Genomic DNA, 41308 nt, shown 5'->3' with positions numbered 1-41308 from the left:
TCAGTTTTCAAAGATCAATATTTTGTCGTCCTTTTTTATGGCGACCTTATAAATATATCATCTTCACAAAACAATGTCAATATCAATTTGAAATTGTTTTTGTTTTGATTGCGTATGAAGTTCGCTGTGAAAAGCGACTTTTTATAATATATCACGCGTTAACTTAGCTATGCAATAGAGAATTTAACAGAAATATATTCCATTGAATATCAAAAATGATAGATCTCTGTTTTAAGCTTTACGATATCATTATTCCATATTAGACTGAAGAAATGTTCATCATATAAAAGCCTGTCCCAATAAAAAGAAGCCTAGCTTTTCACTAGACTTCTAGCCAATAACGAAAATTTGTAATGCAGTTAATGAAGCAATCCCAGGTATACCTAATAGACCAACAATCACTGCCGTAAACACATTAATCGGAATATGCAATCCGAAAGAAGCACCAAACAAGTTAAAAAAGAACAAAAACAACAATCCAATGGTTATTTTCATTGTTCCTTTCCCTAATACATGCATCAATCGGACCGGTATTCCTTTGACAAGTAAAAATCCGATAAGAAGCAATAATCCAGCTATAATCCAACCATTCATATGCTTGTCTCCTTCTTATTTTATATCCTCTATTACATGTTATATGAAATAAGAAGAGTAAATAGACGTGGATTCTTATTTTATTTTCGTAGCTGACAGATCCCTCTTTCTTGCTTCTCTAATCAAATAAAAGTATTTCGCCTTTTTGACAGCCAATTCGTATAAGCCCGAATTCGTAGGATCTATACTTCGTTCCATAATGGCTTCAAGATTTGTCCATTCTTTTTTCAACTGAAAGATATTCGTTAAAATTGCTTGATCTAGATTCTTTTTCTTGAGATTTTTAGCACGCTTCATTTACTCACCTTCTGTTATACATCTCTTCTGCCTTCTAGCGCTTTTGACAAAGTGACTTCATCTGCATATTCTAAGTCTCCACCCATCGGTAATCCATGAGCAATGCGAGTGGTACGAATACCCGAAGGACGCACTAATTTCGAAATATACATCGCTGTTGCTTCCCCTTCAATATTCGGATTCGTCGCTAAGATTAATTCTTCTACTTCTTCCTCTTTCAATCGATTAATCAATGCCGGCACATTGATATCTTCTGGCCCAATCCCATCCATCGGGGAAATAGCGCCATGGAGTACATGATAACGCCCGTTAAATTCTTTCATTTTTTCCATAGCGATCACATCTTTGGGATCTTGGACAACACAAATAACCGATGAATCGCGTACCTCATCCTGACAAATGGCACATGGATCTTGATCGGTAATATGTCCACAGTTGCTACAATGCGTCAGTTCTCGTTTTGCATTTGCTAGCGACTTTGCAAAATCAAGCACATCATCTTCTTCCATATTCAGCACAAAGAATGCCAGGCGGACGGCAGTTTTCGGGCCGATTCCTGGCAATTTTGTAAAACTATCAATTAATCTTGATATCGGTTCTGGATAATACATGATGCATTCCTCCTAGAACATGCCTCCAGGTAAATTAAGACCTTTCGTGAATTGTCCCATCGTTTCATTTGTTTTCTCTTCGACTTCCTTCAATACTTCATTTGTTGCTGCTAATACAAGGTCTTGTAACATTTCGACATCATCCGGATCTACAACTTCTTCACTAATATCAATATCGGTGATTTCTTTTTTGCCGTTTGCTGTGACTTTAACCATTCCACCACCAGCAGTTGCTTCAAATGACATGTCTTGTAATTCTTCTTGCGCTTTCATCATATCTTTTTGCATTTTTTGCATTTGTTTCATCATCTTATTCATATTTCCTCCGCCTTTCATGGAAATCCCTCCTAAAAATTTTCATTAATCATGTATTTCTAACAAATCATCGCCTACTAATTTACGAGCTTCTTCAATGACTGGATCTGATTCATCTGTTGTGTCTTCCTTGTTGTCTGACGACTGATTTTGCTTACGTATATATTCTTCGCGCAAATGCTTCCAGTCATTTTCTGGGATTGGAATGAAAGTGAACGATGCTCCCATTATATCCGATAATATTAATTCTATCGTTTGTTTATGCTCAAGTGCAAGCGAACAATGAATTTCATATTTAAACGATAAAATCAAAACCTCTTCAGACGCGGCACACGGATCGCTATTTTGAATGGTCGCATGCGCCGGTGCACTTTGTTTTTTCACCGTTTCCATAAAACGAGACCATTGTGATTTCACATGTTTCAACGATTGTTTTGATGCATGATTCATCACTTTACGGATTCGATCATATGGAATTTTATAACTTTTTCGGTTGGATGATCCTGTTCGTTTGTTCGTTTCTGTTTTTTGTTTTTCCTCTACTTGATGCGGTTGTTGTTGCAACTGTTGCACGGTTTTCTCTAATTGCGTGACCTTTTCTAATAATTGATCATAGGACCCATGTTGACTCGATGGCTGTGTAGCCGAATTTGATTGTGCATCACAAATTTTCAACATCGCAACTTCCATAAATACTTTCGGGCTATTGGTCCATTTCATATCTTGTTGACAACGATTTAATTCTTGAATGGCTTGTTGAATCCAATCCCCATCTAATGCATCAGCTAATTGTTGAAACGTTTCATCTACCACCGCTCGTTCTAGCACATTTTCTAAAGAAGGCGCAGATTGGTATAACAAAATATCGCGCAAATAATAAATGAAGTCAAACACAAATCGTCCAGGATCTTTTCCATTTTGAATAAATCGGTCAATGGCTACTAACGCTTCATGGACGTTCTTTTCATGTAAAGCTTGTGTAATTTCTGCTAATTGCGCTTGGGAGACAGCTCCAGTTACAGCTAATACGTCATCTAATACCACTTGCGCTTCACTATAAGATACGGCTTGGTCTAGCAAACTTAATGCATCGCGCATCCCGCCTTCTGCAGATAAAGCAACTGCTTCTAAAGCATCGCCTGCTACTTCTATGCCCTCTTTCTGAACAATATCCCGCATGCGTTCCACCATGGCCGATTGGGAAATTCGTTTAAAATCGAATCGTTGACATCGTGAAATGATTGTCAGCGGAATTTTGTGAGGCTCGGTTGTTGCTAAAATAAAGATGACATGCTTCGGTGGTTCTTCTAATGTTTTTAATAAAGCATTAAATGCACCGATTGATAACATATGCACTTCATCAATAATATAGACTTTATATGTGACCGTACTTGGTGCAAATTTCACTTTATCTCGAATATCACGAATTTGCTCGACACCATTGTTTGAAGCGGCATCAATTTCAACCACATCAGCGTTTGATCCGTCTTGAATACCTAACAAGCGTCACATTCATTACACGGTTCGAATGCAGGCCCATTCTCACAATTGACTGCTTTCGCAAAGATTTTTGCTGCACTTGTTTTTCCCGTTCCTCGTGGTCCAGAAAATAAGTAGGCATGCGAAAATTTATCCTGCATAATACCGTTTTGTAAGGTTCGAGTAATATGTGTTTGTCCAACTACATCTTCAAAATTCCGCGGTCGCCACACGCGATATAATGCTTGATAGGCCATTTATGATAGTCTCCTTTTACAGCTAATACCTACTTGTACATTTATTGTAGCAAATCCTGACTTAAATCACGAGTAGTAAACGTATGTTATACAAAAAACCTCTTGCTTTTTAAAAAACAAGAGGTGTATGGACATTATATAAAGCCGTGCCCCAAGCTTGATGACTTCACCCTAAGCGTTACTTAAGTTTGTAGCTCGACCCAGGCTTCCCCGCGGCACACAAGAAGAATCGCTTAATGCTGCTTCCTTCCGGACCTGACATGGTTCACGAGTTCCTGTTGCGCAGGACCTAAGTGTCCACACTACTCCCTTAAGGCAGACCTTAAAGTGAGGCCACCTCAGCAAGGGAATTCAGCCTCGCTATAGCGGATTGCGAGTACAGGGCACCGCTACCTCCCCACCTAGCACGGCAAATTTGCTAACATATTCATTTGCGCTAATTAAAGCGCAATACTTAGTATAACGCGTTTTAATAAAAAATGCAATGACAATGGACTGTTAACTTCATCCAAAATAAATTCTCTATTTTCTTTGTTGTTTTTTATTCCGAAGTGTTTGAAAAAAATCTGATAGCAGTTGACTTGCCTCTTGTTCAAGTACACCTGCTTCTACTTCAGCACGATGATTAAAGCGATCATCTTCTAGTAAGTTAAATATCGTCCAGCACATCCTGCTTTGGGGTCATTAGCACCATATACAACACGCGCGATTCTAGACTGAAGAATCGCACCAGCACACATCGGACAAGGTTCCAATGTAACATAAAGCGTGCAATCCTCTAAACGCCAACTCCCCATCGTTTCATTAGCCTTATCAATAGCTAACATTTCTGCATGCGAGCTCGTTGTTTGTAACTTCTCTCGCAAGTTAAAGGCAGAGGCTATAATGTCACCTTGATACACAATGATCGCCCCGATCGGAACTTCTCCTAATGCTTCTGCTTTTTTCGCTTCTTCTATAGCATATCCCATAAATTCTTGATCATTCACTGTTATCCCACACCCCATTTATGCCTGTTCGTTTCGTTTTTCCTTCTTTCAACGTACAAAAACTGAAACCTTCGCGCAAGTCAAAACCTATCGTTCTAAATTCTTTTTTGTTTCATATAGTATGGATAGACCGTATCTCGCTTCATACATCCCATATAGTGAAAGAAAGGGGACACGTTTTGTGGAAATTTATGTTGTGCAACAAGGAGACAGTCTTTATTCCATCGCCAATCAATACGGGATCACGTATAACACAATTGCCAGTGCCAATGAAATCAATCCTGAAAATTCTTTAGTTGTCGGGCAAACATTAGTGATTCCGATTTACGGTGATTTTTACACGGTTCAAGCTGGTGATAGTCTTTATTCCATTAGCCAACGATTTGGTCTTACAGCGAGTGAGCTAGCCAATGTGAATCAAATCAATATGTATCAACCATTGTCGATCGGAACAAGATTATATATTCCCGAAAGAGCAAAACCTACCATTGAAGTCAATGCGTATGCAGAGCCAACCGGAGATAGCGTATCAGATACTTTAGAAAATGCTGTCCGTAAACATGCCAATCAATTAACTTATTTAGCACCATTCTCATACCGAGTGACAAGAGAAGGAAACCTTACACCTCCACCCTTAAATCAATTTGCTAGCATTACAAATCAAGCAAATACTGTTCGGATGCTAGTCGTCACGAATCTAGAAGAGGGTGGTTTTAGCCAAGAGCTGGGACGCATCATCGTTACGAACGAAGACGTACAAAACCGATTGTTAGATGAAATTGTTCGAGTAGCGAATCAACAGGGATACGGAGACGTTCATTTTGATTTTGAATTTTTGCCTGCTGACACGCGTCAAAACTATAACGCCTTTTTACGTAAAGCGAAACAACGATTACAAGAAAATAACTTAATGCTATCTACAGCACTCGCACCTAAAACAAGTGCTGAGCAAGAAGGACAATGGTACGAGGCGCATGATTATCAGGCACATGGAGACATTGTTGATTTCGTCGTATTAATGACCTATGAATGGGGATATAGTGGCGGACCACCCCGAGCGGTATCACCTATTGGCCCGGTTACAGATGTCGTGAACTATGCATTAACGGAAATGCCTGCATCAAAAATTTTACTTGGACAAAATTTATATGGATACGATTGGACATTGCCTTATGAACCTGGCGGAGACATTGCTGAAGCGGTCAGCCCTCAAAGAGCCGTCCAATTAGCACGAGAATATAACCAAACCATTGAGTTTGATGAAGAAGCACAGGCACCGTTCTTTTTTTACACAGATGCAGAAGGGAACCGTCATGAAGTATGGTTTGAAGATGCTCGATCCATTCAAGCAAAATTTGACCTCATTAAAGAAAAGAACTTGCGCGGGATTAGTTATTGGAAATTAGGGCTAGCTTTCCCACAAAACTGGCTATTGTTAGATGATAACTTTACGATCGAAAAGAAAGAGATGGAGTAAACAGAGCCCATCTCTTTCTTCAATGATCTTCCATTAGTGTCCGTAATTGATCTTTATTGACCACTAAATCTGCTAGCGTATATTGATCAAGCACTTGAAAGAACGCATGCATCGCCTTACCAACAGCATGTCGCAAATGACAAGCTGGTGTAATGACACATTGATTATGCTCCTCATCAAAACATTCTAATAAATAAAAATCATTTTCCATCACTCGAATCACCGCTCCAATATTAATTGATGCTGGTGATTTTGATAATACAATGCCACCATTTCGCCCTCTTGTCGTTTCGATATATTCATATTGACTCAATTGATGAACGACTTTTCGAATATGTTCTGTTGAAATATAAAATGTATCAGCAATTTCCTTAATACTCACTTTTCTATTATCATGCGTTGCACTATACATTAGTACACGTAACGCGTAATCGGTATATTTTTTTAGCCGCATGTCTTTTGCTCCTTTCCCTTCCTCTCTTATTTTAACGGACTTTTGTTGATCTGACCATCTCCACTTAACAGAATTGTCATACTTTTCTCTGTTTTCCTATTGAACCTGTGGAACTATTTTCTATACAATAAAGATGTATTAAAAATACATGTTTAAAAGGAGTGGATAGATGATGTCTACAGCCACTGAATTAGATCAACAAACCATTGAAACGGTAAAAAGCACGGTCCCAGTATTAGAAAAGTATGGGAAAGATATCACATCTCGATTTTACCAGCGACTATTTCACAAACATCCTGAATTAAAGAACATTTTTAACCAAACCAATCAACGGATAGGAAATCAACCACAAGCGCTTGCGAATGCGGTATATGCCGCAGCAGCAAATATTGATCAGTTAGAAACGATTTTACCTGAAGTGAAACAAATTGCTCATAAGCACCGTAGTTTAAATATCCAACCGGAACATTATCCGATTGTCGGTGAGAACTTATTAGCTGCGATGCAAGATGTATTAGGAGATGCTGCAACAGACGATATTATTGATGCATGGGAAAAAGCCTATCAGCAAATTGCCCAAGTATTTATCGATGTGGAAGAAGATATGTATCAAGAGGTTCAACAAACAGAAGGTGGATGGGTAGGTTATCGTGATTTTACCATCGTCGCTAAAGAGAAAGAGAGCGATGTAATTACATCTTTTTATTTAAAACCAGCGGATGGTGGAGCCATTCCGACATATCAACCCGGGCAATATATCACGGTGAAAGTTGATATCCCCGACCTACCTTATACGTGTCAACGGCAATATAGTTTATCGTGTCGACCAAATCAAGAATATTTCCGAATTAGCATTAAACGTGAAGATGCAATGGGTGGTCAGGCAGCAGGTGTTGTCTCATCTTATTTACACCAATCCGTTGAACAAGGAGATATCATCTCGATTAGTGCACCAGCAGGGGATTTTGTCTTAGATCATAAAACAAAACCGCTTGTATTAATAAGCGGTGGCGTTGGTCTGACACCACTTACGAGTATGTTAGAAACCGCTGTGCATTCACAACCTGATCGAGACATTTACTACATTCATGCAGCCCAACATGAACGTGTGCACGGCTTAAAAAAGCAAGTTGCTGAGATTTCAGAGAAACATCCACAAGTGCGTAGCTATGTCGTTTATGAACGCCCAGAAGATACAAACCAATGTGATAAAACCGGCTATGTGACGCTTGAATGGTTACAATCGATTCTTCCAACAAAAGAAGCATCTTTTTATTTCTGTGGACCACAGCCATTTATGAAAGCCATCAATCAAGCATTAGCTACTTGGGATGTGAATCCTGATGATATCCACTATGAATTTTTCGGCCCAAAAGGAAGCCTAGACTAACGTATGCCAAATGAAAAAGAGGCTGACTCCCAGTAAACACTAGGGACAGCCTCATGATCAACTTATTCTTCTAAAGTAGATGTATCTCCAGTTGGCAGCCCAAGCTCCCACGACTTTAACAAACGGCGCATGATTTTCCCGCTTCTCGTTTTCGGAATAGTATCGGTAATTTCAATTTCTCGAGGAGCGGCATGTGCACTTAATCCAGTTTTGACATATTGACGAATCTCTTCTAATAAAGCGTCGTCTTTCTCATAACCAGGATTAAGTGTAATAAACGCCTTTATGATTTCACCACGTTCTGCATCTGGTTTACCAATCACTCCAGCTTCGGATACAGCATGGTGTTCGATTAATTTACTTTCCACTTCAAATGGTCCAACTCTTTCACCCGATGTATTAATCACATCATCTAGACGTCCTTGGAACCAAAAGTAGCCATCTTCGTCCATATATGCACTATCTCCTGATACATACCAACCATTTATAAAATAACTGTTATATTTCTCAGGTCGTTTCCAAATCGCGCGCATCATCGAAGGCCAACCTTCTTTCACCGCTAAATTACCCATTTGATAAGGTGGAAGTTCATTTCCATCATCATCGATAATCGATGCTTCTACACCAGGGATCGGTTTGCCCATGGAGCCAGGACGTATTTCCATACAAGGTAAATTCACAATTAACATCGCACCTGTTTCAGTCATCCACCACGTATCATGAATCCGTCGATCATAAGCATCCAATGCCCATGTAATCACTTCAGGATTCAGCGGTTCACCTACACTTAATATATGACGAACTTTCGACAAATCATACTGTTTAGCAATATCTTTCCCTGCACTCATTAATTTCCGTAATGCTGTTGGTGCTGTATACCAAACCGTCACATCATATTTGGCTAACGTTTCATACCAAGATTCAGGAGAGTAACGACCACCACGTATGACGTTGGTTACCCCATTCAACCACGGAGCAAAAATACCATAACTCGTGCCAGTCACCCAACCTGGATCTGCTGTACACCAATACACATCATCTTCTGTCAAGTCCAGTACCCATTTGCCCGTAGCATAATGCTGAATCATCGCATGATGGACATGATAGACTCCTTTCGGCTTTCCTGTCGAACCAGAGGTGTAATGCATTACCATACCGTCTTCTAAATCAACCCATTCGATGTCAAACGATTCGGAAGCACCTTCCATTTCATGATCAAAGTCAATATAGTTACTTACATCAACCCCCGTTGCACCAACGAGTACAATTTTCTCTAAATCTGGTAATTCATCAACAGGGACACGTTCTAATAGTTCGGGTGTCGTAATTAACATCGAAGCTTGACTATCCTCTAAACGGTCGCGAACGGCTTGCTCCATAAATGCTTCAAATAACGGGCCAGCAACAGCACCTACTTTCAATATACCAAAGAAACTAGCATAAAATTCAGGGCTTCTTGGCATAAATAAGAACACACGGTCCCCTTTGTTTACATGATACTTTTTTAATACATTGGCAAATTGATTACTTCGTTTACGTAATTGATCAAATGTGAGTGACTCTTCTCGCTTTGGTGATGAATACAGTAACGCTATTTGATCTTTTTTATTTGGATTTTCTGCATGACGATCAATCGCTTCATATGCCATATTGACTTTTCCTGTATGATACCAACTAAAGGTTGCTTTCATTTCTTCCCAATTGAAATCTTTACGTAAAGTCTCAACATCCTCTACATTAAAATCTCCTTGACGGACATCAATCGTAGTCGTTTCCATCTTCATCACCTCTCCAGAAATTTGTAAACGTTTGCAAAATAAAAGAACCTTGTTTAAGGATCTAATTCAATTGTATCGAATCTACGGAAAAAATCAAATATTTTACAAAAAATTTTTATGTGAATGGTTCACATAGTTTCTTCATCAATGAACCATACTAAGCATTAGGATATTTATAAAGGTGTGATCTTTATGCGTCGATCTCGCATGCTGAAGAAGGAATCGCCCAACGTATCTCGTCATTTGAATGAGAATGTGCGAACAATGAAGGAACAGTTTTCGTACGGGTTAAATAAAGATTTTTCGATGCGTTCACTAACGATCGCTTTCAATCAAAAGCAAGGGCGAATGTTTTATTATAGTTCGACCGTCAACGGCGAGCAAATGAATCTACATATTATTAAACCTTTGTTAGAAAACGAAGGTAAAGATATCACTGATATTGTTTCCGTTAACAATATACAAGCTTTAACCGATTTTGAAACCATTAAAGAATATATTAATAGTGGAAAAGCTGTGTTATTTGTAGATCACGATTCACAAGCATATGGTATGGATATTGCTTCCTTCGAACATCGCAATATCTTTAAGGCTGAGAATGAAAATGTAATTAAAGGACCTCAAGATGCCTTTACGGAGTCGTTAAACGCCAACATCTCTTTAATTCGCAAACAATTACATCAATCACAATTAATCAACGAAGGAATCCAAGTCGGGGAGCGCTCAAAAAACGAAGTCAACATTCTTTATAATAAGGACCTCGTCAATCCAGACATATTAGAAAACGTCCGCCAACGAATCAAAGACATCAATGTTGATACCGTCCGCAATATTGAACTGTTGGAACAATATTTGGAAGAACGACCTTATTCACTAATTCCTACCATTTTATATACCGAAAAACCAGATAAGGCAACATCTTATTTAGAGGATGGATTTATTATTTTACTAATGGACACATCGGCTGCTGCTCTTATCGTTCCAGTGAATTTCTGGTGTTTTTTTCATACACCAGAAGATCGTTACTTACGTTTTCTCTACGGGAATTTCAGTCGAGCCATCCGCTTGCTCTGTTTCTTCTTATCATCATTGATCTCAGCTATCTATGTAGCGGTTTCCAATTTTCACAGCGAAATGATCCCACCTGATTTATTACTAGCCATTACGGCATCGAGAGAACGCGTCCCTTTTCCATTAATCTTTGAGGTCATCATTATGGAAGTTGCCTTTGAACTTATTCGAGAAGCTGGCGTTCGTATTCCTAATCCGTTAGGACCTACGATTGGTATTGTCGGTGCGCTCATACTTGGGCAAGCGGCTGTTGAAGCAAATATCATCAGTCCGATTATCGTCATTATCGCAGCGGTATCTGGTTTATCATCCTTTGCTCTATCCGAAATTAATATTAATTTTACGATTCGAATATCGCGGTTTATCTTTATATTTGCAGCAGGGTTCTTTGGCATGTTGTCACTCGTCGGGGCATTTCTTCTCTTTGTCATGTACACAGCGTCGATTAAATCATTTGGTGTACCCTATTTTTCACCGATGTCTCCTCATTTTCTCTCACCAAATGATACGATTTTTCGCAAAGTGATAAGAAGAGAATGGTTACGGCCCAACTATTTAAAACCAAAGGATCTCGTAAAAAAACGGCATCGATAAAGAAAAGGTGGTTCGCTTATGCAAAACCAAGGCTTTCTACAAACAAAAGAAATCTTCGCCATTGTTTTAATGCTTGTTGCGATCAAAGCAGCCGATTCTACTCCTTCGTTATTTGCACAGAAAGCCCAAAATGGATTTTGGTTGATACCCATTGTGTCCTTTGTTGTCATCTTTCCGAGCTTTCTTCTAATGATCTATTTACTCAAGCGATTCCGTGATAAAAATCTAATGGAACTGATCGAATCCATACTAGGCAAAACAATAGGAAAATTAATAAGCATAATAATATTTCTCTTCGCCTTTAGCACACTCACACTAGATAGCAGAAATTATGTAGAGCAAATTAAAGTCTTATACTTTCCAGAATCACCTACGATCTTTATTTTCTTTATCTTTATCGGGGTTAGCTTCTTTGGTGCCAAGAAAGGCATTGAAGTCATCGGCTATACATCCTGGATTGCCCTACCGATCATCAAAATCTCCTTTTTCACACTAATTTGGCTTGTTTTAGGAAGCATGGTCTATGAACGTATTTTCCCCATATTCGGATCTGGTTTACCCGTGATCCTATCAGAAGGGGTGAAGAAGGCAGCGATTTTTGCTGAATTATTCTTTTTATTGATCGCTTATAAAGCAGCCAAAGAAGAAGCAATGTTTCGTAAAGGGGCCGTTGTTGCTTCAATCATTGCTTTTCTAGAAATCATCGCATTTTATTTCATTTACATCACCGTTTTTGACTATAACTCTGTCGAAAAAATAGCCTTTCCTTTTCACGATATTGCGCAATACGTCCAATTCGGTCAATTTTTCACCAATATTGAAACCTTATTTATGGTTTTTTGGCTGTTTGCTGCTTATCTTAAGTTTATTGTATTTCTTTATCTTATCGCATGGATGTTCGGTACGATATTTCATATTAAAAATTTCGAGCCACTTTTACTACCACTCGCTTATTTAGTGATTATTGCCGGGCTATTACCTTTTAATAGCATTTATAACGAATTTGTACTACGAGAAAACTTGTTAATGATTATGTCACCATTTTTTATTTTGTTACCCTTCATGTTATGGTTCATTGCTTTATGGAAAGGGGAGCTGAAACGATGAAAGGACATGTTTTCTTCATTGCAATAGCCATGATCATGTTAACAGGTTGTTTCGACCGAATCGAATTAGAACAACAATCGTATGTGATCGCTGTTGGCATCGACAAAACCGAAGAAGAAGGACAATACAATTATACATATCAGATTGCCAATCCAGCAGTAGGATCTGCAGCTGTACAAAGCGGTCCTAATGAACCACCAGCAGAAATAGTCACCGTCAAAGGTTCCGATATCCTAGGTGCAACTAATACCGCCAATTCGTTCGTTTCGAAAAAAATTACGCTCGATCATACAAAAATTATTGTCATATCCGAAGAATTAGCACGTTCAAAAGATTTCCTCGGCATCATTCAGTCAGGTTCCCGTACGCCTCAAATTAGAAGAGGTGTCGAACTCGTTGTATCAAAGGAATCAGCCAGTGATTTTATTAATAATAATCAACCGATTATGGAACAACGCCCACATAAATATTACCAATTTATGTTATCCCGTGCGAAGCAAACCGGTATTATTCCAAATGCTACACTTCATCGTTTTTTTCAAATTACTGAAGGAGATGCTGACTTATTCCTCGGTATTTATGCGACAACTATGCAATCTGATCAAAAGGACAACGGAGAACAAGATCAATATATAGCGGGGGAAATACCTCAGAGGGGCGGTTCTCCAACACAATTTATGGGCTCAGCCGTTTTTAAAGAAGGACAAATGATTGATACATTAACTGGTGAAGAAACCCGGTTTTCTCATATTTTAGATAAAACGATGGACATGAAGGATTTCCTTGCTACTATGCCCGACCCAGTCAAACCAGATTTTCGTATCACGTATGATTACTCGCAAAAACAATCGCCTCAGATTGACTTTACGTATCACAAAAATAAGCCAAGTACCATTAAGGTTGAAATCCCGTTTCAGATTGAAGTAATTGCCATTCCGAGTTTGGTGGATTATTCGCAAAATCGTAAAGGACGTCAAAAACTACGAAAAGCAATCATCCAACGATTTGAAGAAAAAACGTCTGCATTTATTGAACAGTCACAGACCCAATACCGATCTGACCCTTTTTATTGGTCATTGTATGCTCGACCACATTTCAAAAATATTAAAGCATACGAAAAAGCCGACTGGCATAAAAAGATTTATCCGAATGCTGAGGTTTCTGTAACATACAAAATGGATAAATTAGAATTTGGCAAGATGATTAATGATTCAAAGATCAATGAAGTGAGGGATTAAAGTGCAAACCTTTCTCGTCTATTTATTATGTTTGTTTGTTGTGTACCGTTGTATTGTTCACAGCCGACAAACCTTTCAAGACGGCAATCGTTGGGGAGGAACTGCGATACTCACTTTAGCCCCAGTCATCATCGCAATAACAATTTTTTATCAATTATTACGATAACGGAAGGTGAGATCACGATGCCCATCTGTAGAGACGCCGATCAACCCGACTTATATTACCAAATGAATGGCCACGGATGCCCACTCCTATTGATTGCTCCTCCAGGTATGGGACACGTAACATTTCATTATCAAAAAGAGTTACGTGATATTTGCACCGTCATCACTTTTGATATTCGCGGAGATGGTCGTAGCGATTCTTCCGATCCATCGTTCACGATGAATGAACTTGTCGACGACGTGAGAAGAGTATTAGATACCAATCAAATCGATCGAGCAGTGATATGTGGCTATTCAAATGGTGGATGCATTGCTCAGGAATTTGCTCTCAAGTATCCTCAAAAGACAATCGGCTTGATGTTAATCGGTGGCTATTATGCTGTGAATAGTTTTTTATTACAAAAGGAATATCAAATCGGCATATGGATAGCGCAGAGAAAATGGATGAAATGGCTATCAATTGGATTAGCAAAAAACCACTTTCGCGATCATCAAGTGGCCACAGAAATGATTGAGGAAATGAAACAAACCGATCCAGTAAGTCTAGCAAGGCAATATGAGATTGGACTACATTACAGTTGTGAAAACCGATTATCTCAATTACAAATGCCCTTATTGTTGCTATATGGATCAAGAGATTTCTATATTCATGCCTATCAGCATAGGTATCGAAAACAAGTAGAAGACGTTGAAATAGCCTATATCGGGAAGTCAAAACATCAAGTCCCTACAAAACATGCACATGTATGTAATGCAATCATCCGCGAATGGCTAAAGCGAAAACGCCTTGTCTCAAGTGATGACTGAGATTGTGAGTATGTAAAGGACAACAAAGAATTTATCTTACTTTAATGCTGAGTAGTTTCTAGGCGTGATTATGAATTTTGCAGTAAATAGCACAAAAAGAAATATAAGACAGATAATATTTGTACTATGACTTGTAACAATTTGCGAATGAATCATTTCCAAACTAACCAATATATTCAGAATAAATGTGACTAAAAAGCCTGCCATCGAAATACAGGTTAGGTAATGACCATACAATAATCTCCTGTTTACAGACAATTTTTCATTCTGTTTAATGGTTAATAAATACTGAATTTGAAGAACAAAACCATATAAAACACCAAATATAAAAATGGACACCATCATATATCCTATTATATCCATACTACTCACTCCCTTAACAAATATTCCATTATTTAGTACACCTCATATTGATTATATAGTATAATAGATGAAAACGATACTTCAAAAAATGTAAAAGTTGGTGTGATTATGAAAACAGTAGCAGACAATGTTCTTAATTTGCTACTCATTATCCTTATCATTCTTACCGTTATTAATTTTCTCGGTAGCAGTATCGTCAAGGATGTAGCAAGTGTAATTGCTTTTATTTTGGCACTCATTATCGTCATCATAGGAAAAAAGTATATAAAAGAGCAATGATCTTTAGTATCACTGTTGTTGCGATTTAGGGCATACACACGCTTCTATGTTGTTTAATTTAGGTGTTTGTTCAGGAACGTTTAGGACACTCTTCTATCCAAGTGACATTGGACACGTATTCCCACATGTTGCCTAATATGCAAGGGGAAGTTGCCAAAAGTTTAGAGGAAGCTTTTAATAAGCCAAAGATAGATCGTATTTCTGATCAATAAAAAAAGTGGTTACCATTTGGTTACCACTTCAACTAATTGAAAACTCTTAAACCAACGGCCCTAGCAGGATTCGAACCTGCGACGCATCGTTTAGGAAACGAACGCTCTATCCTCTGAGCTATAGGGCCACATTCTATAAAGAGGCTATCGCAGCCAAGCGATAGCCGAATCTATTTATTACTGTTCTTCTAACATCTTTCTCAACTCTGCAGAACGTTCAGCTGCTTGCTGCATACATTCCTTCACAATCTTTTGAAAATCATGCGATGATAATGTATTCAGTCCAGCTTCAGTTGTGCCACCAGGACTTGTGATCTTTTCTCGTAATATCTTTGGGGAATCCTCGGATGTCTTCAACATCTCAGCTACACCTTGTAATGTCTGAATCATTAATGGTTTGGCTTGTTCAATCGATAGCCCCTTATCCTCAACAAACTGCTCGATCGCTTCAACCATATAGTAATAAAAGGCCGGGCCGCTTCCTGCAATCGCCGTATAGGCATCCATATCCGCTTCATTAATTACCGTCGTCGTTCCTATAGCCTGCATCAATGACTCGACTACCGCTAATTGTCCACTCGAAGCGCTAGTTCCTGCAGCAATCGTTGTGGCTGATTGTCCAATCGTCGCTGATGTATTTGGCATCACACGAATCACTGGATTTTGTTTTGGTAATTGACGTTCAATATATGTCGTTGAAATACCAGCGAGAATTGAAATGATGATTTGATCCTCACGTAGTTCACCCTTCACATCATCTAATGCTACTGTCACATCTTTTGGCTTCATCGCTAATATAACAATGTCACTTTCACGTAGTGCTTCTTCTTTGTTTTGTGTCGTTCGAATGTAATAATGGTTTTCTAATGTGTGCAAACGATCAAGATTCGATTGATTCGTAGCAATCACTTGATTCGCTGCTACGATTTGTTTTGAAGTTAAACCAGCAATAATGGCCTCTGCCATTGATCCTGCACCTAAAAAAGTAATGGTCTGATCCACAATATCGCTTCCTTTACGGTCATTTATTATTATTTTATCACAAATGATCTATTAAGAAAAAATAGGCAGGAGGTATTCAGTGTTCGGTGAATCAATAAATACATCTTATCAAATATCTCTCAATAACACTCATTTTTTGTGCCATGATGGATACATGAATTTTCAATGCAAATAGTTGATTTATTTTCCTCTGTTTGACTTATATATCGATTTTCAATGCAAACAGCCGATTCCTTTTCCTCTGTTTGACTCATATATCAGTTTTCAATGCAAACAGCCGATTCCTTTTCTCCTGTTTGACTTATATATCGATTTTCAATGCAAACAGTCCATTCCTTTTCTCCTGTTTGACTCATATATCAGTTTTCAATGCAAACAGCCGATTCACTCTCTTCTATTTGATACCATTCATTCTAAATCCAAATAAAAAAATCGTTATCCAAAATAACGATTTTTCCTATCTATAATCTCCAATTTTGTGTCTCATTTATGGCGGAGGAGGAGGGATTCGAACCCCCGCGGGCCGCAAAGCCCCTGGCGGTTTTCAAGACCGCTCCCTTCAGCCAGACTTGGGTACTCCTCCGTATTTGTTGACGACAAGTAATAATATAGCACAGCTAAACAAACACGTCAATAGTCAAAACGTCTATCACCAAAATTTTTTGACAATAGACGTTTGCTGATCCATTCATCTATGACGCAATCACCGTTTTTCCACCCATATAAGGAACGAGTACTTCTGGTACTTGAACGGTGCCATCCGCTTGTTGATAATGCTCAAGGATCGCTGCTACCGTTCGGCCAATGGCGAGACCTGATCCATTTAATGTATGGACAAATTCGGGTTTGCCTTTCTCTTCTCTGCGAAACTTAATCCCTGCTCGACGTGCTTGAAAGTCTTCAAAATTCGAACAAGATGAAATTTCTCGGTACGTATCATTGCTCGGCATCCATACTTCGATATCATATTTTTTCGCTGCCGTAAATCCGAGATCACCTGTACACATACTCATCACTCGGTAGGGTAGCTCTAGTAGCTGCAAGACTTTTTCAGCATGATTTGTTAATTCTTCTAACACATCATAAGAATCTTCTGGCTTCGTAAATTGAACGAGTTCAACTTTGTTAAATTGATGCTGACGGATCAATCCACGTGTATCACGTCCAGCTGAACCTGCTTCTGATCGGAATGAGGCACTAAATGCGGTATATTTTTTCGGCAAATCATTTACAGTTAAGATATCGTCTCGATAATAATTCGTCACAGGCACCTCAGCAGTCGGCACTAAGTAATACTCCCAGTCATCAATTTTAAAGGCATCCTCTGCAAACTTTGGCAATTGGCCTGTGCCTGTCATACTCATTCGATTCACGATGTATGGCGGGAGCATTTCCTCATAACCATGTTCATCAGCGTGTAAATCCATCATGAAATTCATCAAAGCACGTTCCAATCGCGCACCAAGACCTTTATAAAAGACAAAACGGCTACCAGTGACCTTTGCCGCTCGTTCAAAATCTAAAATATCTAGATCAGTTGCGATCTCCCAATGAGGTTTTTCATCAAATGAGAAAGAAGGGGTATCTCCCCACTGACGAACTTCTACATTATCATCTTCTGATTCACCAATTGGCGTAGATTCATGCGGGATATTAGGAATGGACAACATCAATTGTTCTAATTCTTCTTCTACTTGTTTCAATTCTTCATCAATGGATTTAATTCGATCGCCTACTTCTCTCATTTCCGCAATTGGCTCATCTGCATCTTTTTTCTCTTTTTTTAACTGAGAAATTTGTTTCGATACTTCATTCCGTTTGGCTTTAAGTTGTTCCGTTTCAGCAATTAATTCTCTACGTTTTGTATCTAGATCACCGAAACGATCCAAATCCGATAAATCTTCTCCACGGTGTGCTAACTTCGCCTTCACATCATCAAAGTTTTTCCGTAACATTTTCATATCAAGCATAACGTACTCCTCCTTCATTTATAATCATTGTATATCCATAAACAAAAAACTCCCATCCCTACATAAAAAGTAGGGACGAGAGTCTTCCCGCGATACCACCCTAGTTGAAGAATAATATTTTTCTTCCGGCTTAATTACAAGATAACGGCTTGCAAGACCGAGTATATCTACTACAAGATTCGATATACCACTCTAGGATGGATTCATCACGTCTTATACCGATTCGCACCAACCACCGGCTCTCTGTACATAAGATACGCAATTACTATTTCCTATCATTGTTTTATCCCTTTTATATTTTTCACCATATCAACAAAATATGCGGCCAAACGGTCATCATCGGTCAATTCTGGATGAAACGCACTACATAAGTAATGCCCTTGTTGAGCTGCAACAATTTTGTCTTGATACGTCGCCAAAATCTCTACGTCTGAACCAACTTGTGTAATATACGGTGCTCGAATAAATACGGCTTCAAAATCATCCGCCACACCTTGAATGGCTAAAGTTGCTTCAAATGATTCACGCTGACGACCAAATGCATTTCGCTCAACTGTCATATCCATTAATTCGAGATGAGCTTGATCTTGTCCCTCAATTTCCTTTGCCAATAAAATTAAACCAGCACAAGTACCGAATATAGGATAACCTTGCTCACCGAAATGACGTAGTGCCTCAAAAAAGTCATATTTATCAATCAAACGGCGCATCGTTGTACTTTCGCCACCGGGAATCACGAGTCCGTCGATATCTGCTAATTGATCCGTTCGTTTAATGACAACGGTCTCTGCACCTGTTGTTTCAATGGATCTTACGTGTTCTTGTATTGCACCTTGTAGACCTAAAACACCTATTCGTACCATTCTGCTATCTCCTCGCTCGTATTAAAAACTACGATCTTGCATCCGATCTTCTGGAGCAAGTGTACTCATCTCTAGTCCTTCCATAGCCGTTCCAATACCTTTGGAAATCTTCGAAATTAACTCGTAATCTTCATAATGAGTCGTTGCTTCTACAATTGACTTCGCAAAGTTTGCTGGATTGTCTGATTTGAAAATACCCGATCCGACAAATACACCATCTGCACCTAATTGCATCATTAATGCAGCATCAGCTGGCGTTGCTACACCACCGGCTGCAAAGTTAACAACAGGTAGACGGCCGCTCTCTCTGATTTGTAGTAACACTTCATATGGAGCACCAATATCTTTGGCATACGTCATCACTTCATCTTCAGACATATTCACTAGTTTGCGAACTTGTGCGTTAACTTCACGCATATGGCGAACAGCTTCAACGATATTACCTGTACCTGGTTCTCCTTTTGTACGTAACATGGATGCACCTTCACCAATACGTCTTGTCGCTTCTCCTAGATTACGGCAACCACAAACAAATGGCACCGTATATTCCTTCTTATTCAGATGATATTCTTCATCTGCTGGTGTTAACACTTCACTCTCATCAATATAATCTACACCCATTGATTCCAATACACGTGCTTCAACAATATGACCAATTCGTGCTTTTGCCATCACTGGGATAGAGACAGCATTCATCACTTCTTCAACAATTGTGGGATCAGCCATACGTGCTACACCACCAGCTGCTCGAATATCTGATGGAACACGTTCTAAAGCCATAACGGCAACGGCACCGGCCTCTTCAGCAATTTTGGCTTGTTCTGCATTAACGACGTCCATAATGACGCCACCTTTTTGCATCTCAGCCATTCCACGTTTTACACGATCTGTACCTACTTTGGACATAATTTGTTCCTCCTAAATGTTGATTGCTTATCTATTTCATTCATCGATTCTCTACTTTTCCCTTATTTATTATATAATACAGCAACCAAAAAGCCAAGCCAATAACTAGGAAAATGAGGGATTAGCTAAACCAACCTTGTACGGTATCAACAACCGTATGATAGACATTGCCAAAGAAATCGCCGATCGCTCCTAACATCAGCATAAACCAGTTCGATTTCTCGACTGCATTCGTTGCAACTACATCAACGCGTTGCTCTCCACCGATCCCTTCAATATAATCATTATTCGCGTCTCCCGTATATTCTAAAACAGCTTCGCCTACTTTTTCGCCTTCTTCAACAGGGGCCTCTAACGCTCCTTCTCCCGTTAAATTCTCCTCGTTGATCTCATAACGAAGTTGGTATAAATCTTTTTCTCCTTCTTTTATCATCGATTGTACACTCGTATTAGTGGCAATTTCGACTTCTGATTCTTTCCCCTTCGTCACAGGTAACGTCGATTCCTCTTCAATCTGATACCCTTTTGGAAATAGCTCTTCTGAAGTGAATTGACTAAAACCATAATCCATCAATTTCGCCGTTTCTTCAAAACGTTCTCCTTTACTGCCTGTTTTCATGACAACTGTAATCAACCGGCGATCGCCTTGCTTCGCTGTACCAGTAAAACAATAACCCGCTTCATCTGTATAACCTGTTTTCAGCCCATCAACGCCTTTATAGCCATACTGTACAAAGTTATTATCGTCCCACTCTGGTAGCATCCAATTTAAGTTTTGTAGCGGTTGATTGTCCAATTCAGAACGGGTTGTACTAGAGAAATCCAGCGCTTCTGGATAATCATTAATTAAGTGATAAGCAAGAAGTGCAGCAGAACGAGCGGATAGTAAATTATAGCCATTTGCTTCTGTGCCTTCTGGATAGTTCTCACCTAAATCTTCATTCGCTAGACCTGTAGAATTAACAAATTTATACTCAGGTAGTCCCATTTCCTTCGCTTTTTCATTCATCATTTGAACAAATTCTGCTTCCGATCCTGCAATTAACTCAGCCAATGCTATCGTTGTCGCATTATCGGATATGATTGACATGCCTTCATATAATTGTCGCACCGTATAGTCTTTGTCTTGTTTCAGTCCTATCCCTGAAAATGTACTATCAGCAGAGATACTGTATGCATAATCACTAATTTGTGTTGTTGTATCCCAGCTAATATCCCCGTTATTAATTGCTTCTAATACGAGGTATTCTGTCATCATTTTGGTCATACTTGCTGGTGGTAATTTTAAATCCGATTGTTTCTCATATAAAATTTTCCCTGTTTTCGCATCTACAATAATCGCTGATTCTGCATGAACAGATACAGATTCATTAGCTTGAACTTCAATGGATGAGAATGTGGTAAAACTTGCAAATATAAGTATCACTGCCATAACGAGTGATACAGTTTTTGTTATTAGATTTTTCACGTTTTCCTACCTCCGAATGTTTTATTTTCTCTATCTATTTTTATAAGAAACTCTTTTTATCACGACAGTATTTTACCACATCCGACATCTATAGAAAATGAGATTTTTGACACAGTTTGTAACCAAGCATTTGGTATTAGACAAATGGTTATCGTTGGATCGATTACATCTATTAAAAAGGAAGAAAATTCCTCAGTCTCTCTTGGTAAAGGGAAGAGAGATGAATTTTCTTCCGTTACATTTTTTATTATGTTACAGAATAATTCGGGGACTCTTTCGTAATTTGTACGTCGTGCGGGTGACTTTCACGTAATCCCGCTCCTGTCATACGAATGAACCGAGCATCATTGCGCAATGACGGAATTGTCGTTGTGCCACAATACCCCATTCCTGATCGTAAACCACCGATTAATTGGTGGATCGTATCCGCTATAGGCCCTTTATAGGCAACTCTACCTTCAATGCCTTCTGGTACTAATTTCTTCGCATCTTGCGAATCTTGGAAATAACGATCCTTCGAACCAGATTTCATGGAAGTAACAGAGCCCATCCCTCTATAAACCTTATATCGTCTACCTTGGAAAATCTCTGTTTCCCCTGGACTTTCGGTAACGCCCGCAAAAAGACTACCTAGCATTACAGCGTGTGCACCTGCTGCAATGGCTTTTGGTATATCTCCAGAAAATTTAATACCACCATCAGCAATAATAGGTAAACCATATTTATTTGCTTCTTCAGCACAATCATTCACAGCTGTAATTTGTGGAACACCTACACCTGCTACTACACGTGTAGTACAAATCGATCCAGGTCCGATACCAACTTTAATAATATTCGCCCCTGCTTCAATTAAAGCACGTGTTGCTTCAGCTGTTGCTACATTACCTGCTACGATATCAATGTCAGGATAGTTACTTCGTACATTTTGCACTTGTTCGACTACACCTTGTGAATGGCCATGCGCTGTATCAATAACTAATACATCAACACCTGCTTCAATGAGCTTTTCAATACGTACCATTGAATCTCCCGAAATACCAACAGCAGCACCAACTAATAGACGACCTTGTTGATCCTTTGCGGCATTTGGAAATTCAATGACTTTCTCAATATCTTTAATCGTAATTAACCCTTTTAATACATTATCGTCATTCACTAGTGGAAGTTTCTCAATCTTGTAGCGTTGCAGTATATCTCCCGCTTCTTCAAGCGTCGTACCTACTGGTGCTGTCACCAGGTTTTGGCTTGTCATAACATCTGAAATTTTAATGGAATAATCCTCAACAAATCGAAGGTCACGATTGGTCAAAATTCCTACTAAACGCTGATCTGTTTCATTATCCACAATAGGGACACCTGAAATATGAAATTTCCCCATGATATGTTCAGCATCAAATACTTGATGATCAGGTAATAGGAAAAATGGGTTCGTAATAACACCACTTTCAGAACGTTTTACACGGTCAACTTGCTCCGCTTGTTCTTCAATGGACATGTTTTTATGAATGACGCCTAAGCCGCCTTGACGAGCCATCGCAACGGCTAGATCTGCTTCAGTCACTGTGTCCATTCCAGCACTAATAAATGGTATACTTAATTGAATATTTTCCGAAAGCTTCGTACTAACTGATACATCTTTCGGTAAGATATTGGATTCTGCGGGCATGAGCAATACATCATCAAATGTTAAACCTTCTTTTGCAAATTTATCCTGTCGCAACACGGAAACCTCCTTATAAGTATATTCATTCTTGTTTTTACAAGTCTCTTATTTAACTATTGTTATTTACAATACGACATGTCCGAGCGTTTTTCAAGGCTTTTTTCTCGTTTTATTCGACCACCATCACAGACAAGATACGTCACTCCATCATGTAAGAGCTTACAAATAAATTTCGAACATTATGTATTACCACTTACTCGATAAAATAAAGTCGCCCGATTCGTCTTTTTCTGACGTTACGAGCGACTAGTAGAATATTAGTGCGTATCTATATCTTCAATAAAAACGGTCGGTTTATCTTTTAATGAAATAATTTCGTCATTCTCCATTAATCGTACCATTGGCCGAGTCGGATCATGTTCATCAATGAAAACGAGATAGCCTTTCTTTCCATTAGATAATTGGACTTGTGTACCAATCGTATAATTCATCAATGATTGGACGAATACTTGCAATACTTGATGGTCGAATTTGTAATGTTGTAACCGTAATAATTCTTCCATCACTTTAAAAGGCGATTGTTTTGGCCGGTAGAGACGTTCTGAAGTCATAGCATGATACGTGTCACTAACGGCAATGATTTTCGCAAAGAGATGAATTTTATCATCTCTTACTCCTAATGGATAACCACTTCCGTCTAAACGTTCGTGGTGTTCGAGAATCGCAATTTTCACATCTTTCGATAACGATGAAATATTCTCAATCATCTTATATGAATAAGTTGGATGTTTTTTTATTTCTTCATATTCCTCAATCGTTAACTGCGTCGTTTTATGAAATGGCGTCATTTGAATCTTCGCCATTCCACAATCAGAGAGCAAACCTGCTAGTCCTATTTGTATCCATTCTTTTTCATAACCAAGCTTCTGTGCGATATGAGCACTTATTAGTGCAACGGAAATACCATGATGATAGAAATAGTCCTCTTTATTCGAAAATCGATGTAACAAAAATAAATCTAAATGCACATCGTCTATCTTTTCGAATAATGGCATGATCATTTCCCGTACTTCATGCATAACGACTGGTGAGCCACTTTGCCATTTGGTAAATATTTGCTTGTATTGCTTTACCGCTTGAATATAAAGTGTTTCAAATGGAAGCGTCATTGTATACTTGGCTTCATCTTCGTCCTGCGTTTCTGTGATTTTCTGTGGTTCAAACCTCTCTCCATTGTCCAACATATCCGATACAACTACGGATTCAATACCAAAATGCAAGAGCACCTGCATATGCTTTTGATCGATGACTGTTTGACGAGGTATAATAGGATGATTGGTTTTACCATATACTGCATCTTTTAGGACGCAACCTGATACGAGTTGTTTTGGATGTACCTGCATTTTGATCTCACCCTTCATTTTTCTAGTTTTATACGGAATCTCTTTAATCTCTATAGTATTGAAAAATGAAGGATTTGACTAGCTCTTTGACTCTGCCTCTATCTCTTCTTCGTCTTCTGTTTCTTCGGGATCTACTTTGGCAACTGTCGCAACTTTTTCCCCTTCTTGCAATCGAATGAGTCGAACGCCTTGTGTATTTCGTCCTGTAGTAGAAATCCCCTCTACTTGCATGCGAATTAATACACCGGATATTGTCATGATCATAATATCTTCTTCTTCAGAAACGGTCTTAACTGCAACAACTTCACCTGTTTTTTCTGTAATATGACAAGTGACAATTCCTTTACCACCACGGTTAGTAATACGGTAATCCTCAATCGGCGTCCGCTTTCCATAACCATTGTCAGTAACGTTTAAGACATATTCTCCTTCTTCAACAATTTCCATTGAGACGACTTCATCATTGTCTCGCAAAGAGATTCCTTTTACACCTGCTGCCGTTCTTCCCATGGTTCGAATTTGTTCTTCTTCGAAACGAATGACATAACCATACTTCGTTCCAATTAACATATCCTTCGTGCCATCTGTTAAGCGAACGGAAATTAATTCATCATTTTCTCTTAAATTCAGTGCGATAAGTCCACCTTTTCGAATGTTAGCAAACTGAATCAGTGACGTTCGTTTCGAAATACCATACTTCGTCGTAAACACTAAATTCCAGTCCTCATGATACTCTTGAACAGATATAACCGCGTTAATCCATTCGCCCTGTTCTATCTCTAACATATTAATGATCGGTATACCTTTTGCTGTTCGATTAAACTCCGGCACTTCATAACCTTTGGCTCTGTAGACCTTTCCTTTATTGGAAAAGAATAATACGGTATCGTGTGTGGAACAAGAGACTAAATGTTCAATAAAGTCATCTTCATTGGTCCCCATTCCTTGAATTCCTCGACCACCACGACGTTGCGCGCGATAAGTGGACGCTGGCAATCGTTTAATATAACCTTGATGCGTTAAAGTAATTACGATATTTTCTTCTGGTATCAAATCTTCATCTTCAATAAAATCAATTCCACCACTGACAATTTCCGTTTTTCGTTCATCAGAGAAACGGTCTTTAATTTCCGTTAATTCTTCACGAATGATATCTAGAATTTTTTCATCATCCGCTAAAATGGCTCTTAACTCATCAATTAATTCTTTGATTTGTTTATATTCATCTTCTATTTTTTCACGCTCTAAACCTGTTAATCGTTGCAAACGCATGTCTAATATCGCTTGAGACTGCTTTTCACTTAATTCAAAGCGTTGCATCAACCCGTCACGAGCAATATCCGTTGTTTGAGATTCACGTATTAACGTAATAATCTCATCAATATGGTCCAGTGCCACTCGTAAACCTTCCAAAATATGCGCGCGTGCTTCTGCCTTATCAAGTTCATATTGTGTTCGGCGTGTAATGATTACTTTTTGATGCTCTAAATAGTGTTCCAGACATTGCTTTAAATTCAATACTTTTGGTTGTCCATCAACTAATGCCAACATGTTGATACCAAAAGATGTTTGTAATGCCGTTTGTTTATACAAATTGTTTAAGACCACATTAGGATTGGCATCTTTTCGTAATTCAATGACAATCCGCATGCCATTTCGATCCGACTCATCACGGAGATCTGTAATTCCATCAATCCGTTTATCTCTCGCTAATTCGGCTATTTTTTCAACCAACTTTGCTTTATTGACTTGATAAGGCAATTCCGTGACTAGAATCGAATTTTTACCATTTGCATGTTCTTCAATCTCGGTTTTGGATCGAATCGTAATGGAACCTTTCCCTGTTTCATATGCCTTTTTAATCCCGCTACGACCGAGAATTTGCCCAGATGTAGGAAAATCAGGCCCTGGAATGTACTCGTTCATCAATTCAGAAATGCTTATTTCAGGATTTCGACTAATCGCTAAAATGGCATCAATCGTTTCTCCCAAATGGTGAGGAGGTATATTAGTCGCCATACCAACTGCGATCCCTGCAGCACCGTTCACTAATAAATTGGGGAAACGAGATGGCAACACATTCGGTTCTTTTTCTGATCCATCATAATTTTCCATGTAATCAATCGTATTTTTATTAATGTCACGAACCATTTCCATTGATATTTTGGACATTCTAGCTTCCGTATAACGCATCGCTGCTGCGGGGTCACCATCAACTGAACCAAAGTTTCCGTGTCCATCGACAAGCATATATCGGAAACTAAAGTCTTGTGCCATACGTACCATCGCTTCATAAACAGCTGAGTCGCCGTGTGGATGGTATTTACCGATGACATCACCTACAATACGTGCTGATTTTTTATATGGTTTATCGGCATGCATTCCTTGATCATTGAGTGCATATAATATTCTTCGGTGAACAGGCTTTAAACCGTCACGAACATCAGGTAATGCACGTGCCACAATGACACTCATAGCATAATCTAAAAAAGATGCACGCATTTCTTGACCTATATTTACTTCTTGAACATGTGGACGTTGTTGATCCACCATAGCTACGACCTCCTATTCCTATCAGGGAGAAACTGTATCCATTAAATATCTAAGTTTTTGACATAAACAGCGTTGTCTTGAATGAAATTACGTCTTGGCTCTACTTTGTCGCCCATTAACATATCAAAAATCTGATCAGCTTCCATTGCATCCTTAAGATTTACTTGTAGTAATGTTCTCGCATCTGGATCCATTGTTGTCTCCCATAATTGCGTGGCATTCATTTCACCAAGCCCTTTATACCGTTGCAATCCTGGTTTCGGTTGAGATGGTAATTCTTCAAGTAACCGTTCCATTTCTTTATCATTGTATGTGTAATACACCGCTTTGCCTTGTTTAATTTGATACAACGGTGGCTGAGCGATATATACATACCCATGTTCAATCAATGGTCGCATATAACGATAGAAAAAGGTGAGTAATAACGTACGAATATGAGCCCCATCTACATCAGCATCCGTCATAATCACAATTTTTTGATAACGAGATTTGGTAATATCAAATTCTTCACCGATTCCTGTACCTAAAGCTGTAATCATCATTCGAATTTCATTATTCGATAAAATTTTATCGAGTCTAGCTTTCTCCACATTAATAATTTTTCCCCGCAAAGGTAATATCGCTTGAAAATGGCGGTCCCGTCCTTGTTTGGCCGATCCACCAGCTGAGTCACCTTCCACAATGTAGAGTTCACTAATGGATGCATCTCTTGAGGAACAATCCGCTAATTTTCCAGGTAAGTTAGATACTTCAAGCGCACCTTTTCGACGTGTTAATTCACGGGCCTTTTTTGCTGCCATTCGCGCTCGAGAAGCCATAATCCCTTTGTCAACAATGACACGGGCGGTATTTGGGTTTTCGAATAAGAATTTCGAAAACAATTCGCTAAATGCCGCATCGGTAACTGTACGTGCTTCACTGTTCCCTAATTTTGTCTTCGTCTGCCCTTCAAATTGCGGGTCAGGGTGCTTGACCGATATGATCGCGGTTAAGCCCTCTCTTACATCGTCACCAGTAAGATTCGGATCATTTTCTTTAAACAGTTGATTTTTCCGTGCATAATCATTAATCACTCGAGTAAGTGCTGTTTTAAATCCGGATTCATGTGTTCCGCCTTCATGGGTACTAATGTTATTTGCAAAAGAATAAATATTGCTAGTAAATCCATCATTGTATTGTAGTGCTACTTCTACTTGGATCTCTTCCTCCGACTTTTCCGCATAAAACGGTTCATGTAATACTTCTTTGTTTTGGTTTATATGCTCAACGTATGAACCGATGCCGCCTTCATAATAAAAGGAATCGCGTTCACCATCTTCTATGCGTTTATCTTGAATCGCTATCGTTAATCCCCGGTTTAAAAACGCTAGCTCTCGTAATCGTGTCGCTAACGTATCATAATCGAACTCTGTTGTTTCAGTAAAAATGTCACGATCTGGCTTAAATCGGATCCGTGTGCCTGTAATTTCTGTATCACCGATCATTTTTAAATCATTATTCGGTATTCCTTTATGGAAACTTACGTGATGAATTTCGCCGTCCCGATGCACATAAACGTCCATTTCACTCGATAGCGCGTTTACAACGGAGGCACCTACACCATGTAGTCCACCAGAAACCTTATAACCACCTCCGCCAAATTTACCACCTGCGTGCAAAACGGTCATAATAACTTCAACGGCTGGTTTACCTGTCTTTTCATGATTACTAACGGGAATGCCTCGTCCATTATCCATAACCGATATACTGTTGTCTGGTTCAATACATACTTCAATATGATCACAATACCCAGCAAGTGCTTCATCAATACTGTTATCAACAATTTCCCAAACTAAATGATGCAAGCCTCTTTCATTTGTTGAGCCAATATACATACCAGGTCGTTTTCTTACAGCTTCAAGACCTTCAAGCACCTGTATCTGCCTGCGTCATATTCTTGTTCCATTGAAAGCTTGTCTTCCATTGACATTCGATTCACCTACAATTCTTATTTAGTAATGAACAAATGGAATGAGCATTTATTCTTCTTCATTCGTTTCTGAATAATCTTCAAGCTTACTAATCGTAGAAATCATGCTCGCTCGTTTTTTCAACGTTAATACCGAAAGCGGACTGTAATAAATATAATTTGATGTGACAACAATCGCTTTGGTTTGTTGCTCATTGGTAACAATCGCTTTTTCCTTCTTTCTCATATCGGTCACCATTTCTTCATTAATCGTTGAAGAGGAAGCTAACTGATAATCAATGATGGCTATGACTTCTTGCGACTGTATAACATGGTCGTCTCCAATATGAATAAACATTCTATCCCCACTTTATCAATTCGTGATTTGACCATTTTCAACGCGAAAGATTTCCGCTTTATCCAGTGTTCGATGATCAATCCCATCAACACTTGTTGTTGTGACAAATGTTTGTACTTTTCCTTCAATGGTGTCGAGTAAATGAGACTGTCGATGATCATCTAATTCACTTAAAACATCATCCAATAATAAAATTGGATACTCACCAACTTCTTGATAAATTAACTCTATTTCTGCTAGCTTCAAAGACAATGCCGTTGTACGTTGTTGTCCTTGAGAGCCAAATGTTTGTACATTTTGTTGATTGACGTAAAAATATAAATCATCTCGATGCGGACCAATTAATGTAGTGCCACGATCAATTTCTCTTTGTTCCATCCGTTCAAAATGGGTTTGAAATATTGTTACTATTTTTTCCTGTTTTGTATCCTCTAATACATCAATCGTTGGTTGATATTGGATATCTAATTGTTCTTTCCCTCTGCTGATGCTACTATGAATGTCTTGTGCCCATTTCCTTAAAGACTTCAAAAATACAAATCTCTTTTGCAAAATGACAACTGCATGTTCAATTAATTGTTCGGTTAAGACACGAAGCATCGTACGATCGGTTTGCCCGTTTCGTTGTAAATCTTTTAACAAATGATTTCGCTGCTTTAAAATTTTAATATATTGGCCGAGGTGATACATATAGACAGGTTGAATTTGACCAATCTCCATATCGATGAAACGTCGTCTTATTTGAGGACTTCCTTTAACTAAAGTGAGATCCTCAGGAGCAAACATCACAATATTTAAAGCACCAATATAGTCACTCAGTTTTCGTTGCTCAAGGTGATTTAACTTTGCCTTTTTCCCTTTGTTTGACAGACTAATTTCTAAGGGAAATGATTGTTTACGTTTTGAGATCTTCCCCTCTATTTTAGCATAATTTTCATTCCATTGAATCAGCTCTTTGTCTTTCGTTGTACGATGTGATTTGGAAAAAGCAAGTACATAAATGGCTTCCATAACGTTCGTTTTTCCTTGTGCGTTTTCACCAATAATTACATTGACTTTGTCATCAAATCGGATGGTTAAATGCTGATAATTGCGAAAATGGGTGAGATCTAATTGTTGGATATGCATAATACGTCCCTTTCACTACGACTCGCCCGTCGGAGAGCTCGTCACAATAAATGTACCAATGTCATCTAATTCGACGACATCCCCTGGATATAATTTCCTTCCGCGACGCGTTTCTAACTCATTATTGACATAAACGCCATTTTCTTTTAAAAACATTTTAATCATACCGCCTGATTCCAAAATATTCGCTAGTTTTAGGAATTGGCCGAGTGGAATGTAATCCGTATTAATTTCAATTTCTTCTCGCATTTTATCACCTTCTTTTTGACAGAAGAACAATCGTAACATACATATAAACAAACTTGTCCCTTCTATCCATTTTACTAAATATTTAACGATAAGAAAAGTGAACCTATAAAGTGATATTTTTTTCATCAAGGGAAAACGCTGTATAGAACCATATGAAGAGGTGTTTTATTTTAGAATGAAGGGTGAGTTTGATGTTAAGAAAGAGGAATGCTTGACCCTCTTTCTTAAAATGTTCGAACGGGTAGTATGAGTTGCAATAATTGATCGTGATCTGTCGGTTTTATAATAAATGGTCTCATAGCACCAGTGAATTCGATTTTGACTTGCTCTGTATCCATAATTTTCAATGCATCGATCATATATTTTGAACTGAAAGAAATTTTTAATTCTTCACCATCTATTTGATTGATCGTTACATCTTCCTCAACTTTACCAATTTCAGGTGAATTACTTGTAACTTCTATCGTTTTATCATCTATTGTTTGCAATTGAATTACATTATTATGATTTTCTCTTGCTAATAAAGATGCTCGATCTACCGCTTGTAACAAGTTCTTTGTCTGTGCATAGATAATTGTCTTACTTTCTTCTGGAATTAATCTTGAAGTTTCTGGATATTTCCCATCTAATAATCGAGATAAGAAGAATAAATGCTCCGTTTGGAAAATAATTTGATTGTCCGTTACGCTAATTTGAATCGTTTCATCGGTTTCATCTAAGATTTTGTTTAATTCGTTTAAGCTTTTACCTGGAATAACAATTTGTTCAAACGGAAATTTTTCTTGATCAATGGATAATGGTAATTTACTTGCCGCTAAACGATGGCTATCCGTTGCAATAAAATGTAATTCATTATTTTCAACTTTTAGATTAACTCCCGTTAGAATAGGGCGTGTTTCTGATGTTGAAACAGCAAAAACTGTCTGTTTAATCATATGTTTCAATAAATTAATCGGTAGTTCAAATGTAGAATCAGTTTGAATTTTCGGTAATTGTGGGTATTCTTCTGCATCTTGTCCATTCAAATCAAATTCCGAATTACCTGAACGAATCGTTACTTGCAATTGTTCATCGACTTCAATTTCAACTGTCTCTGAAGGTAATTTGCGAATAATATCTGGAAAGTAACTCGCGTGAACAATAATTTCTCCTGGAATTAATTCATCAATATATTGAATGCCTTCTTCTTCTTTAGGAATAAACGATTCAATCGTGATATCTGAATTACTGCCCGTTAATGTAACGCCTTCGTGATCTGCTTGTATTTTTAACCCAGCTAAAATAGGAATAGCTGTTTTTGATGAAATAGCTTTAGTGACATTTTGAATGCTATTGATCAATTTATCTTGGTTGATAACAATTTTCATAAAAAATCCTCCTTGAGGAAGCATATTTATATTTATTATTAATATAATACCGTAGTAATCGTAATAGGGCTTGTGATTATGTGGATAACTCGCAATCATAGCGTAAACCGTAACTTATCCAGATGTGGAAAAGTTGTTTATAAACTTGTTACCTTTATCCACAATGTTAACAAGCAGTAGTTATTAAATTGATTTGATTTGCTCTCTTAGTTCTTCGATTTCTTTACTTAAAAGTTGATCTTCACTCATTGTTTTTGTAATTTTTTCGTGCGCGTGGATCACTGTCGTATGATCTCGTCCCCCAAATTCTTCCCCAATTTTAGGCAAGGAATAATCGGTTAATTCTCTAGCTAAGTACATGGCAATTTGGCGTGGAAAAGCAATCGACTTGGTACGTTTTTTGGCTGCAAACTCTTCTAGTTTTACATTATATTTCTTCCCGACTGCTTCTTGTATATGTTGTATGGTGATTACTTTCGGTTGTGAAGCAGGAATAATATCTTTTAATGCCTCGGCAGCTAGGGATGCATCGATATCTTGATTAATTAATGAAGAATAAGCAACCACACGAATTAAAGCCCCTTCGAGTTCGCGAATATTGGTGTCAATTTGATTGGCAATATACAACATGACTTCATTTGGAATATCGAGCCCTTCTGCTTTTGCTTTTTTACGTAGTATAGCGATTCTTGTTTCCAAATCTGGTGGCGTAATATCCGTAATTAATCCCCATTCAAATCGAGAACGTAAACGATCTTCCAGTGTAGGAATTTCTTTTGGCGGACGATCACTTGAAATTACGATTTGTTTATTTTCTTCATGTAAGGTATTGAACGTATGAAAAAATTCTTCTTGTGTTTGTTCTTTTCCAGCTAAAAACTGAATATCATCTATTAATAGCACATCAACATTGCGATACTTATTGCGGAAGTTCACAGCCTTGTTATCTCGAATGGAATTAATAAATTCATTTGTAAATTTCTCTGATGATAAATAGACAACTTTTGCTTCAGGGCTATGCTCAAGCACATAATGACCGATCGCGTGCATTAAGTGTGTTTTTCCAAGTCCAACTCCTCCGTAGATAAATAGGGGATTATAAGCTTTAGCAGGAGCTTCGGCAACAGCAAGTGATGCGGCATGTGCAAATCGATTTCCTGAACCAATAACGAATGTTTCAAACGTGTATTTATCGTTTAACATGGACTTTGGTGATGTATTTGATTGTTGCTGGTTTGTTCGCTCATGCTTTTTTTGATTGTTTTTTTCCTCATCAATGGGTTGTTCAACCTCTGGAATCACAAATTTCACTTGTAATTTCGCACCCGTCAAATCGTACAAAGCTTCTGAGATAATGTTTGTATATCGTGATTCTAACCAGTCACGTGTAAATTCATTGGGTGTAGAAATCACAATGGCATCTTCTTGAATTTCATTGACTACCGTATTTTTTAGCCAAGTATCATAGCTCGGTTTACTGACCTTTTGTTTTATAATTTCTAACGTATTGGCCCATAATTCTTCAATGTTTTCCAAAGTTTGTCCCTCCTTTCTAAATGGTAAAAGGTATGTATATCCTTATGATGTAAGGAAATTGGTTAGATGTGCTTGTGGATACATAAAAGGCGTGAAAAAAGCGGAAAACTAACATTTTAAGTTTTCCACATTTATGTGTGTAAGTAACTAACAAGCTTGTGTATAATTGTCCACATTTTATCCACAATATGTGGACAAAAAGATGTTATGTATTCATTTTTCACAGATGAAAACACAACTATGATACCAAATTTATTCGGTGATTGCAATATTTTTAGTATACTATCCACAATATAGACAAGGTGTGACTGTTTTCTGTCCACAAGAGTGAGTTTTGTGAATGAATTGTCGATAAACAGTTGAAAAAGTCGAACCAATGTATGGTTTTATCCACATAAACGTTGTTATATATCAGATCTGTTATATAACATGTGCGTCATCATGGGTGGTTAATTGATGAGCAAGGTGAAGTACAAATGGAAGGCATGAAAGGTTGTTGACAGCGTAAGGTAAATCCACGTATAATGAACGAGACTGTCTAAAGACTGTAGATAATTGTTTCCTCAGGGAGGTGCTGATAGAATGAAACGTACATTTCAACCAAATAATCGTAAACGTAAAAAAGTACATGGATTCCGTGCACGGATGAGCACAAAGAATGGACGCAAAGTGATTGCTCGCCGTCGTAAAAAAGGAAGAAAAGTATTATCTGCCTAGACCACTGGTACACAGTGGTCTTTTCATGTGGTAGGTGGAAGTAGGTTTATTTAAGTAATGGGGGCGCACGATAATGAAAAAGGCTTATCGAATTAAAAAGAATAAAGAATTTCAATCTGTCTTTACTAAGGGCGCTTCTTTTGCAAATCGACAATTAGTTATATACTATTTACATAAAGATGATCAAAAGCATTTTCGTGTTGGACTATCTGTCAGTAAAAGAATTGGCAATGCAGTAAAACGGAATCAAATCAAACGGTATCTAAGACAAGCATTTTTGGAGTTAGAGCCGACCATTCATTCCAATTATGATATCGTTATTATTGCTAGAAAGCCGACAAAAGATATGAACTTCCATCAAATAAAAAAAAGCCTACAACATTTACTGTATAAAACACAACTTCAGAAACAATAACAATTTATATAAATTATGATTTTTAGTAGAATCAATCAATGGTTCAGTGGTAAAATGATAAACGATGAAGAGATGGTCGAGTTAAGGAGGATGTTTGATGCGAAAGAAGCTCCTGTTTTTTATTGGGATGATTGGAGTCATTTTGCTCTCAGGGTGTACGCAAATTGACGAACCGATAACTGAAGACAGTACAGGTATTTGGAATACATGGTTTGTTAGACCGCTCTCGCAATTAATATTGTGGGTCGCGCGGTTATTTGATGCAGAATTTGGTTATGGGTTAGCTATTGTCATCGTAACGATTTTAATTCGTTTAGTATTATTGCCATTAAATATTAAACAATTAAAAAGTTCTAAAGCGATGCAAGAGATTCAACCAGAATTACAAAAAATTAGAGAAAAATATAGTTCAAAGGATCAACAAACGCAACAAAAGTTACAGCAAGAAACGATGCAGTTGTTCCAAGAAAATGGTGTAAATCCACTTGCTGGGTGTTTGCCAATTATTGTACAAATGCCTATTTTAATTGCGTTTTATCACGCCATTATGCGTACGGAAGAGTTAGAATCGCATTGGTTCTTATGGTTTAAATTGAGTGAGCCGGATCCATATTATATTTTGCCGATATTAACAGCTGCGTTCACGTTCTTACAGCAGAAATTAATGATGGCAGGAACAACATCACAACAAAATTCAATGATGCCGCAAATGACGATGATGCTTTATATTATGCCAATTATGATTGGGGTGTTTGCATTCTTCTTCCCATCGGCATTGGCGCTTTACTGGGTAGTAGGTAACCTATTTATGGTACTCCAAACGTTATTGATTAAAAATCCAATGATGAAAAAGAATAGTACTACTACGGGAGGAGAAGGATCGTGAGAACAGTAACTGCTACTGGGCAAACAGTGGACGAAGCGGTCCAATCAGCATTACAGCAGTTAAACATCACAGAGGACCAAGCCGTTGTTGACGTAATTGATGAGGGGAAGAGAGGCATTTTTGGTTTATTTGGATCGAAATTAGCTATTGTTAAAGTGACGCAAGAAGATGATCCGATTGAGAAAGCAAAAGTTTATTTAAAAAACATGATCGATCAATTTGATATCAATGTTCACATCGATACATCCGTAGAGGGAAATGTCATCACATTTTCTGTTTCAGGTGAAGATATTGCCGTGTTAATTGGGAAAAGAGGCCAAACGTTAAATGCGATGCAATATTTAACCCAATTGGCATTGCAAAGTTATGCTCATACTCATTATACAGTCATGCTGGATGCGGAAGGATATCGCCATCGAAGGAAAGAGACTTTGATCCAATTGGCCCATCGCTTAGCCGATCGATCTATACAAAGCAATCGTAAAGTGATGTTAGATCCGATGCCTTCTTTTGAACGAAAAATTATTCATACGGCTTTGCAAGATGAGTCACATGTGATGACAAATTCAGACGGCGTAGAACCGAATCGCTACGTCGTCATCCAACCGAAATCATAAAGTATGTATAATAAGCTCTTTGTAATCAAACGAACCTTACCTGATAAAACAGGTAAGGTTCGTTTTTTGATGGTGTAAGCGTCCTTTGAGCGAAAAATCGATAGAATCACGTTATTGTATAAAGGTTTAATATTATTTATGTAGAAACGAGGTTAAAGATATTCACATGTGGATAATTTCTTTTATGAGTTTAAAAATATCACATGTGGATATCTTTCTTTTTTTATGATATTCTAATAAGTTAGTGACTATTTAAAAAATGCAAATGAAGAATAAATGAGAAATATGGTATATGGAGGTGAGAGAATGGAGAACGAAAAAGATACAATTGCAGCGATATCGACACCGATTGGTGAAGGTGCGATTGCGATTGTTCGTTTGAGTGGGGACGAAGCAGTTTCAATTGCCAACCAAGTGTTTCATGGAGCAGATCATTTAGAATCTGTCGACACACATACGATCCATTACGGAAAAATTGTGGAACCGATCAATCAGCAAACCATTGAGGAAGTAATGGTAACAGTGATGCGAGCACCTAAGACATTTACAAAAGAAGATGTCGTTGAAATTAATTGTCATGGTGGCTTAGCTTCCGTGAATCGATTGTTAGAATTGGTATTATCGCGTGGTGCTCGTTTAGCTGAACCTGGAGAATTTACGAAACGAGCTTTCCTTAATGGCCGGATAGATTTATCGCAAGCGGAAGCAGTGATGGACTTAATACGTTCAAAAACGGATAAAGCAATGGATATTGCCATGAATCAGCTTGATGGGAAATTATCGAAGTTCGTTAATCAGTTAAGGCAAGAATTAATTGAAACGGTCGCCCATGTCGAAGTAAATATTGATTACCCTGAATACGATGATGTTGAAGAGATGAGTCACGATTTGCTAAAAGAACGAACCAAATATGTTTCAAATGAAGTTGAACGCTTATTACAAATGTCCAGACAAGGAAAAATACTGCGTGAAGGAATTGCAACAGCGATTATCGGGCGACCCAATGTAGGGAAATCGTCACTTTTAAACTCCTTAGTCCAAGAAACAAAAGCAATTGTTACCGACATTCCAGGTACAACAAGAGATGTGATTGAAGAATACGTAAATATTCGCGGTATCCCTTTACGATTGGTCGATACAGCTGGTATACGAGAAACCGAAGATATCGTTGAACAAATGGGTGTGGAAAGATCGCATCAAGCATTAAAACAATCTGATCTCGTATTACTTGTGTTAAACTATGGTGAGTCGTTAAGTGAAGAAGATCGGAAATTGTTTGAAGCGGTTGAAGGTTTAGAATATATTGTTATTGTGAATAAAACGGATTTAGAAGGAAAACTAGATATAGAAGAAGTGAAACGTCTGGCAGGAGAACAAAAGGTCATCACAACGACGTTAATTGAGGATGAAGGCATTAAAGAATTAGAAGAAGCCATTGCGGATACCTTTTTTGAAGGAGAGATTGAATCTGGTGATCTAACCTATATTTCAAATGTTCGCCACATCCAATTATTAGAGGACACGTTAAAAGCTCTAGCCGATGCAAGACAGGCGATTGATGAAGATATGCCAATTGATCTTGTACAAATTGACGTGACGAGAGCATGGGAACTGTTAGGTGAAATTGTAGGCGATACATTACAAGATAGTCTGATTGATCAATTGTTCTCTCAATTCTGCTTAGGTAAGTAAAGATTGTAAAGTGAGTAAATTTGAAGAAAAGGAGAATCAGCTATGACAACTTATGAAGCTGGTCAATATGATGTCATCGTCATCGGAGCTGGTCATGCTGGCGTTGAAGCAGCTCATGCAGCGGCTCAACGCGGTGCTAAAACATTAATGTTAACATTGAATCTTGATATGATCGCTTTTATGCCTTGTAATCCGTCTATAGGGGGACCGGCAAAAGGGATTGTCGTTCGAGAAGTCGATGCATTAGGCGGACTGATGGGAAAAGTGATTGATAAAACGTATATCCAAATGCGGATGTTAAATACACGAAAAGGTCCGGCTGTACGTGCGTTGCGAGCGCAAGCAGATAAACCATTGTATATTCAAGAAATGAAGCGAATCATGGAAAATACGCCGAATCTTACGTTAAGACAAGGAATGGTTGAGCGTTTACTAATCGAAGATGGTGAATGCAAAGGCGTAATTACGGAAACGAAAGCAATCTACCGAGCCCAATCGGTCATTGTTACGACAGGTACGTTTATGCGTGGTCGTGTGATTATCGGAGATTTATCATACGAAAGCGGACCAAACAATCAGCGAGCGAGTGTAAAACTATCTGAACACTTAGAAGAACTAGGTTTTGACTTAGTTCGTTTTAAGACTGGGACGCCACCAAGGGTAAATAACCATACAGTAGACTACAGTCAAGCTGAAGAACAGCCAGGGGATGAGAATCCGCAACACTTCTCTTATGAAACGACAGAGCAAATCATTGATCAAATTCCTTGTTGGTTAACGTATACCAATGAGCATACGCATAAAGTGATTAATGATAATTTAGGCCTGTCAGCCATGTATTCAGGAATGGTGAAGGGAACAGGTCCAAGATATTGCCCGTCCATTGAAGATAAAATTGTCCGTTTCCATGACAAACCACGTCATCAAATTTTCTTAGAACCAGAAGGGCGCAATACAGACGAAGTATATGTGCAAGGCCTTTCTACATCTTTACCAGAATACGTACAACATGAAATTTTACAGAGCATACCTGGATTGGAAAAAGCAGAGATTATGCGTGCGGGGTATGCGATTGAATATGATGCTGTTGTACCAACACAATTATGGCCAACCCTTGAAGTGAAAGATATTGATGGTTTGTTTACTGCAGGTCAGATAAATGGTACAAGCGGCTACGAGGAAGCTGCTGGACAAGGCATTATGGCTGGGATGAACGCAGCAGCAAAAGCATTAGATTTGGATCCATTAATACTTGATCGTTCACAAGCTTATATTGGTGTTTTGATTGACGATTTAGTCACCAAAGGGACAAATGAACCATATCGTCTGTTGACATCAAGGGCAGAGTATCGTTTGTTATTAAGACATGATAATGCTGATTTACGTTTAACCGATATTGGTTATCAAATGGGTATGATTGATGAACAGCGTTATGAACGTTTCCGATATAAGAAGCAATTAATCGATGAAGAAAAGAAACGTTTGCAAAAAACACAACTAAAACCGACAGAAGAGCTACAAGCATACATTGAATCAGCAGGTGGATCTCGGTTGAAAGATGGTGTGAAGGCATATGATTTACTCAAACGACCAGAATTGAATTACGATGTCATTGAACAAGTAGCACCGGTTGAGCAAGAACTACCAGCAGAAGTGAAAGAACAAGTCGAAATCCAAATTAAATATGAAGGCTACATCGCAAAATCAAATCAACAAGTTGAACGTATGAGAAAGATGGAAGTAAAACGAATACCAGATAACATTGATTATGATGCCATTCATGGATTAGCAAATGAAGCAAAAGAAAAATTAAAACAAGTTCGCCCATTAAATGTGGCACAAGCTTCGCGTATTTCAGGAGTCAATCCAGCAGATGTTTCGATCTTGTTAGTTTACATTGAGCAAGGCAATGTCGCTAAAGTGGCGAATGACTAAACAGTAAAAAAGGAGGCCGAGCTGATGGATATCAGCACCTTCAGACACAAATTAGAGGAAAAAGGAATTGTGCTATCTGATCATCAGGTAGCACAATTTGAACAATATTACGAAACATTAATTGAGTGGAATCAAAAGATGAATTTAACCGGTATTACTGATAAGAAAGAAGTATACTTGAAACATTTTTATGATTCCATTACCGCATCAATGTATATTCCATTGGACCAACCATTACGCGTCTGTGATGTAGGAGCAGGCGCAGGATTCCCTAGTATTCCGTTGAAAATTTGTTATCCGTCTTTACAGGTGACGATTGTTGATTCATTGAATAAGCGCATTCATTTTTTAAATCATTTAGCATCAACATTACAATTGGATGACGTTGCTTTTTACCATAATCGAGCGGAGTTATTTGGTCAAGATGATGCATTTCGAGGCCAATTTGATATTGTGATGGCTAGAGCAGTTGCGCATCTGTCTGTATTAAGCGAATTGTGTTTACCGTTAGTACGAACAAATGGTTACTTCATTGCAATGAAAGGGGCCAACGTCAACGAAGAAGTGAATCAAGCACAGTCAGCATTAGAAATTCTTGGAGGAAATATTAAAACTGTTGAACATTTGAATCTGCCAGAAAACGGTGGTGAAAGAAATATTGTAATCATGAAAAAAAAGAAAAAATCCCCGAAAAAATATCCTAGAAAACCGGGGAAACCTAACAAACAACCGTTATAATGGTTGAAGTTTTCTATAATTTAACCGATTTGTTTTCGCATATTTTTATATTTGTGATAGAATAAGAGATAGAGAGATTCTTTATGTTTCACGTGAAACAATATATGTCTAATCGCTTCGAAAGACTTGCTTACGATCGCCGAACAAGCAAGTTTTCTCCTTTTGTAACTGAAGTTAGACATCCATACATAACAAATAAACAGATAGATTTTTATTATAGGACAAGTAGATAAGGTGGTGTTTATTCATGTTACACCCGTTTGGCAAGTTGTTCGGCTTAAGTGATAAACCAGAAGAAGATGAGCAGGTAAATGTTGATACGAATGATTTATCTGATGAAGTGGTTTATCTTTCAATCCATGCAATTGAGGCAAACCGTTATCAGCCTCGGTCCATTTTTAGTGAAGAAAAAATTGA

The 41308-nt window shown here is 38.2% G+C and carries 35 protein-coding genes, 2 tRNA genes, 1 other RNA gene, 2 pseudogenes and 1 other annotated feature; of the genes and pseudogenes, 15 read left to right on the top strand and 25 right to left on the bottom strand.

Translation table 11 applies throughout. The features are described from left to right. Positions 1-330 precede the first annotated feature (330 nt). From J416_RS00205 to tadA, 7 genes and pseudogenes are all read right to left on the bottom strand, one after another. Positions 331-594: a pro-sigmaK processing inhibitor BofA family protein gene (locus tag J416_RS00205; RefSeq protein ID WP_003462463.1), complete on the bottom strand. Its 264-nt coding sequence runs from the start codon at positions 592-594 to the stop codon at positions 331-333. Positions 595-669: 75 nt separating this feature from the next. After that, complete coding sequence (locus J416_RS00200; protein ID WP_003462462.1) at positions 670-891, bottom strand: YaaL family protein; 222 nt, start codon at positions 889-891, stop codon at positions 670-672. 14 nt (positions 892-905) lie between these two features. Then, the gene (gene recR / locus J416_RS00195) at positions 906-1502 is read right to left on the bottom strand and encodes a recombination mediator RecR (RefSeq protein WP_003462461.1); all 597 of its coding nucleotides are present in this window, start codon (positions 1500-1502) and stop codon (positions 906-908) included. Between the two features lie 12 nt (positions 1503-1514). Further along, complete coding sequence (locus J416_RS00190) at positions 1515-1838, bottom strand: YbaB/EbfC family nucleoid-associated protein (RefSeq protein ID WP_003462459.1); 324 nt, start codon at positions 1836-1838, stop codon at positions 1515-1517. Between the two features lie 24 nt (positions 1839-1862). Then, positions 1863-3553, bottom strand: a pseudogene (gene dnaX / locus J416_RS00185) (DNA polymerase III subunit gamma/tau). Positions 3554-3697: 144 nt separating this feature from the next. Further along, positions 3698-3963: signal recognition particle sRNA large type (gene ffs, locus J416_RS15220), an RNA gene on the bottom strand. A 112-nt stretch (positions 3964-4075) separates the two neighbouring features. After that, positions 4076-4560: pseudogene (tadA, locus tag J416_RS00180) on the bottom strand (tRNA adenosine(34) deaminase TadA). 163 nt (positions 4561-4723) lie between these two features. On the opposite strand from tadA, the gene J416_RS00175 reads away from it, so the two are divergent. Next, positions 4724-6019: a glycoside hydrolase family 18 protein gene (locus J416_RS00175; RefSeq protein ID WP_003462455.1), complete on the top strand. Its 1296-nt coding sequence runs from the start codon at positions 4724-4726 to the stop codon at positions 6017-6019. Positions 6020-6038: 19 nt separating this feature from the next. Here J416_RS00175 and J416_RS00170 read toward each other — a convergent pair whose 3' ends face one another. Then, positions 6039-6473 carry an RrF2 family transcriptional regulator gene (locus J416_RS00170; protein ID WP_003462450.1) on the bottom strand — a complete coding sequence of 145 codons (435 nt, stop codon included), beginning with the start codon at positions 6471-6473 and terminating at the stop codon, positions 6039-6041. Positions 6474-6645: 172 nt separating this feature from the next. Between J416_RS00170 and hmpA the strand changes: the two genes are divergently transcribed. Further along, complete coding sequence (gene hmpA, locus J416_RS00165) at positions 6646-7863, top strand: NO-inducible flavohemoprotein (RefSeq protein ID WP_003462447.1); 1218 nt, start codon at positions 6646-6648, stop codon at positions 7861-7863. 62 nt (positions 7864-7925) lie between these two features. On the opposite strand, the gene acsA is transcribed toward hmpA, so the two are convergent. Next, positions 7926-9641 (bottom strand): acetate--CoA ligase, encoded by a 1716-nt coding sequence (gene acsA / locus J416_RS00160; protein ID WP_003462445.1) that lies wholly within the window; start codon positions 9639-9641, stop codon positions 7926-7928. Positions 9642-9833: 192 nt separating this feature from the next. Here acsA and J416_RS00155 point away from each other — a divergent pair, with 192 nt between their 5' ends. The 6 genes from J416_RS00155 to J416_RS15585 all read left to right on the top strand — a co-directional run bounded on the left by J416_RS00155 (position 9834) and on the right by J416_RS15585 (position 15265). After that, on the top strand, positions 9834-11306 hold the full coding sequence (locus J416_RS00155; protein ID WP_003462441.1) for a spore germination protein: 1473 nt from the start codon (positions 9834-9836) through the stop codon (positions 11304-11306). An 18-nt stretch (positions 11307-11324) separates the two neighbouring features. Continuing rightward, complete coding sequence (locus J416_RS00150; protein WP_003462438.1) at positions 11325-12413, top strand: GerAB/ArcD/ProY family transporter; 1089 nt, start codon at positions 11325-11327, stop codon at positions 12411-12413. Then, entirely contained in the window at positions 12410-13651 is a 1242-nt protein-coding gene (locus J416_RS00145; protein WP_003462435.1) for a Ger(x)C family spore germination protein, read from the top strand. The genes J416_RS00150 and J416_RS00145 overlap by 4 nt, the downstream gene beginning before the upstream one ends. 1 nt (position 13652) lies before the next feature. Continuing rightward, entirely contained in the window at positions 13653-13817 is a 165-nt protein-coding gene (locus J416_RS15590) for a hypothetical protein (RefSeq protein WP_156809468.1), read from the top strand. Between the two features lie 17 nt (positions 13818-13834). After that, on the top strand, positions 13835-14623 hold the full coding sequence (locus J416_RS00140) for an alpha/beta fold hydrolase (protein WP_003462433.1): 789 nt from the start codon (positions 13835-13837) through the stop codon (positions 14621-14623). 471 nt (positions 14624-15094) lie between these two features. Further along, on the top strand, positions 15095-15265 hold the full coding sequence (locus tag J416_RS15585) for a hypothetical protein (RefSeq protein WP_156809467.1): 171 nt from the start codon (positions 15095-15097) through the stop codon (positions 15263-15265). Positions 15266-15532: 267 nt separating this feature from the next. On the opposite strand, the gene J416_RS00130 is transcribed toward J416_RS15585, so the two are convergent. The 16 genes from J416_RS00130 to dnaA all read right to left on the bottom strand — a co-directional run bounded on the left by J416_RS00130 (position 15533) and on the right by dnaA (position 33891). After that, positions 15533-15605, bottom strand: a tRNA-Arg gene (locus J416_RS00130). Between the two features lie 49 nt (positions 15606-15654). Further along, positions 15655-16482: a pyrroline-5-carboxylate reductase gene (proC, locus tag J416_RS00125; RefSeq protein WP_420805415.1), complete on the bottom strand. Its 828-nt coding sequence runs from the start codon at positions 16480-16482 to the stop codon at positions 15655-15657. Between the two features lie 487 nt (positions 16483-16969). Beyond that, positions 16970-17062, bottom strand: a tRNA-Ser gene (locus tag J416_RS00120). A gap of 109 nt (positions 17063-17171) precedes the next feature. Further along, positions 17172-18449 carry a serine--tRNA ligase gene (gene serS, locus J416_RS00115; protein ID WP_003462425.1) on the bottom strand — a complete coding sequence of 426 codons (1278 nt, stop codon included), beginning with the start codon at positions 18447-18449 and terminating at the stop codon, positions 17172-17174. Between the two features lie 68 nt (positions 18450-18517). Further along, positions 18518-18737 (bottom strand) — a binding site (T-box leader). Further along, positions 18725-19312: a pyridoxal 5'-phosphate synthase glutaminase subunit PdxT gene (gene pdxT, locus J416_RS00110; protein WP_003462420.1), complete on the bottom strand. Its 588-nt coding sequence runs from the start codon at positions 19310-19312 to the stop codon at positions 18725-18727. Its footprint overlaps the feature before it by 13 nt. A 21-nt stretch (positions 19313-19333) precedes the next feature. Beyond that, a complete protein-coding gene (gene pdxS / locus J416_RS00105; RefSeq protein ID WP_003462417.1) occupies positions 19334-20218 on the bottom strand; it encodes a pyridoxal 5'-phosphate synthase lyase subunit PdxS in 885 nt (294 codons plus the stop codon). Positions 20219-20339: 121 nt separating this feature from the next. After that, a complete protein-coding gene (locus J416_RS00100; RefSeq protein ID WP_003462415.1) occupies positions 20340-21686 on the bottom strand; it encodes a D-alanyl-D-alanine carboxypeptidase family protein in 1347 nt (448 codons plus the stop codon). A 247-nt stretch (positions 21687-21933) separates the two neighbouring features. Then, positions 21934-23406 carry an IMP dehydrogenase gene (guaB, locus tag J416_RS00095; protein WP_003462411.1) on the bottom strand — a complete coding sequence of 491 codons (1473 nt, stop codon included), beginning with the start codon at positions 23404-23406 and terminating at the stop codon, positions 21934-21936. Positions 23407-23666: 260 nt separating this feature from the next. After that, complete coding sequence (locus tag J416_RS00090; protein WP_003462409.1) at positions 23667-24752, bottom strand: HD-GYP domain-containing protein; 1086 nt, start codon at positions 24750-24752, stop codon at positions 23667-23669. A 78-nt stretch (positions 24753-24830) separates the two neighbouring features. Beyond that, positions 24831-27305: a DNA gyrase subunit A gene (gene gyrA, locus J416_RS00085; protein ID WP_003462407.1), complete on the bottom strand. Its 2475-nt coding sequence runs from the start codon at positions 27303-27305 to the stop codon at positions 24831-24833. A 41-nt stretch (positions 27306-27346) separates the two neighbouring features. Continuing rightward, positions 27347-29224 (bottom strand): DNA topoisomerase (ATP-hydrolyzing) subunit B, encoded by a 1878-nt coding sequence (gyrB, locus tag J416_RS00080; RefSeq protein WP_156809466.1) that lies wholly within the window; start codon positions 29222-29224, stop codon positions 27347-27349. Between the two features lie 99 nt (positions 29225-29323). Further along, positions 29324-29611, bottom strand: a complete 288-nt coding sequence (gene remB, locus J416_RS00075; RefSeq protein ID WP_003462403.1) for an extracellular matrix regulator RemB — start codon at positions 29609-29611, stop codon at positions 29324-29326. A 15-nt stretch (positions 29612-29626) separates the two neighbouring features. Next, complete coding sequence (gene recF, locus J416_RS00070) at positions 29627-30739, bottom strand: DNA replication/repair protein RecF (protein ID WP_003462402.1); 1113 nt, start codon at positions 30737-30739, stop codon at positions 29627-29629. Between the two features lie 15 nt (positions 30740-30754). Beyond that, positions 30755-30988 (bottom strand): S4 domain-containing protein YaaA, encoded by a 234-nt coding sequence (gene yaaA / locus J416_RS00065; protein WP_003462400.1) that lies wholly within the window; start codon positions 30986-30988, stop codon positions 30755-30757. Between the two features lie 224 nt (positions 30989-31212). Continuing rightward, entirely contained in the window at positions 31213-32355 is a 1143-nt protein-coding gene (gene dnaN / locus J416_RS00060) for a DNA polymerase III subunit beta (RefSeq protein ID WP_003462398.1), read from the bottom strand. 183 nt (positions 32356-32538) lie between these two features. Then, positions 32539-33891 carry a chromosomal replication initiator protein DnaA gene (dnaA, locus tag J416_RS00055; protein ID WP_003462396.1) on the bottom strand — a complete coding sequence of 451 codons (1353 nt, stop codon included), beginning with the start codon at positions 33889-33891 and terminating at the stop codon, positions 32539-32541. A 582-nt stretch (positions 33892-34473) separates the two neighbouring features. Here dnaA and rpmH point away from each other — a divergent pair. The 7 genes from rpmH to rsmG all read left to right on the top strand — a co-directional run bounded on the left by rpmH (position 34474) and on the right by rsmG (position 40891). Continuing rightward, on the top strand, positions 34474-34608 hold the full coding sequence (rpmH, locus tag J416_RS00050) for a 50S ribosomal protein L34 (RefSeq protein WP_003462393.1): 135 nt from the start codon (positions 34474-34476) through the stop codon (positions 34606-34608). A gap of 73 nt (positions 34609-34681) precedes the next feature. Continuing rightward, positions 34682-35023, top strand: a complete 342-nt coding sequence (gene rnpA / locus J416_RS00045) for a ribonuclease P protein component (RefSeq protein WP_003462391.1) — start codon at positions 34682-34684, stop codon at positions 35021-35023. Positions 35024-35120: 97 nt separating this feature from the next. Next, the gene (gene spoIIIJ / locus J416_RS00040; RefSeq protein ID WP_003462389.1) at positions 35121-35909 is read left to right on the top strand and encodes a YidC family membrane integrase SpoIIIJ; all 789 of its coding nucleotides are present in this window, start codon (positions 35121-35123) and stop codon (positions 35907-35909) included. Further along, complete coding sequence (gene jag / locus J416_RS00035; protein ID WP_003462387.1) at positions 35906-36526, top strand: RNA-binding cell elongation regulator Jag/EloR; 621 nt, start codon at positions 35906-35908, stop codon at positions 36524-36526. The genes spoIIIJ and jag overlap by 4 nt, the downstream gene beginning before the upstream one ends. A 306-nt stretch (positions 36527-36832) precedes the next feature. Then, the gene (mnmE, locus tag J416_RS00030; RefSeq protein ID WP_003462385.1) at positions 36833-38218 is read left to right on the top strand and encodes a tRNA uridine-5-carboxymethylaminomethyl(34) synthesis GTPase MnmE; all 1386 of its coding nucleotides are present in this window, start codon (positions 36833-36835) and stop codon (positions 38216-38218) included. A 42-nt stretch (positions 38219-38260) separates the two neighbouring features. Then, the gene (mnmG, locus tag J416_RS00025) at positions 38261-40153 is read left to right on the top strand and encodes a tRNA uridine-5-carboxymethylaminomethyl(34) synthesis enzyme MnmG (protein WP_003462383.1); all 1893 of its coding nucleotides are present in this window, start codon (positions 38261-38263) and stop codon (positions 40151-40153) included. 24 nt (positions 40154-40177) lie between these two features. Then, positions 40178-40891, top strand: a complete 714-nt coding sequence (gene rsmG / locus J416_RS00020) for a 16S rRNA (guanine(527)-N(7))-methyltransferase RsmG (protein ID WP_003462380.1) — start codon at positions 40178-40180, stop codon at positions 40889-40891. The last annotated feature ends 417 nt before the right edge of the window (positions 40892-41308 follow it).

Origin of the sequence: Gracilibacillus halophilus YIM-C55.5 (assembly GCF_000359605.1) — a bacterium.
Taxonomy (GTDB): domain Bacteria; phylum Bacillota; class Bacilli; order Bacillales; family Amphibacillaceae; genus Gracilibacillus; species Gracilibacillus halophilus.
The sequence above is the reverse complement of the archived record's forward strand: the minus strand, read 5'-3'. Positions and strand labels throughout refer to the sequence as shown.

Bases quoted from the DNA above. Each gene is read 5' to 3' on its own strand.
- spoIIIJ (WP_003462389.1), top strand. From the start codon at position 35,121: ATGCGAAAGAAGCTCCTGTTTTTTATTGGGATGATTGGAGTCATTTTG.
- J416_RS00150 (WP_003462438.1), top strand. From the start codon at position 11,325: ATGCAAAACCAAGGCTTTCTACAAACAAAAGAAATCTTCGCCATTGTT.
- J416_RS00200 (WP_003462462.1), bottom strand. From the start codon at position 891: ATGAAGCGTGCTAAAAATCTCAAGAAAAAGAATCTAGATCAAGCAATT.
- recF (WP_003462402.1), bottom strand. From the start codon at position 30,739: ATGCATATCCAACAATTAGATCTCACCCATTTTCGCAATTATCAGCAT.
- J416_RS00155 (WP_003462441.1), top strand. From the start codon at position 9,834: ATGCGTCGATCTCGCATGCTGAAGAAGGAATCGCCCAACGTATCTCGT.
- mnmE (WP_003462385.1), top strand. From the start codon at position 36,833: ATGGAGAACGAAAAAGATACAATTGCAGCGATATCGACACCGATTGGT.
- remB (WP_003462403.1), bottom strand. From the start codon at position 29,611: ATGTTTATTCATATTGGAGACGACCATGTTATACAGTCGCAAGAAGTC.
- J416_RS00090 (WP_003462409.1), bottom strand. From the start codon at position 24,752: ATGCAGGTACATCCAAAACAACTCGTATCAGGTTGCGTCCTAAAAGAT.
- rpmH (WP_003462393.1), top strand. From the start codon at position 34,474: ATGAAACGTACATTTCAACCAAATAATCGTAAACGTAAAAAAGTACAT.
- mnmG (WP_003462383.1), top strand. From the start codon at position 38,261: ATGACAACTTATGAAGCTGGTCAATATGATGTCATCGTCATCGGAGCT.
- pdxS (WP_003462417.1), bottom strand. From the start codon at position 20,218: ATGTCCAAAGTAGGTACAGATCGTGTAAAACGTGGAATGGCTGAGATG.
- J416_RS15585 (WP_156809467.1), top strand. From the start codon at position 15,095: ATGAAAACAGTAGCAGACAATGTTCTTAATTTGCTACTCATTATCCTT.
- pdxT (WP_003462420.1), bottom strand. From the start codon at position 19,312: ATGGTACGAATAGGTGTTTTAGGTCTACAAGGTGCAATACAAGAACAC.
- hmpA (WP_003462447.1), top strand. From the start codon at position 6,646: ATGTCTACAGCCACTGAATTAGATCAACAAACCATTGAAACGGTAAAA.
- serS (WP_003462425.1), bottom strand. From the start codon at position 18,449: ATGCTTGATATGAAAATGTTACGGAAAAACTTTGATGATGTGAAGGCG.
- rsmG (WP_003462380.1), top strand. From the start codon at position 40,178: ATGGATATCAGCACCTTCAGACACAAATTAGAGGAAAAAGGAATTGTG.
- rnpA (WP_003462391.1), top strand. From the start codon at position 34,682: ATGAAAAAGGCTTATCGAATTAAAAAGAATAAAGAATTTCAATCTGTC.
- dnaN (WP_003462398.1), bottom strand. From the start codon at position 32,355: ATGAAAATTGTTATCAACCAAGATAAATTGATCAATAGCATTCAAAAT.
- acsA (WP_003462445.1), bottom strand. From the start codon at position 9,641: ATGGAAACGACTACGATTGATGTCCGTCAAGGAGATTTTAATGTAGAG.
- J416_RS00145 (WP_003462435.1), top strand. From the start codon at position 12,410: ATGAAAGGACATGTTTTCTTCATTGCAATAGCCATGATCATGTTAACA.
- recR (WP_003462461.1), bottom strand. From the start codon at position 1,502: ATGTATTATCCAGAACCGATATCAAGATTAATTGATAGTTTTACAAAA.
- yaaA (WP_003462400.1), bottom strand. From the start codon at position 30,988: ATGCGAGAAGAAATTGAAATTAATACGGATTACATTCCACTCGGCCAA.
- gyrA (WP_003462407.1), bottom strand. From the start codon at position 27,305: ATGGTGGATCAACAACGTCCACATGTTCAAGAAGTAAATATAGGTCAA.
- J416_RS00170 (WP_003462450.1), bottom strand. From the start codon at position 6,473: ATGCGGCTAAAAAAATATACCGATTACGCGTTACGTGTACTAATGTAT.
- J416_RS00190 (WP_003462459.1), bottom strand. From the start codon at position 1,838: ATGAAAGGCGGAGGAAATATGAATAAGATGATGAAACAAATGCAAAAA.
- J416_RS00140 (WP_003462433.1), top strand. From the start codon at position 13,835: ATGCCCATCTGTAGAGACGCCGATCAACCCGACTTATATTACCAAATG.
- J416_RS00205 (WP_003462463.1), bottom strand. From the start codon at position 594: ATGAATGGTTGGATTATAGCTGGATTATTGCTTCTTATCGGATTTTTA.